This is a genomic window from Photobacterium indicum (assembly GCF_003026215.1).
In the GTDB taxonomy this organism is placed as follows: Bacteria; Pseudomonadota; Gammaproteobacteria; order Enterobacterales; family Vibrionaceae; genus Photobacterium; species Photobacterium indicum.
Window position 1 is genome coordinate 807,399 of record NZ_PYOC01000001.1, and the last position, 57,671, is coordinate 865,069.

The window sequence follows — 57,671 nt, forward strand, 5'->3', positions numbered from 1 at the left end:
ACTTTTACACCTTATGCGCCGGAAACTAGCGAACTGATTAAGCAAGCATTTGAAAAAAAGGTTCCTATTATTGCGATAACCGATAATCAAATGAATTCTCAGGGCAGTAAAATGGATGTTTGCTTCGAAGTACAAGAGGGGGAAGTAATGGGCTTCCGTTCTTTAAGTAGTTCAATGTATTTAGCGCAAACATTAGCGGTGAGCTTAATGTGCCGAGAAACTAAATAGTTAATAGTTAATAGTTAATAGTTAATAGTTAATAAGAAAGCTGACAGAAGTCAGCTTTTTTTGTATCTAAATAATAGGGCTTATCGAGAGGAATATTGAGGTTCAACTAACGTTTTCATACCGTGTAGCATCGCTTCTGCAATATCGTAATGGTCAGATTCCCATAGCTGATCGTTTAGAAATTCACCCGAATAAAACCCGTCGTAACCTGTACTTTTTATTGCCTCTACCCATTCTTGCAGTGGGATATCCCCTTCACCAAGAATGTAGCCGCGCAGTTCTTTCTCATCGACCCAAGGTTGACCACTAGCAGGACGTTTTCCATCAGAAAGGTGAACGTTATAGATTAAACACTTATCAATTTTTGCCATATCTTCAGGTGAAGCACCACGGCTTGCCCAAAAGTGCCATGTGTCGAGAACAAAGCCAAAATTATCACGGCCTACAGCATCATAAAGCCGGAAATAATCGCTGAGTTTCGCAATCGGTGTCCATGCGGCACCTTCATACTGAAAGCGGATCCCATATTCTTTTCCGATATCTGTAATATGCTGAATATTTTGAGCGGTGATATTAATGTTGTCTTCAACCGATAAGCCGTTTAGCGCTTCAAAAGCGTTTAGCTGAATCGTCGGGGCACCAATGTCTTGTGCGAATGCACACAGTATTTCGACGTCTTTAAATACTTTCTGCTGAGTTGCTTTATCTGATGCCTCAACTGAGCCAATAATATCAATGGCTGTTGGGGTGATATCAGCCAGCTCGAGTCGAGACTTAAGATCTTGGCTGGTAAACCCTGCGTGAATATATCGCCATAACTTATCGGTATGTATCTCTAATCCCTGATAGCCCGTTTCTTTTGCTAAACGAATGTCACTTACAATATTGTTATGAAGTGAACACATACCATGCAATGCATAACGCATATTAGCTCCTTGAAAAGATATTTAACTTGGCGGAAGGTTATTTATGAACGTTCTATTATTTGAACTTTTTCTATAATTACATTAATGAAAAATTTTTACTGTTAACTTTGTCTTTAAATGAATGTTTTTATATGCGCTATTCCTTTTCCTCTTGGTGTTGTTAGTTTTACTGGTGTGTTGATCTGTTTTGGGTTGATAAAAATTTATCGCTTGTCTCTTTTTGATGCTGGTTAGACAGCATGGTTTTATTTTTCTTCTTTCATAGTGTTTATTATTCACTAGGTAAATGCATTTTTTGAAATATATAAATATGCCAATTTTAAGAAAAAAGGCTGTTAAATTATCGACACGTTACCTTGTCCACAAAACGTTCACATCAAATTAAAAATAAATTGAAATGTTTGTTTCATTGCAATATCTTAGTTGAATGATTAATTTCATTTTTGATCTTGTTTGAATAATTGCTTTAAGGGATGAATTTTCGTTATGTCTAGATTGTTATCTAAATATGCAAAGGCGGATCGACAAGGTAGAACGCAGTCGATAACACCTGAAAATGCAGGGTGGGGGTATGTTGGTTTTGAAGTGTATGAGTTAGAAAAAGGTCAGCATTTAGAATTACCAGCAAGCGCTAATGAAGTGTGTTTAGTACTTGTTGCTGGGCATGCCTCTGTAACAACACCAAGCGCATGTTTTGAGAACATCGGCGATAGAATGAGTCCTTTTGAGCGTAAAAAACCTTACGCTGTCTATGTAACGGCAGGCGAATTGATTAAGGTTGTCGCCAATACCGCACTTGAGTTGGCACTGTGCCAAGCACCAGGAAGTGGTCGCTTACCAACAAGGCTGATTACCCCGAACGATATTGATGCAGAGCACCGTGGTAATGGTAACAATCAGCGTTATGTGCACAATATTTTGCCTGATTATAAAGAGGCAGACAGTTTACTGGTGGTAGAAGTCTACACCGATGAAGGGTGCACAAGTTCATACCCAAGCCATAAGCACGATCAAGATGCAGCACCCTCAGAAACCTACCTTGAAGAAACCTATTATCATCGCCTTAATCCTGAACAAGGATTTTGTATGCAGCGTGTTTATACCGATGATCGTGAATTAGATGAGTGCATGGCGGTATATAACAAAGATGTTGTTCAAGTGCCTAAAGGCTATCACCCCGTTGCGACAATCGCAGGTTATGACAGTTATTACCTCAATGTAATGGCAGGGCCAACACGTAAATGGCTGTTTACCTGGGAGCCCGATCACGATTGGATCAACTCAAACGATTACGCAAAAAAGCACGTTACTCGTTAATGTCGCTTTTGGCTTGAATGATTAATAACAGAGAACAAATAACGATTTTCTATAACGTAATACCAATGTAAACGAAGACTTATTTAGGTTGGTATAAATACTTAATGTTGCTAAGGAGTTAGGCATGTTTAATATCGCTTTGTTTGGTGCCGGTAGAATTGGACAGGTTCATGCTGTCAATATTAATAATCACCCAGAAACGAACTTGTACTCAGTGATTGACCCTTATTTGGAAGGGGCACAAAAGTTAGTTGATAGCTATCAGGCAAAAATTCAGTCTGTTGAAGAAGCAATGGCTGATCCAAACGTACATGGTGTTTGCATTGGTTCAGCAACAGATACACATGCTAACTTAATCGAACTTGCTGCCATCAACGGCAAGGCAATCTTCTGTGAAAAGCCGATTGATCTGGAGTTGAGCCGAGTAAGAGATTGCTTAGCAGTTGTTGAAAAACACAATGTACCAATGTTGGTTGGGTTTAACCGCCGTTATGATCCACAATTTCGTCAGCTAAAAGAACAGCTAGGTGCAGGCACGATTGGTAAGGCTGAATCGCTTTTAATTACCTCTCGCGATCCCTCACCACCGCCAGCAGAGTACAGCCAAGTTTCGGGTGGAATGTTCCGTGATATGACGGTGCATGATCTGGATATGGCACGTTTCATTATTGGTGAAGATCCGGTGTCGATCACGGCGCACGGCAGCTGCATGGTTGATCCTGCGATTGGCGAAGCCGGCGATATTGATACTGCAGTATTAGTATTACAGTTCCCATCAGGGGTGATGGCGACCATCGTAAACAGCCGTCGGTCAGGTTACGGTTATGATCAACGTCTAGAGCTTCACGGTGAAAAAGGCTTACTACAAGCAGGCAACATGAAAGAAAACTTGGTACAGCATTGGGGTGATGTTGGTTGTACCAGCGCTAAACCGCAACCTTTCTTTTTAGAGCGCTATCAAGATGCATATATCGCTGAATGGCAACATTTTGCAGATGTTTTAGCGGGTCGTTGCAAGCCTGAATGTAGTGGTGTTGATGGTGAGTTTGCTTTGGTGCTGGCTGAAGCGGCTTTAGAGTCAATGAAATCAGGGAAAACGGTGATCCTTTAACGATCTAATACCTTATTTTTAGCCAGACTAATAAATTATTAAGGGTCTCTTTCCATGAGATCCTTTTTTGTGGTCAATAAAATCAATGCATTAAGTAACTTCTTACGCTAGTTTATATTAAGAAAAGCATCGCTAATTTTATCCCGAACCCACTTATGCACCTGATCGTTTTGGTGCCTTTCATGCCACATTCCACGAATAGTAAGAGTCGGTAAACTAAATGGGCACGCCTTTAATTCTAATCCGTATAACTTACTTCCTTGCTCTGCGATAGATTCTGGCAAGAAGGCAATCAATTTAGAATTAGGTAATAGTGCTAACTGTAAATTGAGGGATTCAGCATAGAGTCCAACTTTTCGTTCTGACAGTCCCATATTTTTACCGTATTGGCTTACTGGATCATCGTGATCATCGAGCAAGCTGGATTTGATATGAGGGTAGCGAAAAATGGCTTCTGTACTCCAGTTATTCAGAGCGGGGTTATGCTTATCTAGCAAGCACACTAAGGATTCATCGATAAGGCGTTTTTGCATAAAACGCGGATTAGCCTTCAGTCCCGCTCCAATGATCATATCTAGCTTTCCGCTATCGAGTTTTTCATAAGCGTTATTGTCCAGTATCTGCACATCAAAGATGATGTTAGGTGCTTCATCATTGATAGTGTGAAATGCCTTTGATAGGTAAGAAGCAACAATAAAGTCATGAGTCTGAAGACGAAAGTGGGCATGAACTTGCGAGAGTTCTAAAGCTTTTGGTGTCAGTAAGGTGTCGATTTCACCGAGAATAAAACTGAGTTTATCGGATAATTCTAATGCCCGTGCTGTAGGCTCTAATCCTTTGGCATTTCGTATAAAAAGAGGATCATCGAAAACAATTCTCAGCCTAGAGAGTGTGTGACTCATTGCTGATTGGGTGACATTCATTTTCTGCGCTGCACGCCCCACATGCCGCTCTTCAAGCAATGCTCGTAAAGATTTAAGCAGATTTAGATCGACTTTAGCTATATGACTTTCATTCATAATGTTTATTAATTGTAATCAGTTCAATTAATAATGATGCAGATCTAAACTCTAAGCAACTCGAAAAATGGAAAGAATAATATGAATATTTTAATTACTGGCATTATTGCTTTGCTTTCAGCTTTCTTCTTATTTGCTGGCTCAATAAAATTGCTGGGCTGGCAAAAAATGATTTTTGAAAAACAAATAGAGTTCTTTCATTCTTACGGACTTAATCGTCAGGTAATGGCGCTGGTAGGTGTCGTTGAGTTGTTTGGGGCAATTACCATTTGGTTCCAGAGCAGCATACTAGGATTGCTAGGAGCCATGGCTCTGCTTGGCACTTCTTTAGGGGCTATCTATTTTCATTTACGTTTTGATACTTGGAAAGATGGCATTCCGGCGGTGATGACGCTGATCCTTTCAGGAGTGGTTGTTTTCCTTGGCTATGTCATTTTCTAGGCAGAAACTTAATTGCATGATTATTGAGGTTATCAAGGATCTGACTAATTCAGATCCTTAATACCGTACTTTGCCTCACATGTTGTGGGGCGTTTTTTATTGATCGTTTCCGGTTTTAAACGCCAGCGATACCGCTAATGTTTGTGCAAGACAGAACGATGCTGATTGTGATCGGAATGCATCCACTTTTGCCTCTTTCACCACGAAACAGACGTCGCTAAAGGCTGCTAGCGGGCTTAATTGGCTGTCTGTAATCACCACTTGCTTTGCCCCTGCCTTGCTGACTATCTCGCTTAATTTTACGGTTTCCTCAGCGTAGGGAGAGAAGCTGATAGAGATAACAATATCTTTGGGTCCCACCATACTGAGCTGTTCTTGAAACATCCCACCTAATCCATCAATTAGAAAAGCGCGGCGCTCTAAATGGCGTAATGCATAGGTTAAATACGATGCGATGCTAAATGAACGACGTAGGCCAATCAGATAAATATTATCGGCGTTAGCAATTAACTCGACCGCTTGATTCAGTTTATCGGCCGATGTTTGAGTGGCTAACTGCTCCATGGCTTGGCTGTTTGCTCGGGCAAAATCTTGCAATATATCAATAGGGTTTTCAGGCGGTGGTGACGCATCATCTAACTCTTTAAATAAGCGTGCGCGATCAGTGTAGCTGGTGGTTTCTTCAACAAGGTTTTGACGAAACAGTTGTTTCATTTCATTAAAGCCTTTGAAGTCAAAAGCATTTGCGAAGCGGATCAGCGTTGAAGGGGGTACTTGCGCTTGCTCAGCAATAACTGCAACCGTGTCAAAAGCGATACTGTTGTGGCTCTCTAATACATACGCGGCGACTTGTTGCAGCCGTTTGCTTAATTCGTTATATCGATTACGAATTTGCTCTTCTAATTCAGATAGCGTGGTAGCTGCAGACATTTTTAACTTCCTGTCGTTAACGCTTTATAAGTCTGGCAATTATATGATAGTGAAATGAAAATTTCAAAATGTGCGATTAAATTATGTCTGGTTGGAATATATGTTTCAGTTTATCAGCAGTAGAGGGGGGGACCGAGGTGCTTCAAACTCAAAAAGGCCACGGATTAAAGAATCCGTGGCAAAGTTTCCTACAGTTACAACTTTGTTAAAGAGTAAATGTTTACGGGGGTTATTTACTCTTTTTCTGTCGTTTCATATCGAAAATGACAGCAACAACAATGACTAAGCCTTTTACGACTTGCTGCCAATAGGCCGAGACATTCAATAAATCAAGCCCATTTTGCAGTACACCCATGATCATGACGCCGACAATCGTGCCCTGAATTGTACCGATACCGCCAGCGTGAGATACCCCACCAACGGTTGCAGATGCGATAGCATCAAGCTCATACATCACACCAAGGCCTGGTTGACCAGAGTTAATACGTGCAGTCAGAATCAGTGCGGCAATACCTGCTAGTAAACCGGCATATACATAGACAAGAATCTTGTATTTGGTCACGTTAATGCCAGATACATATGCGGCCGTTTCATTACCACCAATGGCGTAGGCGTATTTACCAAATCGAGTGTAATTAAGCAGCACATAGGTAATGAAAGCCATTACCAAAAATATCACCACAGGCACGGGCACATTGGCAATGGTTCCTTGACCAATCCACTGGTATGACTCGATTAGGCTACTGACTGGGCGACCATCTGAATACAGTAGTGCTGCACCACGAGCGATAATCATCATACCCAGTGTTGCAATGAAAGGAGGGATACCCGTATAAGCAATAAGAGCACCGTTTATCAAACCACATAATGCACCGACGGCAAGTGCCACTAAAATTGGCACGATAACAGGTAGCTCTGGCAGGTTAGGGTACATTCTCATGCCCCAATCAAGTGATTGGGCGGTACTTGCTGATACAACGGCTGCAACAGCGAGAACAGAGCCGGAAGAAAGATCGATACCTCGTGTAATGATGATAATGGTAACGCCAAGCGCCAGCAGACCAATACTTGCCATTTGTGTCATTACGTTAAGTAGGTTGGCCACTGTTAAGAAAACAGGAGACAAAATACTCATCACAATACACATTGCGACAAAGACAAAATAGATAGCGTATTTGGATATGAAGCGTTTTGTATTTGCGCCCTTCGGTTGATCTGAAGTCGCTTGAAGAAGTTTAGCTAGCATAACTACATTCCTTGATTCGTTTTGGTTTAGCTAATGTGGTGGCGTTAGTTAAAAGCCATTGACATTACTTGTTGCTGAGAGGCTTCTTTGCCGTCAAGTTCACCCTTCAGCTTGCCTCCATGCATGACCAGTATTCGGTCGCTCATTCCTATCACTTCAGGCAGTTCAGACGAGATCATGACTAAGCTTTTGCCCATACCTGTGAGTAATCGCATTAGTTTATAAATTTCAGACTTCGCGCCGATGTCAATACCGCGTGTCGGTTCGTCTAAAAAGAGGATGTCTGGTTTGGTTAGCATCCAACGTGCAAGTAGTACTTTCTGTTGATTACCACCGCTGAGGTTATCAATTTTTTCTTCCATACCCGGTGTTTTGACTTTTAATTTGGTGCACTGGCTAGCGCAATCTTTTTGCATCGAACGTACATCAAGCACGTTCACAACTTTATTACGGTAAGCATCAAGATGAGCAATAGAGGTATTAGCGAAGATATCAAGCATCAAGTAAAGACCCGAATGGCGTCGATCTTCGGTTAAAAAGGCCATTTTATGACTGATTGCATCTTGAGGCGTTTTGATTTCGACGTTTTCGCCGTTAATCCAAATTTCGCCTACATCGTGTTTTCTTACCCCAAATAAGGTTTCGATAAGCTCGGTGCGTCCAGCGCCAACAAGCCCTGCAATACCTAAAATTTCACCTTCATGTAGTTTGAAGCTAATGTTGTCAAATACACCGTCAACGCTCAGATTTTTTACTTCTAGACGTACTTTTCCAGGTTTCGCTGTAGGAGGTGGGAATACATCGCCTAAATCACGACCAACCATCATCTGAACAAGTTCTTCATGATTAGTGCTTTGTGCTTCACGTTCGCCGATGTAACACCCATCACGGAATACTGTTATATCGTCACAAATACGGAAGATTTCATCCATTTTATGGCTGATGTAAACAATGGATACGCCTTGCTTCTTTAACTTTTCGATGATTTCAAATAGATGGTCAACTTCTTTGCCAGTTAAAGCAGAGGTGGGTTCATCCATAATAATAATTTTTGAATTGTAGGAAATTGCTTTAGATATCTCGATCATTTGCATTGTCGCAACGGTAAGTTCGCTCATTGGCGTACGTGGGTCGAGGTGCAAATCTAATTTTTTTAAGAGTTCAGTCGTATCATGGTACATTTTTGCATGGTCGATAAGACGTAATGGACCTTTAAGCGGCTCACGCCCTAACCAAATATTTTCAGCAATACTACGGTGAAGAATAGGAGATAGTTCTTGGTGGATCATTGAAATCCCAGCTTCTAGTGCTTCTTTGGTTCCATTATAATTAACTTGTTCTCCTTGATAACGAATCGTGCCGCAGTCGCGCTGATAAATACCAAACAGCACCTTCATTAGGGTGGATTTACCCGCACCATTTTCTCCCATTAAAGCCATTACGCGACCTTTTTTTAACGTTAATTGCACATTATCGAGTGCTTTTACGCCGGGAAATGTTTTGGTAATACCACGCATTTCTAATAAGACTTGGTTCATGCTTTCTGCTCCAATTAGGTTGTTCTATGTGCCAATGTTCAGGCACACAGAACATGTCAGTACGAGGGATAATTAACCTTGTTTAGCTTCAAATTCAGCTAGGTTATCCTTAGTAACGAGTTCAGCAGGAATCCACGTTATTTTGTCGCGAGGGGTTTTGTTAATACCGCTAAGTGCTGCATCAATTGCGCCACGAGCTTGGCTACGACCATCTTGGAATACGGTTGCGTCTAGTGCGCCTTTTTTGATAGCCATTAAACCATCAGGGGTTGCATCAACACCAATGACGATAGTATCGTCAAGTTTACCTGCAGCACGTAATGCCTGAATTGCCCCTAATGCCATATCATCATTGTTCGAAATAATGATGTCTAGCTTGTCACCAGAGTTGATCCAGTTCTCCATAACAACCATTCCTTGAGAACGCTGCCATAAAGCGGTTTGCTTACGAATAATGTTGTATTCAGGTTTTTCTTTGAAGAAATCTTCCACACCTTGAGTACGTAAAATGGCTGCTTCAACCGTCATCATACCCATGATAATACCGATGTTACCGCCATCTGAGTGTGATGCTGCGTATTTCGCTTGCTCTTCACCAAATCGAAGTTCTTCAGAACCCACGTACGCGACACCATCAGGAAGGTAGGTAGGGCGGCGATTTAAGTAAACAAGTTCAATGCCAGCTTTTAAAATGTCATCGGTCATAGGTTGTGTTGCATCGGTGTTTACTGGTACAAGAATGATGCCGTCAACTTGTTGAATAATGAAATTTTGAATTTGGCCAAGCTGCTTTACAGTATCTTCTTTAGCATCAACAAAAATGAGTTCGAGGTTGTCTTGCTTTTCTGCATAAGCACTCATCGAATCTTTCATATTTACCAAGAATGTGTCATCAAAGTTCGGTATAGCAACACCAATTCGAGTCACATTACTGTCAGCTTTCTCTCCGCCACAGGCTACAAGTGCCATTAACCCCGTAATAAAAAGCACCCCTTGAACTGCTTTTTTAGGCTTATTCATTAATTGCTTTATATATTTAGTGCTTTGTTGAAATAGCGTAGTCAATCCACTTGTCGTAATTGGCATGTCTGCCTCCTTGTTATTAGATGCTTCTTCAGCAAATTTAAAATGCGATTTCATGCATTAAGTTAAATCTCCATTTAGAGCTTCTACTTAATTACCGACTAGAATCACATCTCATATTTTAATCGTGAGTTTTTTTATTCATATTGGTATGAAAAATATTTTCTAAACTCAGTGAGGATTACTATAGGTTGTCGTTTCTTTTATAACCACCACTGATGTTAATTAAATGTATAAAATGCTACTTCGATCTCATATAAAATTTAAATGCAAATCTATTTTCCTTTGTAAGTTATTGATTTTAATTGCTATGTGTTATTTTTTTGAACTTGGTCACGAAAGGAGAGATTGAGTTGTAATGCGCTTATGGCATATTTGTTAGCAAATATGTTAATGAAAAAATATTTTCAAAATTTATGCTTCGATTATAAATTGACCGAAGTTATGATGGGTGTAGTGTACGGAACACACAGGACTATTAATCATGATGTATCAATCTGATAAGGCTGCTGGTAAGACAACTTACGCTGTAATAGTGATTTTTAAAGGCCTTAGATGCTTACCGCAGGATTAACTTCAATGGTTTTATTTCCTGAAAATATTAACCGACATGTGGATTTACTTATTTTAATAAAACAATAAAACAATAAAACGTCAATTAATTGTGTGATTATTTGAGGCTACTTTTTATGAATTAGATCAAAACGCTTTTTATATTGATCCCGAAGAGTAAATTGACTTACCCAAAGAATCAGTACAGAACAAACAGACTTAAGATCACAAAAAAAAATATTCATTTCGTTTTTTGTTGATAATGAAACATTCATTTCGTATAACTGAGTCATTGAAATAATCCAACCACGATGACGCGTTGATTGTCGTTTTATAACGTGCTTTGAGAAAGGAATCGAAAATGAAACATGACAGCAAAACATTAGATCTTATTTGTATGGGACGGGTGGCTGTTGACTTGTATGGTCAACAAATTGGTGCGCGTTTGGAAGACATGGGCTCCTTTTCTAAATACCTTGGCGGGTCGTCGGGCAATGTTGCTTACGGTACTGCCCGCCAAGGTTTGAAATCATCGATGTTGGCACGAGTAGGCGATGAACACATGGGACGATTTCTTCGCGAAGAGCTCAATAGTGTCGGTGTTGATACGAGTTATTTGATTACCGATGAAGAGCGTTTAACGGCACTTGTTATTCTTGGTATTAAAGATGAAGAAACTTTCCCACTTATTTTTTACCGTGATAATTGCGCTGATATGGCGATCACAGCCGATGATGTGTCAGAAGAATACATTGCTTCTGCACGTTGTTTAGCCATTACAGGTACACATCTATCTAACCCTCAAACGCGTGATGCAGTACTTACCGCTTTAAAATATGCCCGTCGTAATGGTGTAAAAACAGCGCTAGACATTGATTACCGCCCCGTTCTATGGGGATTAACGTCGTTGGGTGATGGCGAAAATCGTTTTATTGAATCAGGAAAAGTAACAGACCAACTACAAGAAGTATTAGGGCTGTTTGATTTGATCGTTGGTACAGAAGAAGAGTTTCACATTGCGGGCGGCTCAACTAACAGTATCGATGCCCTTCGTGCAGTGCGTCAGGTAAGCCAAGCTGAACTCGTGTGTAAAAGAGGGGCGTTAGGCTGTTCTGTATTCAGTAACGACATTCCTAATGATCTGGATGATGGTATTACCATTCAAGGTGTCAGAGTCGATGTATTAAATGTGCTAGGCGCAGGCGATGCCTTTATGTCGGGTCTATTACGTGGCTATTTAAGTGGCGAAGGCTGGGAAAAAGCGTGTGCTTACGCCAATGCCTGTGGGGCATTAGTGGTTTCTCGTCATGGTTGTGCACCATCTATGCCTACGAAAGTAGAGCTCGATGATTACTTAAGCCGTGCTAACGACGTACAACGCCCTGATATAGACGCACGTTTAAACCATCTACACCGTGTTACCACCCGTAAACCTAATTGGGAAGAATTATGCGTTCTCGCGTTTGACCACCGTGTTCAATTTGTTGATATGGTGCGAGAAGCTGGAGCCGATTTCGACAGCATAAAGCCGCTAAAAAAACTCATTTTACAAGCGAGCCAAGAAGTTGCCAAAGAAGCGGGATTACAAGGTAAAGCGGGCATTTTGTGTGATGGTACGTTCGGGCAAGATGTATTAAATGAAGTCACTGGCTCTGGCTGGTGGATAGGGCGACCAATCGAACTTCCTGGTTCTCGTCCGCTGTGTTTAGAGCATGGCAATATTGGCTCTCAGTTAGTTAACTGGCCGCTTGAGCATGTGGTTAAATGTTTAGCCTTTTTCCACCCCGATGATCAGCATCCACTGCGCTTAGAGCAAGAAAGCATGATCAAAGAAGTGTATGCCGCTTGCTGCCAATCAGGTCATGAATTGTTGTTAGAAGTAATTTTGCCTGCAGATATGCCATCGTCAGATGATTTGTATCTGCGTGCTGTGCAGCGTTTCTATAACTTAGGGGTGAAACCTGATTGGTGGAAGTTGCCGCCACAGTCCGTAGAAGGTTGGAACAACATTAGTGCCGTGATTACAGAACGAGATACATACTGCCGAGGCGTGGTGATCTTAGGGTTAGATGCCCCAGAAGCAGAATTGAAAGCTGGCTTTACCGCAGCTGCCAACCAACCATTAGTGAAAGGCTTTGCTGTTGGACGCACTATATTTGGCCAACCTTCTCGTGACTGGTTAGCGGGTAATATCGATGATCGCGCTTTAATAGAGAAGATTAAAGCGAACTACCACAACTTAATTACCTTGTGGCGTCAGCGCGGATAGGAGCCTTTATTATGTCAGCTAAAAATACGATTCGACTTACTATGGCACAAGCATTAGTGAAATATCTAATGGCGCAAAAAGTGGATATTAATGGTGAAACACTACCACTCTTTGAAGGTGTATTTGCTATTTTTGGTCACGGTAATGTCGCGGGGCTGGGGGAAGCTTTATACCATGTTCAAGACCAACTACCGACATTTCGCGCCCATAATGAACAAGGCATGGCACATGCGGCTATTGCATTTGCCAAAGCGAATAATCGCCGCCGCATGATGGCAGCAACAACCTCTGTAGGCCCTGGTGCATTGAATATGGTCACGGCAGCGGCTTTAGCGCATGTTAATCGCTTGCCTGTCTTATTATTACCGGGCGATACGTTTGCTACCCGTGAACCGGATCCTGTCTTGCAACAAATTGAAAATTGGAATGATCCAACGATCACCCCGAATGATTGTTTTAAACCAGTAAGCCGTTTCTTTGATCGCATTACGCGCCCTGAACAACTGCTAAACAGTTTGCCGCAAGCGATGCGTATCTTAACGGATGCGATTGAATGTGGACCAGTGACGTTGTCGTTACCGCAAGACGTTCAAACAATGGCATACGATTACCCAGAAAGCTTTTTCGCCGAGCGTACTCATCGCATGCGCCGTTTAGGTGCCGATGTGGTTGAAATTGAGCAAGCGATCGAGTTACTGAAAACGGCTAAAAATCCGGTGGTTATCGCGGGTGGTGGCCTGCATTACTCTGAAGCATTGCCCGAGTTTCATCAATTGGTTGAAAAGTACCAGTTACCTGTTGGTGAAACACAAGCAGGGAAAGGGGCTTTGCCTTGGGATCACGCCTTAAATTTAGGATCTGTAGGCGTCACAGGATCGGCGGCGATCAATGAACTCGCCCGTGAAGCCGACGTGGTATTCGCTGTAGGTACACGCTTGCAAGATTTCACGTCTGGATCGCGATCTTTATTTAGCCGTGATGCCCGCATTGTGTCGATCAACATCAACGGCTTTGATGCGATTAAACATAATGGTGTACCCGTTGTTGGTGATGCGAAACGCACACTTCCGCAATTTACAGATTTACTTGAAGGTTGGCAGCCGAGTGCCGCTTGGTGTGATAGAGCAGAATCTTTACGCCAGCAGTGGAATGAAACCGTCTCTATTGCCATGACAGATCGTGGAACTGATTTGCCCACAGATGCAGAAGTTATTGGTGCAGTCAATCGCGCCGCAGATGAGAAAGACATTGTGGTTTGTGCCGCTGGTGGCTTACCGGGTGAATTACATAAGCTGTGGCGAACCAAATACGATAAAGGTTATCACCTCGAATATGGATTTTCGTGCATGGGGTACGAGATAGCTGGTGGGCTAGGGGTGAAAATGGCGAAGCCTGATTCCGATGTCATCGTGATGATTGGCGATGGCTCATACCTCATGCTTAATTCCGAAATCGCCACATCCGTGATGTTAGATCAAAAGCTGATATTAGTGGTGTTAGATAACAGAGGCTACGGATGTATTAGCCGTTTACAACATGTTTGCGGCGGTGCTGGCTTCAATAACCTACTTAAAGACTGCAAGACTATTGATGGTGGCGCGCCGAAAACAGACTTTGCCGCTCATGCTAAAGCGTTAGGCGCAAATTCTGAAAAAGTAGGCTGTATTACTGAATTAGAACAAGCCCTAATACGCGCAAAACAATCAGACAAAACCTATGTCATCACACTTGATACCGATCCGCTCAGTACTACCGAATCTGGTGGTTCTTGGTGGGAAGTCGCAGTACCTGAAGTGTCGGAACGTGAGCAAGTCAGACTTGCAAGAAAGCAATATGAACTTGCCAAACAACAACAAGTTATCTGATCTGCAGTCCAAATATTAATGGAGTATAACAATGACAGTACAATTAGGAATTAATCCACTCACATGGACCAACGACGACCTTCCTTCACTTGGTGCAGAAACATCACTTGAAACCTGTTTAACAGAAGGGCGACAAGCAGGATTTACGGGTTTTGAACTCGGCAATAAGTTCCCGCGTGATGCCAGTGTATTAGGGCCGATTTTAGCCAAGCATAACGTTAAATTGGTATCTGGCTGGTATTCAGGTGAATTATTAACGCGTTCTGTAGAAGAAGAAATCGAAGCCGTACAACCACATTTAACTTTATTAAGAGAGTTAGGTGCAAAAGTAATGGTTTTCGCTGAAGTTACCAGCTGTATTCATGGCGATCAAGATAAGTCTGTTTACCTTCGTCCTAAATTTCCGGCTGAACAATGGCGTGAATATGGCGAGAAGCTAACAAAATTTGCGCGTTATACCCAAAGCCAAGGGGTACAAATTGCTTATCACCACCATATGGGCACGGTAATCGAAACTGAAGCCGATATTGATAACTTAATGAAGCACACTGGGCCAGATGTTGGCTTGTTATTAGATACTGGGCACTTAACTTTTGCAGGTGCCGATCCAATTGTTGTTGCTGAACGTTGGGCGCATCGTATTAATCATGTTCATTGTAAAGATATTCGCCGTGATGTATTAGCCGATGTTAAAAATCGAAAAACAAGCTTTCTAGATGCGGTATTAAACGGTGTATTTACCGTACCGGGTGATGGTTGTATTGATTACTCAACACTGTTTACCTTGTTAAAGAATAATGAATATCAAGGTTGGTTAGTGGTGGAAGCAGAGCAAGATCCTGCCGTTGCCAACCCGCTTACATATGCCACCTTGGGTTACGACAATTTATCTCAATTAGCGAAAGATGCTGGCTTATTTAATTAGGAGCAATTTACATGGAAACGGTTCAAAATTTTATTAACGGACAAATTACTGAAAGTCGTAGCGAGCGTTTTGCCCCTATTTATAATCCAGCAACTGGTGAACAAACGCGTCAGGTAGTGCTAAGTTCAGCCGCAGAAGTCGAGCAAGTTGTTGCCGTGGCAGATGCTGCTTTTCCCGCATGGGCAAAAACATCACCCCTAAAACGTGCCCGTGTGATGTTCAAATTTAAATCCTTGCTTGAACAGAATATGGATAAGCTAGCGCGTATTATTTCTAACGAACATGGCAAAGTCTATTCAGATGCCGTTGGTGAAGTAACGCGCGGGCTAGAAGTTGTCGAATTTGCTTGTGGCATTCCTCACCTACAAAAAGGTGAGCATTCTGCCAATGTAGGTACAGGTGTTGATAGCCACTCTTTAATGCAGCCATTGGGTGTGTGCGTGGGTGTTACTCCGTTTAACTTCCCTGCCATGGTGCCAATGTGGATGTTTCCAATTTCACTGGCAACGGGCAATACCTTCATATTAAAACCATCAGAGAAAGATCCTTCTCTAGCGTTAGAACTGGCGAAGTTGTTGAAAGAAGCCGGTTTACCTGATGGTGTTTTCAACGTAGTCAACGGTGATAAAGAGGCCGTTGATGTGCTACTAACCGAACCACGCGTGCAAGCGGTCAGTTTTGTTGGTTCGACACCGATTGCAGAATACATTTATTCAACCGCATCGGCACATGGCAAGCGTTGTCAGGCTTTGGGCGGCGCGAAAAACCATTGCATCTTGATGCCAGATGCTGATTTAGATATGGCAGCAAATGCCATTATGGGTGCCGCATTCGGTGCCGCTGGCGAGCGATGCATGGCACTATCTGTTGCCGTTGTGGTTGGTGATGAAACAGGTGATAAATTAATTACTAACTTAAGCGATCAAATTGCAAAAATGCACATAGGCCCAGGTATTGTTGATGGTACAGAAAATGACATGGGTCCGGTTATTTCTGCGGTACATAAAGCGAAAATTTGTGACTACATAACAACAGGGGTTGAACAGGGCGCTTCTTTGTTAATTGATGGCCGTGATTTAGTCGTTGAAGGTCATGAAGAAGGGTATTTTGTTGGTCCTACGTTGTTCGATAACGTATTACCAGAAATGACAATTTATAAAGAAGAGATCTTTGGCCCAGTACTGGCGATAGTACGTGTACCCGATTATAAAACTGGTCTTGATCTTATCAATCGTCATGAATACGGTAACGGTACGGCTATCTTTACGCGTGATGGCGAAACAGCACGTCAGTTTAGTGAAGATGTATTAGCGGGAATGGTTGGCATTAATGTCCCCATCCCTGTTCCAATGGCGTTCCATAGCTTTGGGGGCTGGAAGCGTTCTGTGTTTGGCCCATTAAATGTGCATGGTAATGATGGTGTACGTTTCTACACTCGAATGAAAACAGTGACTAGCCGTTGGCCTGCTAGTGTTCGTTTAGAGCAACACGCAAGTGCGTTCACGATGCCGACGATGTAATGTTACAAAAAATGTAATCTTGCAAAGTGGTTAGAAGAACCGTTAAACGATAGCCCCTCATCAAAGACTGACTGTTCGTTGATGAGGGGTTTCTTATTTAGTATTCAATACCGACATGTAATTCGGTACGACGCTTTTTAATGATAAATGCGCGAATATTATCGTAGGCATAATTAAAGACTAACGCGTAAATAGTAATGAAAATGGTCACGCCAATGTCTAGCCAGAATGCGTCGATAAGAGAAACATTTAAGATATATGCCATTACCGGTATGGTAAAAAAGAGTAAACCCGCTTCAAATAAAATCACGAAGAATACCCTAAGCTTCATGGTGCGTTCTTCACGATTACCAGGGAAAAAACGGTCAAAGATATAGTTAAAAATGAAATTCCATACCATGGCAATACTTGCAACAACTATCATAGTTCCTGAAAGGGTTTGAGGGTTGTGCTCGGTAAAAATAATTAAGCCAAGAATGGATAAACTTACCGCTAATACTTCAAATAAAACCGCATGGAATATGCGTTCAAACGTCGACATAATAAACCTTGTTCTACATTGTGCTTTGTATGGGAGCGGGATTATTACGGTTAAAAATGAAGAGGGAAAGTTAGCAGCCATCACGATGTGTGATGGCCTGATGTTGTGCGTTGCAGATTCTTGGATAGTAACCTCTGATGTAGCCTTGAACTAAAGGCAGCAAAGGCTAATCAGTGTTATGCCTTTATTTTTCTTCAGAGGTTGCAATCTTGATTAGGCGATCGCGTTCATTAGTCCCACGATTTCTCACTTCATGCATAACGAATGTTTTTGCATCGCGAGTCCATCCTTGACCAGATTGTTCATCATAATCATGAGGTAGCTGAATGCCTTCCGGCGCGTAAGCGTCGATACCAAAACTTTTAGATGTATTGATTGTACGAAGGCTATGCTCGTAGAAACCGACAACAACGGTTTTCCCCAGATCTCCACCAGATTGCTTCACAGCTTCTTCAGCTACGCCGTTCGTGCTTAGGTACGTTAGCGTACCATCAGGCGCAATCTTTGGGTCGATTGAGAACAGGTGCTTTGCAGGAATACGCTCACCAATAGACTGTGCTATTTCCCATTGTGCATAAACAGGCTTACCTGTTTGCTTATAAATTTCTACAACCGTATCAGCTAATGCTTCATTCATCGGCCCCGGTATTTGGTTGCCGTTCGACATAACACGATTACCAAATGCGTAAGCCAAAATACTATCAGCTTCATTCAGTGGTAATTCTTCACCTTTCCAGGTAAGAATTTCATTCATTAGAAATTCTGCGGTGTATGCTGCTACATCAGCGCTTTCAAGCTGTACTGTTAGCTTGGCTTCAATTGCACTTTGTAATTCAGCATCTGTCAGAGTATTAGCAATTGATGGGGCAGAAATAGCTAAACTACTGATAAAGCTTAAACCAATAATATTTTTAATGAGTTTTTTTGATAATTGCATTTTCATTCCATTTACGGTGACTGTTTATTCATACTAGCAACATATAAATGGTTATAAGTAGCGTGTGCGTCATGGCGTTACACTTTGTTGCTCTTCTTACGTAGCTTCATATTCACTTACACCTGTATAGATGCTGAATGAAAATTTATTTTGATTGAGGGTTGTCTTGATGAGGTTGGAACACCAACCTTTTATTTGATGATGGAGCGAGCTGGGTTTCCTGCAACACGGTCATAGCTTGCAACCTCTTTTGTCACGACAGAGCCAGCACCAATAACAGCACCTTCACCAATGGTTACACCGGGTAATATTATCGCGCCACCGCCAATCCAAGCTTTATCATTAATTGTCACTGGTTTTGCTACTTCATCACCCGCAATACGTCTATCGGCATCAAGAGCATGAGAAGCCGTATATATTTGTACTCTAGGCCCTATCATTACGTGAGAGCCAATGTTCACAAGGCCATTGTCCAATATAAGCGCACCGCTGTTTATATAGCTTTGATTACCAATAGATAAATGATTGCCATAACTCATCTCGAGAGGGGGAATAATGCAGCTATCAAGAGGAACCTTAATACCAAGGTTAACTAATATTTCATGCCTAAGATCTGAATTCGGCTCGTTATTGAAATGGCGAAGCAAGATAGAAGCTTCTTCCCGTAACTTTTCTAACGCCTTACACTGGCAATTATAGACACTACCATTAAGCATTTTTTCTAATTCAGACATATACATAATAACTTTAATAACGAAAAAACATATTCTACGTTCTATTTATCGATGCGCACATTTGTCTGCTTAATTTGTTACCTGATGCACATAACAGGTGCTAACGTCGATTGATTTAAACCAACGTTCAGCAAACTCTGCGTCATATCAAGATCTCAAATACACAATGCCAACGGTTATTCGCATCGTGTTACTGTGTCGATGTCATTGTAATTTTGACGTAAAAACGTTCACGTTCTCACCCTAAGCTTGCGATCACATTTTTAAAATTTAACACATATTTACAATGACATAGGAACAATGTGGCTCTATTCTAGCCGAAGTTTATATTACTGTGTCTAAATTATGTCTGTATTAGAAAATCCCTCAGCTCTAACTATCTCTTACAATCCTAAAAATGTTGAATCACTACGCCAAGGTTTGCAGTATTATCGGAAGCTTATTCAGCAAGAAGATGCGTTCTGTGACTTTCATTGCCACGTCACTTTCGCCCTAGAAGAGAATAGTGATGACAGCATTACTGACTTGCTTGAAGACTCTGTCGCTAAAACCATTTTTACCTTCTGTGGTAGAGATGTTGAAAAGCTCTCTTCTGAACAAAAGCTCAATGATCGCTGCGTGGATCCTGAAACTGCATTCTTCATGCGTGCTTTATTGCACCCAGAGTTAGAAGCTGAACTCGAACAGACAGCAATCACGCTGAATACCGTTTCTCGCCGCGTCAATAATTCATCAGAGATGTGGATTTCTGATACCGAAGTATTGGGCTTAAATCTAATGTTTATGTTGGCGTTAAAATACCCTCAATACACGTATCTTTTAGCTAGCTACATTGTGCCTTACTGGGATACGGAACATGCACCATTCGGTGAAGAGGTTCTTGCTATCGTAGTCAGCCATCACGGCTACAGCCACGACATGCTTAAAGCATTCTGCTACTGCGACAACCATATGGCGCGCGCCAAGATGTTCACGTTAGCAGCCACCTCATACGGTGAACAAAACGGTGCGATGGGGCAGAACCAATCACAGTCTTTACTTGAGATTTTCCGTAACCAACCAGAAGAATTTTCCACATTCAAGCAAATGCTCAAGGAGCGCTTTGCTGCGGTAGATTATCTGCAATATACCGATGATTCGCGTCACTATAACGAAGATCCTATACGCAGCATCGTTCTATCTCTTGTCGAAACCGATAGCGGTACAGAATGCTACGACTTAGATGACAAGGGTGAGGCCATGAGCAAAGCGATTTTCATTGATGGCCTAGCCGATGACGCAGCCGCTGACCTGAAAATCGAAATTGAAGGCTATTTAGGTCGTCAGATTGTTGAAAATAAAGAGGAAGAAGAGGACGAATACAGCGATATTTATTACATCTATGGCACTGGCATTGAACAGTGGAAAGCATTTGTATGTGAAGAGTTCGACAACGGCCGACAAGTTTGGGATTACGTCATCACCGGTGAGAACCCAGATATTCTCGACCAAATTGAGCCATGTGATACTTCCGCTCTGATGAAAGCAGGCAATTACAAACTGGCGGAAAAAATCGACTATTTCGTTGGTCACTATGAATCCTTCCACAGTGAACTTGAACGTATTATTTATGACTTAATCGCTGACTGGACATTTAATGGCGACGATGATGAAGAGCCAAACGAAGCGGAAGAGCGCTTCAAGCTGTTCCGCATGTTGGATGTCATCTACTGCTGGAACGACAAACAAGGTTTTGATCCAAACTTCATAGACAAAATGGTTAACGAATACGAATTCTTTAGCGATAAAGAGTTCATGACGCGCTATAACGGCGACTGGAAAGCGCTGTTCTTCCACTGCGTAGAATCATTCTCGGGTTACAGCAGCAATGTCGAGCAAAACGAAGCGACAACGTTATACCAAATATCACTTGAACATCGTGATGAAGTAAAAACAATCATTGAAAATGGCGACTTCCCTCAAGAGCACCCAGAATTCCCGCAAGAGCAACCGCGAGAAACCATTCTCGGCCTGTGTGCCTCCATTGCGCACTTTGACCAGCTAAACGGCACTAAAGACACACTCAATCAATACGTATTGAGCGTTCTAAATGAACACCTAGTAGCCGCGATTTATGACGCAATCGCCCAAACCAGTGAATTTGTCTGCGCGTCAAAAGTACCAGAGTGGCAATACGAAGAACCAGAGGCAACAGTTCTTAATCAAATCAAACAAGATTGGCTGGTGGTCGAGCAATACTTCAACGGTGAACATGACGATACTGAAGCTGCACTGGTGAAATTTGAGAAGCATCATCGACGTAGTGATAAAGACACAGAGCTATTTCGCGTTCAACCACGCTACTGCTACTTACGCGATTACGATAACAAAGCGCAAAAGCTGCTACTCGCGGCACAGGTATTATCAAAACATGCTGAGTCGCCAATCCAGAAATTTGCTGAACGATTTGTCGAGCTTTGGCTACGTCTTGCACCGACCAAAACATGTCGAATGCTGGCTTACTTCTACAACATCTCTCGCTTTGGCAATGTAGACGCAGACAAACTTCACCAACAAAACCAAATGCTAGTCAATCAGATGGCTGGCATTACCGATGTTGGTGCTACTGCCTATGTGGTTGAAAACCTAATTAGCGAAGTTCCAAGCGGTGCTGACTATCAAGTGGTATTTGCCCTCTTGTTTAAGCAGTACCAAGACGAAATGGCCTTGCCAGAAAAACAGCGTGTATTGCATCAAGCATTGAAAGTGATCTTGCAACGTTACACCCAGATCTTCATGGCGCAGCTGCATAAGTTCAACCCAGAACTTGTGCCAGAATACTTTGAAAACACACTGATCAACATTATTCCTCTTCGCGTGAGGCAGCGTATCGAAGATACCATTCATGATGATCGTGAGTTGAGTGATGAAGAGAAGCACGATATTGAGGTTGCTCGTCAGTATGTGCTGCTCAAAACAACGGCCACCAAAGAGCAAGTTGACCAATTAGTCAAAATCATGGAAAGCCGATACATCGAAGATTTCTGCACACCATGGGGTGAAGCAGAAGTCGGCTTCCTATTCTGGTTCGCATCTGATGTTCTAAAAGACAACCTGTTACAAATCTACATTCATCACTCTGAGATGGATATTTCGGATCTTCATGATGATCGTGACACCACACAGCAACGTTGGCTCTGTGAACGCGCTTATGCCCTAGGAATGAGCAAGATTAAACTGTTTGAGTTTATCGTTGAAGAAGATTGGACAGACTGCTTAGACATATTTCCAGACCAACTTGAGCTTGCACCTCTTACTAAAGAATTAAGCACTGAAGACCTCCATACCTTACTGGTTGAACTAGCGAAATTAGGCAATTATGAGCCACTCATTGCGACTTTCACCAACCATAGTTCTCGCCGTATTCGCGACCTTATCGTAGAGATTAATACAGGGCGTTACAGCAAAAAAGACTCGGATTCAATCGAGGTTGTTGAGTTTGGTATTTTTGCTGAAGGTGGTACGCCAGAGCAGATAGAAGCAGCCGAACAAGAGCAAACTGAAGAGGGTTTCGTACCTATTCACTCGCTTGAACATCGCAAAGAAACGTTATTGGTTGAAGCGGAAGTGGGTCGTACGTTTGGGATGAGAATCGGTTACTTCAGCGATGACCGTTCAGAGGACGAATTCCCAGAGACTATGGATCTAAAAGTTCGTATTCATCATCCATACATTCATTCTCATGACGGTTATCTATCAGAGTGGGATATTGAGCTAAGCCTTGATTGTAGAAGCTATGTAGGTTGGACGTTTTCGCACAAGAGCTTGTGTGTACCAGGTATCTACCGCATTGATATCGTCGACGGTGAAAGCAATATCATTGAAAGTAAGACCTTCCACGTGGTTGAGAAGCGGCCTATTCTGACCGATGATTTGGTTGAGCGTTACCAAAATGATTCGCTCACTCAGCAACATATGGGTAGCATTAACATTCACGATAATGCATTAAACATTATTGATGTTAAAGACCCTTGCGGAACGCTAAACCTAGGCCATCGACTATCGAACAATTTGGTCAATATTTATAGCTACAGCGAAAACAATCAATTGGCATTCTGCGAGCTACGGCTGAGCGAAAAAACACCTAAACATTGGTACGTTGCGCCAAACCAGTTAAGACCGTTCATTGAAAAGCGCGTTAAGGGTAAACAGCTATTACTCGGTTCATCAAGTGCTATCAGTAGTGCATTAGCAAACCTAAGCCTGTGGCAAAGTGAATTGGGGGCTAAGTCGCCAATCAAATTATTCCAGCCAGACCAAGCTCAAGCGGATAGTGTATTAGCCATACACTTACAGCGATTAGGCTTTCGCCTATTATTTGGTTACAGCAATGAGGGTGAACTTTGCCGTATCTTAGTAGCCTCGCAAAAAGTCGGATTATTACGCCGTCTGCTACTACGCATGATGGCTAAAGTTGCACGCAATACTATTGAAGATAAAGGTGTATCTAAGACACTTTAAGCACTGCTTGCACAGAGTCTATGAGTGATTTGAGTAGATCAGAAGGTAAAAGAGATCACAATTGTGGTCCCTTTCTATTTATTGTGCCTAAAAAGTTTTTTTGCTTGTTATATATACCTCGCAAATTTTACAGATTCGTTTATTATGCGCCACCGAAAATATTTCTGCTGAAACGATTAGGCTAATATGTCCGCCAACGCCCTATATACCGACCTTTCTGGTTATTACGATTTAATGTGTGTCGATATCGATTACCATGCTCAAAGCCACTGTATTCGCAGGCTACACCAGATTTTCGGTAACGACGGAAATACGCATCTTGATCTAGCTTGCGGAACAGGCCCGCACGTACGTCATTTTATTGATTTTGGCTATCAAAGTAGCGGGCTCGATATTAATCAACCGATGCTAGATATAGCAACTATTCGCTGCCCAGAAGCACAGTTCTCTTTGCAAAACATGAGTGAATTCAAAATGGCAGAGCCATTAGATTTAATCACTTGTTTCTTGTACTCCATCCATTACAGCGATGGCATCGAAAAATTGAAAGACTGCCTCAAAAGCGTACATAGTGCGTTAAAAAGTGATGGTATTTTCTGCTTTAACGTGGTCGATAAAAACAAAATCAACAACGCTTTATTTGTAAAACATACAGCAAAACAAGAGGGTAACGTATTTTCTTTCCAGTCTGGCTGGCATTACAGTGGTGAAGGCGAAAAACAGGCGCTAAAACTCAGCATTGAAAGAACAACCGCAGAAGAAACCCAAATCTGGAACGATGAACACCCTATGGTTGCCTTCAGCTTTAATGAATTGAAAGAAATCTTGAAACCTTACTTTGAAGTCCATGTTTTTGAGCATGACTATGAGAAGATCATCCCTTGGGATCAGAATTCTGGAAACGCCATTTTTGTTTGTGTGAAAATCTAAATTCTGGGTTGTATCATTTAATCACCATATAATTTGAATGATACAACCATCGAACTGCACCCAAACACCTGCCGTACATTTTCCCTTGCTGAATACCGACCAAAACAACGAACATTTGTTAAACGGTTCTGTTTCATTCTTTATCAAAGCTATCTACCACGATTGCCCCCATAGAAGCTGGCATCGTGATTACAATCATTCGTTTAATAGCCGTTACCGGATCGGTAAGTAATGGAAATTTATCTAAACACAAAAGCACTAAGCAAACGACGAATGCCGTCATAATGTAAGCAATAACAATACGGAAAATGAACACAAAAAGACGACTCTTAATGTTTTTCTGAAATACACTTTGATAGGTAAATATTCCAAGAAAAAGCACTGACAATGTAAAAAGCATCAGCAAATTAGAGTAGGGTAATGTGTCGCCTAGCCGCCAAGCTTCTTCTGAAAAAGAGATAGGAACTGCAAGCGCAAAAGCGCCAACAAACACCTGGCTAGCATCTTCCATATTGAAGCTAAATTTCATGAAGTTCCCTCTTCATATTGGTGGCGCGGTGTTAAACGATTAAACCCAAATGCTATTTGTTTTGGCATAACGTACATTAACGGTTAGTTCTGTTTTGCCTATTTCTGAACAAAGACACTAAGAAAGAAACCAGAGCGAGTAATATAAACAGCCAGAATAATGGAATAAACCCGAAAGGCTCAACAAGTAGCCCATCTTTACCGACATACGAGCCAATTAGATTAAAACTGAGTAAACATGCCATGCTCAAAGCCAGAAATAGAGCGGATAACCAAAATCTTTTTAGTACTTTCATTAATTGCTCTCAATCATTAAATCGGATTATTTCCTGTTTCTGACAGTCAGAATAGTGAAGAAGTTCATACCAAAGCTTTCTCCGTGTTACTCGCGAGCTAGTGTTGCACTTTAATCTACGCTAAAACCGCTGAGTGTAATGCATCACCTTTCATTGTTTATTATTCGGTGGTGTCCATAACCGCTATTTGGGGTTTAAACCAAGCTCTCTTAGCTTTGTTTTTGTCAGCCCTAACGACACAATTCGGTGAGACTCCTTAAGGTAATACATCAATGCTTCATCTGTCTCTTTTGAACTCTCGTATTGTTGTATCCACTTCATCCCTCGAGTTGCGAAGTAGGGGGCGGGTCTATAGCCAGCATGTTCACTTAAAAAAACGAAGTTAAGATCTGATGTTTTAAAGGTGAAAGCGGGATCGTCAATTGTCCCTAAACCACCAATAGCGAACACTTTTCCGCCCACTTTCCATACATGAGAGTTGTTCCACTGAACCACGTATGTCGTTGCCGGTAACGAGCGACAGAACGCGTTATATTCATCATAAGTCATGCAAATGTTCCTCTTACCTTCTAACGGCTAGCATACCGAATTTTACACTATACCCGCCAAATGTAATGCATCACTTTGAGCAGAGCCTGTCGATGGCATACGGTCTTTATTGATGATTAGACGAGTTTACTTTTTTTGTCGCTTCGTCAGCGGTTATTTGGCCAAAAAGGGTATCCATCATGTAATGAATACGTGTTGCACCATCACCAAATTTATTAGGGTTTGCTGTGTATGGAACTTTAAATTGAACCTTTCCAACTCTCTGACCATGTTGAAATGCATTAATCTCAGCATTTTTTAAATAGAGCGCAAGATCCCATCCCCAATGTCCCTCATATTCAAGAGTTAATTTATTTAAATCATGTTTGGAACCATCAGGTGAAACCGTATATTGATAGTTGTTTGACTGTAGCCATGTTTCCATTGTTTCTTGGAAACCGTCACGAGTTTCCTTGTCGTCAACAATTACGATCTCAACGTTATTTATATTTGTTTCAATTGGCGTCGCAGTATAACGAGGTGATCCACAACCAGATAAAACAGCGATAGAAATGGATGCAAGTATAAAATTTTTCATTAAATTTCCAATGCTAGTTATTTTCAATTTGATCTATATAGCGTAAGAAGTGCACAAAATCGTATTTATGCACTTCTTATGACGTTTAGGTAGTTAGAGGTAATTTACGCTTCGTTCAAGCAAACCAATGGGACCGAGAATTTTTTGCTAGCTTCAGCAATTTTAGCTGGTGAAATGGGCTTGGATTTTTTAGTTACTTTATAGTCAATATTTAGCTCATTTAAGAAAATAGTAAACATTGAAGATTTAATCGAGTCTTTATTAACGTTAGAGACAATACCAATCACGTCGCCATTTTCAGCAATTACAGGACCACCAACATTACCTTCATTTACTTCATTTGTCGTTCTCATAAATCTAACATCATTGTACTGACCAGATGCAGAGCTGATGATGCCATCTGTAATTTTACCCTGATACGTTGGTGTTTTTGCATTTACCATATCTGATTGGTCGTATCCATAGGTATAAGTTCGTTCACCTTGAGTTGTTTGTTTCTGCGAGCTTATATGTGCATAAGATTTATTGGGAGTAAGAGCTTTAAGAACTGCAATATTATTTGCTCTATCGACACGAACGACAGTTGTTTCAAATAAACGACCAGAGCGTTCATAGTTAATTTTAGAACAAGCATCAACCACCTTACTAGTGGTTAATATATACTCACTGTTTACAAAGAAACCTGACGACTGTACAAGAAGATTTGGTTTATAACTCACACCTTGTGAAGTAATATTATAATTATTAACAGTCGAATTATTTGATTGATTTGATATGGCCCGACCATTTATTTCCGTAACACTACAATTAAAACCGCCAGAATCTACACAGGTTTTCTGTGCTAACTTCATCGCCTCTGATTTACTAGCAGCGCCCCAAGCAGCGCCAGCAACACCATTAGTACCAATAGAAAATGCTTTATTATTGGTTTTACCTCGATATTGATTATAAAGCTTATCAGCACTATTTCCTGTTGTTTGACAGCCTGAAACCATTACGATTGACACAAAAATGCCAATTTTAGTGAAATTCACTTTCATCTTATTATTTCCAAATAAATTAACCCCTACGAAGGGTGTCTTAACGGTTCTAGCATATTCGTCATGTTAAATGGCTAAGTTCAAATTATAAAAATGATGTTTATAGCCAGATATCATACGGGATAGGTTATCTTAGCGCTTTATGCCTATAAAATGATACAGGGTGTGTGTGAAACTTTACCTGCTTTATCACAGCACATGATGCTGATCATGTTATTAATTCAAAGGACTTATAATTGAAGGTTAGCGACTGAGTACACTCACTGTATACAAGAGTTGATTCATTGATGCTTGCGATAACCTATATTTTAAATGATGTATTTAACTATTGAGTAATCTATTGATTTAAAGCATGTCGTTATTAATTAAACCATACGATTTATATAATGTTTGTGAATGCTTGCGTATACTGCTGGCTGTTAGTGTGTGCACTTGTTCTGGTTTCGTCATAATGAATCTAAAACTATGGTGCAGGAGAGATCCACCTCTTCGATGTTGAAGAGATTTTCTCGTAATTTTAAGTTGATTACTGGCTAGCTCTGATTATTTACAATAACACCTAGAAAAGTCACATTTTTTTAACGGTTCATTGTGATATTTTGCAGCCTGGCAGCGTAAGTGCTACTCCATGAGTGAGAAAAATGTTTAATCTAAAACATCCTTATCGTTTAACGTTAACCTTGTATTTTTTGGCTTTTGGTGTAATTGTCGCATTGGTAACATCATTTATAAATTATAAAATTAGCTTTGTTGATCTTGATGAAGCGCTTCATGACATTTCTAAATCTGAAGTTTCTTTTAAACGAGATTACTTATCTGGTTACATTAAAAATAGTGAAATACTACTGTCGTCGATAGTTAAAAGTGATCTGACAAAAGAATTTGTTCTATCGAATGATAAAATAAATGCAACGAACCTTTTCTATGCTTTGGCTCTTTCTGATAAAGATGTAATGCAGCTGCGTTATATCGATAGAACAGGAAAGGAAGTGATAAGAATAGAAAGGGATAGTTCCACTGATGAGTTGGATATTATTTCAGATGATAACCTACAAGATAAAAAAGAAAGATATTACTTTAAAGAGACTGCAACTTTAAAAGAAAATCAATATTGGTATTCGAATGTTGATCTAAATGTTGAACATGGAAAAATAGAACGACCATTAAAGCCGACGTTTAGAGTTGCAACACCGTTGATTATTAATGATCAATTCCATGGCGTTGTTGTCGTTAATTTATTGTTTGGCGAAACAATAAATTTCTTGTCTTTCTCTGAAAATTTCAATATTTACTTAGCTAATGGTGATGGCGATATTGTTCATCATCCAGATAATAGTCAGTCGTGGAGTGAATATTTCCCATCCTTGAAAGACTTGAATGGTATTTTCCCTAATTCAGCATCAAACATACTTACATCTAAAACTTTTTATGGCCCGGGAGTTTATTCATACTCCTTGGGTGATTTGTTTGGAAATAAAGATAATCTAAAAATTATATTTACACCAAAATCAGGTGTAATACAGACAATGCAGAATAAAAATGTTCTCTCGGCGTTACTTATTGCACTAACCGTACTTGCGGTATCTTTTCCTCTTTCTTGGTTCGCAAGTATTATGCCTTCACGTTTACAGTTAAAACTGTCTGAAGCTTACGATAAAATCAAAAAGAACGCTGCGGTTATTGATAAACACGTAATGATACTAAACACAGACAGAGACGGGGTTATCAAGCAAGTAAACATGTGTTTTACCGAAACGACTGGGTATGCAACTGATGAAGTGATTGGCAAAAAACAACGTGATTTACGACACCATGACACCTCTTTAGAAGCTTATGATGAGATACAAGCACTTATTCTGACCGGAAAAGTATGGGAAGGTGAGCTCAAAGAAACAGACAAAGAGGGGAATGACTTATGGGTACATAAGTTCATTACACCAGATATTAATGCAAATGGTATGATTGATGGCTTCACAACGATAGTTCAAAATATTACAGATAAGAAAAATATAGAGTTACTGTCAATTACTGATAGTTTAACCGGGTTATATAATCGCTATAAATTAGAATCTGTATTATCGTCTGAATCTTCTCGCTGTGAACGATATCAAAGTGACTTTTCAGTCATCATTTTTGATATTGATTTTTTCAAAAAAATTAATGATACCTACGGTCACTTAGTGGGTGATGATGTGCTCATTCACTTGGCACAATTGTTAAAAGAAAACACCAGAATAACCGATGTGGCTAGCCGCTGGGGAGGGGAAGAATTCCTCATTGTTGCTTGTAATACCAATCTGGATGAAGCATTCGTTTTTGCAGAAAAGTTGAGAGTATTAATAGAAAACTATAATTTCCCCTCTATTGATAAAATGACGATCAGTTGTGGTGTTGCTCAGTATATAAATAAAGAAACAATATCAGAGTTAGTATCAAGAGCTGACTTTGCTTTATATCAGGCAAAAAGAATGGGACGTAATAAAGTAGTCAAAGCATAGTTAAAACGTAAGCGTCTAATTAAGCAGTGAGGTCTTATTCGGCCTCATCTATTTTCAAGTTCAGAAACTCGATCATATAAGCATAGTTAAGGTAGCTGAGCTTTATCGGTAAGCAAGTAGTTATTGAACACGTAAATATAGATGTCTATTTAAGTTCTTCTATATCCGTTAACTCTTTTTATCTATTCATAATCTGCAACAACTCTGCCATTCGCCTTTGATGATTCACTTTCCCCCTTGATCATTTTTTATATTTTTCAACAAGTTCTAGCTCTCGATAACAGAATAAGAGCGTATTTTCGCTACTTGCATCAAGGTTCATGCGCTGCTGGTAAGGTATTATAAGCACTTTGTTACTTATCGTTACTTGAATCCCACTTGTGGTTACCCAATCAGCCCCAAGGACAGAAAGACAAGTCTGGCTTATAAACAACATGGATCTGCCCAATAATACTTAGAATTGGGGTAGAGAGCTGAGGCGCTATTGATGTAAGCAGGAAGTTTCAGATTCAACTGCAAGTCACATACAGCCTAGTTTAAGGAATTCAAACCAAACAGATCAGATTAGATCTTTGGCTGTTTATTCGGCGACTCAAGAATCGGACAATACAAAAGGAAGCGATCAATTTATGAAAACGAGAGGCTATTTCCATCTTTTTGTTACCTCTTTTGTACTGATGTGCGCTGCAGCACTCACGACCAAAGGGTTTTTCTTAGCGGAACACACCAGATTGCTACTTAGCGATACTGGTATCGTCCCTGTTATGTATGCCGAACCAATCGCTTTTGTCATACCACTAGTGCTTGGCATTAGCGCACTCACCGCCTACTTTGGCATTACAACCTTATTTCCTGTTGTTGCTGCCTTCTGCATGCACATTGCCCTGTTGGGACTTGCCCTTTATCAAGGATTACATTTTGATTGCGGCTGCTACCTGCCGGGTTCGCTTCAGTCAACTGTCTACAGCACACTTAAGCCACAATTTTTCATTATGCTGCTAGTACTTATTGTTTCAGCAGCACTTTATTATTTCAATAACTTGGCAAACCACCGCGCTATGACACCAACAGTGTGATGTGGTGGAACAAGCCTATTTTCATAAGGATACAATCATGAGACAAAACAAGGCATCTTTGCACTCGCTTTCATTCTTGCGTACCGGACGCAGTTTTTCACTCAACATTCTTATTCTTGCCAGTGCATTGTTAACCTTACCGTTTAGTGCCAATGCAGGCCTGTTTGGCGGTAAATTCAAAGCCGAAGTAGAGACAGAGCAAGTGGCCATCAAACTTCATAATGAAACCCTTGCCGGCGACTACCTGCTTATCGACACTAACAGACTCAAAGCACTCATCGAACAAGATACCGATGTGATGATTGTCGATGCAATGCCGTTCAAAGACAGCTACAAGAAAGAGCATATCCCAAGCGCTAAGCAGTTCGAGTTTCCGATCCCTAATATGCCGGAATGGGACTCTGCATTAACCGACCAGCAATCAGTCGAGGATTTCACCCAGCTTCTCGGTGAAAACAAGAGTAAGACCTTGGTCTTTTACTGTGGGTTCGTGAAATGCAGCCGTAGCCATAACGCCGCTGCTTGGGCGGTGAAACTCGGTTACACCAATGTCTATCGTTACCCTGGCGGTATTTTTGCGTGGAAAGGTGCTGGCTTTAAAACCTCTTCGCTATAACTATTTTTTATCAATCTCCTCAAATATCAAAAAGGCTGGATCATTAAAAATGATGACCCAGCCTTTTCCTTTAATACTGTAATGACACTAGTGCTAATACCTATCGGATTTATTTTATAATCTACCGTGCATCATTCACTATTCGTTGGTTACTTGAATCAATTCGAAAACTAACCGATTTCACCAGCCCCCCGGTTGACAGCTCAAATGTGATCCAACGCACTGGATCTACTTTTTCTACTTGAGTGATCCTTTCATAAGCGTCTAATTAAGCAGTGAGGCCTCATCTATTTCCAGACTCACGGCATGAGATCGGTCAGGTCGTCTTGAGGGGATCGCGTCGGTAGCACTTTGAACAAGTGCGCGAAGTAGTAATATGGGTTGATGTTATTTGCGTGTTTACGTCAAAACAGGTACAACTCTTTACTTCGTATCATTTTCAATGAATCCCATGCCTTCTTTAATGCGATTTAAGTTAGTCGCTGATGTGAGCTTTTCTACAACAGCGAAAGCAACATCCATTGCGGCTGAAGGGCTTCTAGAGGTGATTATGTTTTTATCGATAACGATAGGCTGTTGGATGATATTTACCCCCATCTCTTTCATTTGAGCCTGACGCTTTTCACTTAAATGGTAAGTTGTGCCGTTACGACCATTAAGCACACCACTTTTAGCAATGGGTAACGCACCAACACAAACAGAAGCGATTAGCTTGCCTTGCGAATCAAAATTACGGATTAATGACAGTAATCTTTCATCGTATGCATCTTCATAAAACCCAGCACGACTCATGCCACCAGGAATTGCCAGAGCATCGAAATCATTAATGTCTATTTCACTTAACTGACATTCAGGTTCAATCGTAAAATTCCATGCGCATTTTACTTTTGAACGTAAACCAACAGTCACCAATTTAATAGGTTCTAAACCATATGTTGTCGTCCAGCCAAGCGCATCAGTAAATACACTTGCTTCGTATTCTTCTACACCCTGACATAGAAAGAGAATAACCTGTTTCACTAAAGCTTCCTTAAATATGTTTAGCGTTCTATTAGAAAATTAGTATATTGTATCATCTACTTTTCTTTCTGGAATATTGCCTAGAATGTAGTGCTCTGCCATACACATGTTTATTGCCGTAATTTTTTTATCACATTTAGGCATTGTGATGTAGTGGGTTATACAACTACACAGATTGCATCGATGAAACTCAACTTCTTTATTTCCTCAGATATAGAAAGCTGACTTTACTTTTGTAAATAGAACTTCTATGTCTTTAGGAACATAATAAGCCCACGATGCAGAGTATCGACGACAAATAGAACCGTTACAACTTGCCACTTCACTTGGCGTGTATAGAAGCAGTAATTTGAATGTTTCCACAATGACAAGTAACTTTCATTTTCCTTGCTCTATTATTCCCAAGCAAAGGTGTACGCCGACGAAGCTAGCAAATAGCGATGAACTACATACTAAAGCTGCCTACTGTGGCGTATCACCTTGATTTAATAGCTATAACTTACTTTCTATAATTTAGTGATGAGTTCAATGTTCGATTTGTCTATTTTTAACATTGAAAGTTTATCAAGAAAATTAGTTATATTGGTTTTTGCAGAACCTTCATTCGCCATTCTTAAACGCTCGACACCACTAAATGCATCACCAAATGTCGCAGTATAAGGAGCTTTTATTACTTCATCTAATATAATTTTATTACTGCTCTTCTCAACCAAAACGTATCTAATTGATGAAGTAACTTCCATATCTAACCCAAATGTAGGTTGTTCAACTTCCATTAGTGATGCTGATAGTTCGTAAGTTGGTAGGCTATTATCCGACAGCAAGTAGAGTGATTTTAGTGAACTTTTTAAAGCAGCTTCGAATTCTTTATTGCCTATTTCTGATGTCCACATTGGATTCGTGTCTTCTCCGCCCCCAACTTTATTAACTTCAATTGAACTGGTTAAGCCTTCATCAAAAGACATATTGACAGACTCGTCAACCTTCATGTTTTCTACTTTTGCCGGAGATGCACAACCAAACAGAAGTGATCCGGCAAGAATGATTGTTGATATTTTTAATAGATTCATTATTAAGCCACTGATTAAAAATCAAAAAGAGCATTTACTCTACACATGTTAATTCACGCGTTTAGTGAGATGAATAACATATTTTAATGTTGTGGGCGGTATTGATTACCAAGGCTTATGGGTTTGTGTGGTAACTGACGTAGGTGGCAACTATCTGCAGGATCATGCTCTGACATTTTTTCGACATGATATACTGTATAAAGTGTTTAAAAAATGGCTTATATGGTGTCAAATATGAAAAAAATTACGTGGTGTACAGTTGTCTTGATCATCGTTGGAATAACTGGTTTTCTTGGAGTAAAATACTTTACTGATAATCAGTTTGGTACGCCAGATTTAACGAATGGGAAATCAAAATTTATTACTAATTGCGCTGTTTGCCACGGCTTAAAAGGGCGAGGGGATGGTATTGCTGCCAATACACTGACTATTAGCCCAGATGACATCTACGATGAATTAACTAATCCTTTGGGCTTCAAAAGTGAGTTAATCAGCTCTGTCCTGAATGGTGATAATGGGCAAGGTGGTGTAATGCCAGCTTTTAAAAATACCCTATCTGAAAGTGATGTTAATGATATCTTTATGTATATAAAAGTTATTAACTAAGCAAAAGTTTACATCTGTAACTAAAAGTAGTCGATAGTACGTATGGGCACTAGCTAGGCATATAATTGCCTAGCAATCTAATAATACCAACTCCGGACGAAGCTCTGATCACATGCTCTGTTCGCATTATGTTTTAAAGTTCATTGAACTCATCTAGCCAGTCGGTGAAAGAATCAGAGACTTTTTTAACGGTGCAAAGGCCATGGTCAAAAAACCATACGGGTACATCTATTTGCTTACTTGCACAATCGGCAAGTTTGAAACAAAACATGTTTCCCTTACAATCAGATGCAAACAAAATATGCCCTTTTGGCATACCGCTCATTTCATATAACTTTGATAGTGAAAATACATCTTCTAGGCTTAAAAAATCTTGTACTTCAGAAATATCGGAGCCTAAATCACAAATCTTAGTTAACACATTTGGAGTGTGAACCAAGCCATATGTAGATATTAAATATTTGTATGAGTCAGGTAACAAAACATTTAATTTTGATTCCAGCTCTTCAATGTCATGATTATTTATTGGAATCATGGAGTTTTTACTACCCCAGTTTTTTACAAATAGATCAATACTATTCATTTATGAATACCCAATGACTTCTAACGCTTGTAATAAGTAGCACTATTATATACCCAAGTCACCTCAGATGTAGGATTCAGAGTGACTTCAGTGAGTTTTATTGGACTCTATACGGCGTTGCTTATTTTCAACACACTTAACCTGATAACCGTAATAATTACCTAAACGGCTAAGTAATAGTGTCCAGTTTATTGTCTGTTATGGCAAGTAGCGCTCAACTTGTACACGCTACTTGTTATTGAATAGCTGTTAATAATTTGAAACTGCAAGCTTTGATTCATTTACGCCATCTTGTCCCGTGGCTTCATCAACTTGTTGTAATTTACTACGAGCTGACATAATCCCCATTTTTACTTCTTGCCATATGTAATATATACGGCCATTAGCAACCTCAACCTCGAGTGTCGAAGTGTTTTCAGCTTCTGATTTAATTACATGCTTGCCTTCAGGTAATTCTGTATAAAGATATGTATTCGCTGCGGTGCTACCTAATGGCTTATCGTTAACGTCAACATCCATTGTAATAGCAGCACCAAGTGTTTCATTTCGATAAATGTAAACTCCAGCGACATCAGATGGAGCCTCAAATCCTTTTAATTCAGCGTCTTTTGATGAATCAGCCATTGGTACACTTGCACAGCCAGTCATAAAAAGGGCCAGCCCACCCGCCATTAGTAATTGCTTAAACATATGAAATCCTTATCATCAAATATTAAATTTAACCAACACTGCACATCATTTAGATACCAGTGTTTGGCTATAATACCTTAAGATTATCTCATATTTTTCATCGGCTTACAGTTTTGCGAGCCATAGTTGATAACACCCATAACAAGAATAACTGCGTAAAATTATGTGGGTTCCGCGAGCGCTTAAAATTAATGGTTAACGAAACACAAAGCCACGTAGTTAAAACACTTGGAATTCAGTAAGCATTATCGAATGCTTACCTGAAATATCAGGGTCTATTTGAACCACCCATTGCAGGCCCGCATGATGGGTGGTGTAGGGGGAGGGTTAAAGACCCTCGGCTACCCGATCACAAAAAAACCAAGCACGTGAATACTTGGTTTAATATGTTTCTCAAAAAGATTAAATCAGAAATGTGCGCTTTTATGTTTGCATCGGTAAATATCAGCATATACCGATGTAGGATCTCCATCTTGTATCGATATTATCTTCGTTATTTGATAACGATTACCTGACATCATATAGGTCTCGTTTGCCAAGTTAGTCATAACAGCCTCAGGAGACGTTTCTTTAACAAAATGTGAACCAATAAGTTTGCATGTGGAATTTTCAATTTCTGCAAATGATATGGCCTTAACCATATGAGCACCCGGCAATAGCTGCGTCATTTCCGATGAGACTTTAGCCTCGTCTGAACTCTTACCACATTGGTAAATTGCAGCGACAACACTTGAAGGGCGTTTTTTCTTCGTATCTAAAACTTCAATTATACTAAAGTGATTTCCGCCACTTTTATAAGTCACATTTTTTAATTCAGGTTCAATATTATTGGGATGCGCACCTTGTATTGTATGTGTTTTCAGCAATTCACATCTAAGAAAATTAACCGAATGCTCTGATATTTTAGATATGTTTTTTGCAGCTGGATTAACAGGAATTTTCTTCGTAACACAACCAGTAAGAGACAGGAGTATAAACGATAAAGTAATTAACTCTTTCATAATAAAAACTTATAACAAATCAAGTGTTTAATAGTATCATCAATATGAGAGAAGTTGAATAAAAGCAACTTATCGCATGCAGAACACTTTTGTTTGAACAAAAAACAAACTATAAAGCTAAATATCAATGAGTTAATTCAATTATGAACTATTTATGTAACCCTTACGAATCCCCATAAAATACCTTTGTAGTTCATGAAGTAGACACGTACCTTACCTTCTGATCTAATGAATTCATCAAAAACACAAAAGATTGAAAATAAGATGCGTGATATTCAAATACCATCTGCATTGCTCAATAAATACTCGATGTTGTCAATGTGTAGTGCCATACCAGTGGTTGATGAAAAACTCAGCGATTTTATTATTTAAAGCCAGCATGACCTTTAACTGGTTACTTCAAATCGTATGAAGAACATTAAAAGATCAATATCAATACCTTTAGACAGTGTGTAATTTTGTCCTACTATATTCGAGACTGAGGATTTCCAAAAATGTAATGCGCGAGAATTTTCTATTAGCACCCGAATTTGCCAATTACCCGATATTAATTGTGTTATCAACTTAAACGCTTTTTTACCAACACCTTTTCCATTGAATTTCCGTAGCACAAAAAATTGTTCGATATCATTAATCGATGGATCTGAAGGATACTTTCGGATCAAGACAAAACCAGCTAATTCCTGATCAACATAAATAAAATAGGGGAGGTGACATTCACTTTCCCACTAAATATCGAACTGCGATTTATTATAGCCAAAGTGACCATCTTCATCGATTGTAACTAATGAAACGTCCATATTTCCTCTGCAGTTAACGCCTGCAACTTACGAGTTACCACAAAATAACATAATTCCAAAGCACGTTGCTTGATGTTCAAATTTTACACTAACCAAGCACACAGAACGCCATGCCAAAACTGCGGAGTAAAACGTGTTACTTAATGTTTTTAAATGGCTTTTCTAGCGATCACCAAGCCATGATTACTTGAACCTAAAAGAGATGGTTCATCACACGTTTTTAGATGGTAGCTCAACCACGTTTTATATTGTTCTGGAGTGAATTTATTTACGCCTGACGAGATGTAACGTCCAAAGCCATCAGTGGCTACATGGCGCAATTTAGTAAAACCATGTTCACTTACAAGGCGTTCCATTTCAGATGGAGAAGCAAAGTAACCCACGTTAAAAAAGCTATCGGCTAACTTATTTGGAACCAAACCAGATTCAAAGAGTGTGGATAAAACCTCAGGAGTAACAAGTTGCGGGAATTGCTGAGCAAACATACCTGCCACAAAATAACGCGAGATATAGGCAACAGCTAAAACACCACCTGGTTTTAGAATTCGATGGGCTTCTGAAATAGCTTGGTCTCGCTCTTCTTGTGTTTGCAGGTGGTACAATGGGCCAAGAATAACGCAAAGGTCATGTGAATCACTTTCAACAAAAGGAACTGAACAAGCATTACCTTCGTAAATTGAAAGTGTTAAACCTTGTTCTGTTGCTTTGCGTTTTAAGATATTAACTTGATCAGGTACGAGCTCGATCGCAGTTGTATCACAACCCATTTTTGCAAAATTGAGAGAGTACCGTCCCGTCGCAGCACCTTGCTCTATTACCTTTATTTCAGGTGTAAGATACTCCTTCAATGCATGCATTGTCGTATCAAATTCCATCTGAGTAATGAACTGCCTAGTAAGACGCCCATCTTCGTCTACACCTGTATATTGATCTATTAATTCTTGCAATGATGACTCCTCTTTTCGAAACCGAGCGCCATACACTTGATATTTTCATGCTCGTGCTTAATATTGGTAGTGGTTTATAATGAGTAGATACAACTCAGTCTATTGATTAGTATTCCAATACATAAATTCAAAGGTTTTTGTTAATATGATATTAAACCCAATTGGTAAAACAAAAAACATCAACAGTGCTAAGACATGACTTTTTTCAGAGATTGTTTCGGCGATTATTACCATAACCATCATTGAAAAAATTGTCGTTAATACTATTACTAAATTGTCTGTAACCTTACGTATATTTATCATGAACTCTCCCCGAGTCTATTTAAAATAGAAAACTCGTAACAGGAACCACCCAAGAACCGCGGAGCAGTTAAACAGTAGTTCTCACTTTAACAGTAAGCAGGTGCTGGTTGTTAGTGTATGCATCGATAAGTGTAGTCATCGCCCTGATTACTTGTAATATGGTTACTAAATTCCGCCAAATAACCCTGCAACTAAGCTGAAGACGGCATACTCTTTCATTCGATCACCCGAACTATTTTTATGTTTATCAATCGCACTATCAATTGTATCGGCTCTAATTCTGTCACCACTCACCACGAAATCTTGCATTAACAGTTGTTTTTTCTCTTCTTCAAATGTTGGTGAACTTACATCAATATAAGTGAACGCTTTATCATTTGTAAAAAATTGCAGTTCTTTCATTTTTTCATCTCATTTTAAAGGTTGAAATTAATGCTCATTAGTAAAAAATAAATGACCTTAAAATTAATTTTTGCTTACTGATGCGAACTGTCTAAGAGTATGTCTGTATATGTTATACAAAAAAGCTGAGTATAACGTATCATCTTGTTTACATTTACTATAAGCGTACTCTAAGTATTTAGATTTCTAGCTAGTCATTTTTATTTCTCAAACCAGCTTCTAGTGCTACTCCTTTCGTCTTAGCTGCTTCTTGGTACGCTTCAAACACATTTCCATCCTTACGGCCTGACAAGTGGAGCAAACCATGAACCACTAGCATGAAGAATGAGATTACGATGACAAAAATCGGAACTAATCCCAATACGTCAAGTTTGAACAATACAAACCCAAGTACTAAAAAGATTGCTGAAATAATTACTATGGACTTGCTACGTGAATGTTTTTTCATAGGAAAGCTATATAAGTAGAAATTTTGTACAGGCTACAAGTAATTAATCGCACATACTTTGAAATGGCCGACAAAAAGAGAAGCTTATAACGTCTAACATAAGTTGCGCCACGCTTACCCTACAAAGTAAACTGAACTCCATACCAAAACCGCCGAATGTAATGTGTCTGTTTGAGGGGCCTGTTAGTTTCTTTGGCTTAGTTCACCTTCAGTTAGCAACTTGTACGCTAACGAAAGTGACGTTACTGTGATAATAGTAACCAAATAGCTCAGGATACTAGTCACCACTTGTGGTATTCCAAGCGTTTGTAATGGCACTAGGGCTAAAGCCAAAGTAATTGGAAATATTGCAACTACATTAAACATATATAGTGCTTTCCCAGAACTTAGGTGCCATGCATATGGAAAAGAAACACCTTTACCTATAGCAATTGCTGGAAATACAAGAGATAGGCGACACGCGATTACACCAAAAGCCACTATAATTAAAATTACTGCTAAATCTAAAAAACGAGTCATAAACGTTATCGCTATAAATGCAGCCGTCAAGCAAACGTAGTGGCCAATAAACCAGAGTTCAACTTTACCAAACTTAAACCTTCCCCATTTAGGTACAGAATCGACACCATGCAGAACGATTTTATGAACATTAATAGCAACAATTGCATTTAAAACGGTGAGAAAAACGTTATTCAAATAATGAAGAGGCTGGCTGTTAATGTAACTAAAGGCAAACTCTAAAACTAATGAAAGAGTTATTGGCAAAATAGTTGCCCGAAATAATGCTTCTTTGTAAGACTTCACATACAAAAACGAACCAACAACGGTTTTTCTAAACATATCGGTGAACTCTCTTAAAAACACTAACATTATATTCAACGATCTAAGATCGTATATTTCACAGTAATAGCACAGCCACTTAAAGCCGACATAGCGTGATACTTGGAATAGTACGTATGCTTACTGTTGAGCATTCTAGCTCATAATATATTGTAATTAATACAAAATAGGCTTGTAAGCTACCGCTAACATTAATGCAAATGATATCGATCATGTTATTGATACTAATTTGTTATGGTTTGAAGGTTAATCGTAAAAATCATTTTTATATACTGAGTCATGCCCGCAATACCAATAACGCAGTGCTCAGGGTAACTGCCTTAAATCCCTTATTTAGATAAATTTTTTAATTAAAACGAAATTTTTTACTTGGCGCGTAGGTCTTGTAGGTAAGGCCGTTGGAATTGCGGATGAAAAGTGAATAAGCAGGAGCAGTAAGATGACAGAACAGAAGATCGTGAATTGGGTTTATCAAATTGGGGCAGGGGATGCACCGTTTACCTTATTTTTCGCCATTATTCTGATGTCGTACTTACTGGAAGATATCGCGATTGTTGCGGCTGCCGTGCTCGCGGCTAATGATTCTTTATCGTTGCCGCTTGCGGTATTAGCTGTTTTTGCAGGGATTGCGACGGGCGATTTAGCCTTGTATTACCTTGGGGCGTGGTCGTCATATTGGCGAGGCTTTCGTTACGCGATACTAACCAACCAAAGTATGCGCAGCGTGCGACGTCGGTTACAACGTAACACTAAGGCCAATATTTTCATTATTCGCTTTATTCCTGGGTTGCGTACGTTGGGTTATGCCTTGTGCGGTATTTTTAGAGTGCATCCGTTACGATTTTTGACCGCGGTACTTGCTGCAACCGCAGTATGGACAAGCGTGGTATTTACGCTTGTTTATCTGTTGGGTAGCCAAGCATGGGTGCAAGCCAGCGCATACAAATGGTGGCTGATTCCGATTGCGGGTTTGATATTGCTTATCTCGAATCACACGGTTAAACGTCGGCTACAGCGGTCATTGAAGCGCTCGTCATTTTTGTAGTCGTTACTTGGCTACGCAAGAAACAGTTATCGTAATAACACTTATAACGATAAGAATATTTAATTTTAGGGAAGAGAGGCTAAAAGCCATGACAGTTAAGTCAGTATTGCAGCAGTCACCGATTTCGCCTGAGCCTAGTTCGTCGGGGCCTGTGGCTCTTTCATCAGAGCCTCTTACTTCTGAGCATATTACAGAACGAGCGCCTTCGCATCCTCCGCATTTGTCGATCATTGAGCCGGTCAATCCGGTGAATATTGGTATGCCAGAAATGGAACCAGACTCGGGGGTGAGTGTGTCGCGTTATGAGTTCTGGCCTGCATGGTTCTTCTATACACCTGTGGTAGTACAAAGCCTGTGGCATGGGGTGAAATACCGCAATTTCGCGTTGCCGTTAATTGCCAACCCTAGCATTGCCTTAAGTGGCATGGTCGGTGAATCGAAGAATGATATTTTGGCGTTGGCAGGTTCAGAGGCGAAAAAATGGATATCGCCTTTTGTTACATTAACGCGTACCGATATGCCTGAATCAATGCAGTTGAACGATGCGTTGTTGGCGATGCAAGAAGAAGGTATCGAATTTCCTATCGTCGCGAAACCGGATATGGGGTGCCGCGGTGTGGGTGTGCAATTGCTTGATAGCGAAGAAGGGGTGCTGGAATACATTCACACTTTCCCGCGGGGTGCCCGTTATTTATTGCAAGAAAAAGTGCCTTACGATGCCGAAGCAGGGGTGTTTTACATTCGTTACCCCGGCGAGAAAAAAGGCCGTGTAACCTCTATTACGTTGAAATACACCCCATTTGTGGTTGGCGATGGTACGAGTACCTTGGCGCAATTGATTGAAAATGATCCCCGAGCTGGGCAGCTTAGCCACCTGTATTTTCCGCGCCATCAAGACAAATTGGATTGGGTGTTAACCGAAGGGTGCCAGTTTCGTTTGGCGTTTGCGGGCAGTCACAGCCGAGGGTGTATTTTCCGCAATGGTAATCAATACATCACAGAACAGCTAGCCGAACGTCTTGATCATATTTTTGATGATTTACCGGGTTTTCATTTTGGTCGGTTAGATGTGAAATTTCATGACATTAAAAGTCTGATGAAGGGTGAAAAACTGACTATTCTTGAGATAAACGGAGCCAGCAGTGAAGCCGCCCATATTTGGGATCGGAATACGCCATTGAAAGAGATTTTTAGCACTTTGCTGGTTCAGTATCGCACCTTGTATGAAATAGGTGATTTGCAACGAAAAGCGGGTCATAAAACACCCTCGCTATGGGCATTGTATAAAACGTGGCGTGCCGAGAAAGCCTTGGTTGAACATTATCCCGCGACAGATTAAATCTCGTTGTAATTTAATGAATAAGAAGAGGTAATTATGACAATACCAGCTAGCTCAGCAACGCACGGTAACCCCAGTATTTCGCCTTTGGCATCGGATGTACATGTATTAGATTCTTGTGTAACAGGCAATGTGGATGTGATTGAACAAGGCATTACGTTATTAGACACCTTGAGTGACGACGATTATCAACATGTGGCCACTCCGTATGTAAACAGCAGTATTGGTGAGCATTTTCGCCATAGTCTTGATTTGTATTGCTCGCTAATGAATGAACAAAAAACAGGGATTATTGATTATGACTTTCGCCGCCGTGGGGCACCTGTTGAAGAATGCCGCACAACAGCTTTACGTGAATTAAAGCACATTAAGCAGTGGTTATTGGATCTGCGCAGTGGCGATATTTACCGCCATGTTGAAGTGAAAACCGAGGTGTCGTTGCATCAACAATATTCTGAGCAGTTAACGTCGAGCATGGCACGTGAATTGATATTTGTGGCAGCGCATGCGATTCATCATTATGCGTTAATTCGCGTGTCGGCATTATATTGCAATGCCGAGGTTAGCGCTGATTTTGGTATAGCACCCGCCACAGCGAGTTACTTACGAGGGCAAGCCTGATGTGTACAGCAACTTGGATGCTAACGCCCTCGGGCTATCAAATATACTTTAACCGTGACGAGCAAAAAGGGCGACCAGAAGCTTTGCCGCCAACCCGTTTTGATAACACGGGCACTGAATTTGTGATGCCGGTAGATCCGTTGGGGGGAGGCAGCTGGATTGCGATGAACGAGCACGGCTTATCGTTGTGTTTGTTGAATTTCTATCAAGGAAAAATGCCGCAACACCCGTTAATCAGTCGCGGGTTATTGATCAAACAGCTCGCCAATTGCCGCACTGCACATGAAGCATTAGCTACGCTGGATACCGTGCCTTTACTGCATTATGCGCCTTTCAGTTTAATGCTGTTTGATCCGGCGTTAACACAGTCACACGGCGAAGTGCTGGGTGTGTGTTGGAACGGTATTTCGCTTTCGACGATCACACCGCAAGCACCGATGGTGTCATCGGGGGTAGATTTGCACAATGTGACAGCGCACCGCCAAGGTGAATACCTGCGCTATATTGAACACGGGCTGACGGCTGAATCGCTGCGTGCGTTTCATGCCAGCCATGTGCAAAGAGATGAATCGTTAGCATTTAAGCGCAATGCATACCATAGCCACCTTTCTGCCTGTATGCACCGCGACGATGCGCATACCGTCAGTTTCACCCACATTGAAGTGACCCCGCAATTATTAACCATGAATTATCATGCCGGATCACTTTGTGCAGATGAAAGTTGTGAAAAAAGGAAAATAAATGGAAATAAAAACCCGACTTCCTCGTTCTTATTAGTCAGGAAGATGATTACTGCACCAGCAGAACTCATTATTTAATATATTACGTAATAAGCATTAAACGTTAAGCTTATGCCTTTGTGAGGAAAGGGAATATATGAAAGCATTAATGGGATTACTTTTATTATTCGTGAGTGGAACTGTATTAGCTGGTGATGCTATTTATACCGGATTCTTTAGTAATAAAGCATTAGATGGTTACGACACTGTGGCTTATTTCACCGAGGGTAAACCTGTAAAAGGGGACAGCGCCTACATTACTGAATATAAAGGCGCAGATTGGTATTTTTCATCTAAACAAAATCGTGAGCTGTTTGTGAAGAACCCAGATAAATATACCCCGCAATACGGTGGGTTCTGCGCTTGGGCTGTAGCGGCGAAGAACGACCGTGCTCCGGGTGATCCACTGCAGTGGACTATTGTAAAAGATTCTGACAACACGCCTAAATTGTACCTCAATTATGACAAGAAGATTAAGCAACGTTGGGAGCAAGATATTTCAGGGTTTATTACAATGGGCGATAAAAACTGGCCAGCGTTATTAGTTAATTAGTACCTATGAATAAAGCTTATTAATAAAAAATTTATTCATAAAAACTAAGAAATAGCACGCTAACTAACACACATTTATTGTTATTGATCGCCATATCGACATGGGCGAGGGGTATACATATGCCCAAAAAAGAGAAGGACTACTTATGAATATAACAACACCGACAGCGACTTCACGCCCTGCATTATTATCGTTGGCGGGGTGGTCTGGCTTTACGTGGTTTGGTGCGTATGGCGGTTATTTGATTGGTACAGCAGAGTTGATTGCGGCTGTACTGTTGTTTACTCGCTTTCATGGTGTTGGTGCTGTGATGGCGATAGGAATTATGACTGGCGCGATATTTTTCCACCTGTTTACACCGCTGGGTATTGTGATGCCAGAATTTAACGCAGCAGGGCAGATGATAGGCACAGACGGCGGTTTACTGTTTGGCATGGCGTGTTTGATTTGGCTATCAGCCGTTGTACTTGTTGTGCGTGATAGTCGTCAGCCACAAGGTTTTGTACATTATTTTCTGCATCGCTTTCTAAATCGTTTGCCACAAAAACTACAGGGGCATTCTGGTGGCACTGATACCGAAAATGGAGGTGCCGTATGAATCCGCAAAGCAGTCCGTTTCGTTTACCGCGCGTAACCCCCTTTGGTTTAGGGGAATCTGTTGCAGAATGGGCGACAGGTTTAAGCCAACTTGATGCGCTATATCAGCAGCGACCAGCAGGGTTAAGTGCTCATGCTTTCATGCGTTATACCCTCGATGTGCTGGGTATTGAGTATCAAGTTACTAAAGGCAGTTTAGAGAATGTTCCGCAAAATGGCGCAACGGTTGTGGTGGCGAATCATCCTCTGGGCGCGATAGAAGGCGTGATGCTGGCAGAACTACTGGGGCATGTACGTAATGACATTAAAGTGCTGGCAAATCATTATTTAAAGCGTTTACCTGAAATCAGTGAGTTGTTTATTGCAGTAGACGTGTTTGAAGGCAAAGAGGCCATTAAAGCCAATATAAAAGCAATGCGAGAAGCTCATCAGCATTTGGCCGAAGGGGGATTACTACTGATTTTTCCAGCAGGCGAAGTGTCGACCTATCAAGCTGCGTTAGATTCTGCCGAAGACGTGCAGGCTATGCCACACCGCTTGATCGACAAAGCATGGAGTCGCTCGGTGGCTAAATTGGTTAAACGTAGCCAAGCGACCACAGTGCCGATTTTTATTGACGGTCACAATAGTAAAACCTTTTACAGGGCTGGAACTATTCACCCTATGCTGCGTACCTTGTTGCTGGGGCGTGAGTTGCTGAATAAGCACAATCAAACCATGTCGATCGCCATTGGTGATGCAATTCCTTTTTCTGAATTGAAAGTGTTAGATCGCGACCAGAAAGTCGTGAACTACCTGCGACTCAATACCTATTTATTGAGTGCGAATAATCCGTTACAAAGCAGTGACAATACTCAGCCATTAATCAATAACCCAACACCTCACGAATCCACTACCCATGAATCTACAGCCCACGAATCTATTGCCTACGAATCTAAGGCTCATGGATCCGTCGCTTGTGAGTCAGAGACTGAAATCGCTGGTGAACCCGTGATTGCGGCTATTCCCCCTGCTGTGTTGCAAGCTGAAATGGATTTGCTTGAGCCGAGTTGTCACCTGTTAACACAAGGGGATTTCGATGTGTACTGCGTGCGATCTGCTGTGATTCCAATGATGATGCAAGAAATAGGACGAGTACGTGAAATCAGCTTTCGTGCGGTGGGTGAGGGCACTGGGTTTGCGTGCGATGTGGATGACTATGATCCGCATTATCACCAACTTATTGTATGGTATAACACCCGTCACGAGTTGGTGGGTGCTTATCGTATGGGGCTGGTGGATGAGTTGGTCGAGAAACAAGGTATCGACGGTTTATATTCGCGTAGCTTGTTTAATTATGATGAAGCGTTTATCAATCAGTTAGGTACATCGATAGAGTTGGGGCGTTCTGTGGTCGCCGCGCCGTATCAGCGTAGTTTAAGTGCTTTACTACTGTTATGGAAAGGCATCGCGACGTTTGTTTCTCGTCACCCGCAGTACACCCATTTGTTTGGCCCTGTCAGCATTAGTAATGACTACAGTTTGGTAGCGCGTCATCTTATGGCATCTACCTTAACCGTTCATCATTATGACAACGACAAAGCGGCGTTAGTGAATGCCACTACACCATTGAAAGGCGATGGACAGGCCTTCTGGCATACCGATATGCTGTCTGCGTTGGGTGATGTGCAGCTGTTATCAAAAGTGTTAAGCCGGTTAGAACAAGGTCGGGGTTTGCCAGTATTACTGCGTCAGTATCTTGGTTTGAAAGGTAAGTTGGTGTGCTTCAATGTCGATCCTGCATTTAATGATGCTTTAGATGGTTTGATTGTGGTGAATTTGGCGCAAGTACCCGAAAAAACCTTGGGTAAATACATGGGGCGTGATCAAGCTAAAGCGTATTTGGCTACGCATAACATTGCCAACCAACCTCCTTCGTAAGGGCTACATCACCCTGAAGAATCCACAATAGGGCTGGCTGGTGTCAGCCTTCCTTGGCATTCGGTATTGATTAATTATTACTTATGTCTTTAATGTGTTTCAACAGGTCATCACTATCAAGCGGTGGTAGATCTAGATTGAGATCGGGTGGGGTGACCATGGGCACTTCATCGGGAAACAAGCCTTGAGGCAGCTGGTGTGCGATGCCTCGATGGCAATCTATACAAGTACGTGCCGTACCGTACAAGAACTCGTGCTTCATTTTTTGTTGTACGTCAGGGTTCATATGCTGTAATTGGTGGCAATTCCGGCATTCACGAGAATCGGTTTTCTGCATAGCCTTCCATACACGACGTGCCATAGTAAGACGGTGTTCTTCAAATTTCTCCATATTATCGATTGTGCCTACCATCTTGTGATAAAGCTCCATAGAGGCTTGCATCTTGCGTATCATTTTATCCACCCATGGTTCTGGCACGTGGCAATCAGGACAACCAGCCTGTACACCACTTCGATTTGTATAATGCACACTTCTTTGCCATTCAGGAACAACAGCTTGCCGCATTTCATGGCAACTAGTGGCACAAAAGGCTGTTGTATTGGTCATTTCCATTGCGGTATTAAAACCACCCCAGAAAATAATACCGACGAAAAAGGTAATTATTCCACCAATGGGAATTCCAAATAACCACCATTTTTTTGGTAGTGACCAAAGCTTTGCGGGTAATAACTTGAATTTCATTTGAGCCCCGACAACATAAATTAATTTTCAATGGATAATCGAAAATAAGTAATATTCAGGCGATATTTTGATTCTAGTATAGTATTAAATGAAGTTGTCATTTGTCATCGAAAGTATTCGGGAGCGACTATGTTTCAGCTTATCGATAGGGCTATGCGTTGCTTTTTATTTATTCTAATTCTCTCTTTACCTTATGTTCATGCAAGTAATACTGGTCAATTAACTGGCTGTTTAAGCTGCCATGAAGGGATAGCTGATTTTTCTGAAGGACCGATGACTCTGGCTATTACTGCAATGTCAAAAACCTTTGATAAGCAAGGGTGTACAGTCTGTCATGGGGGAGACCCAACAGCTAAAGATAAAGAAAAAGCGCACGCTGGCTCCCCTGAATTACTGGTTGAATTAGGGGGCGCTCAGCATTTTTACCCTGATCCCGGCAGTATTTGGATAGCCGATAAAACGTGTGGTCTATGCCATGCTGGATATGTAGATCGAGTAAAAAAATCGCTCATGGGTACTGAAGCCGGTAAATTACAAGGTAACCTTTGGAGCTGGGGAATAGTTAATGATCATAATTCTAACTTGGGAAATTATGATATTAAAGATGAAGATGGTCCTGTTCCCAATATAGGTACTCCAGCATATAAAAAATATATGACTCGTCTTGCTGAACAGCACCCTGATCAATTCCCCATTGAATTATCACAAGTTCAAGATGTAAATGTTGATGATATTCCCGACCACCCCAACCTTGCTGGTATAACATATTCTAGACAGCAATGTCAGCGTTGCCATGTTGGCGTTAGTGGTTCACAACGACGCGGTGATTTCCGTGGTACAGGCTGTTCATCATGTCATGTTCCTTATGGCGTTGAAGGTTTATATGAGGGAGAAGATCCCACAATAGATAAAACGGTGCCAGGGAAATTACTTGTTCATAAAATGCAGGCAACGCGTAAATCAAAGATCACTCATAATGGGCTCACATGGTCGGGAATACCGTCTGAAACATGCCGTAGTTGTCATAATCGCGGAAAGCGGGTTGGCCCAAGCTTTAATGGGATAATGGAGTTTCCTTATGGAAGTCCGTATACCCCAACGGGTGGTAAGCAAGAAAGCCTGCATGGAAAATATTACACTGAAATTGAAGCTGATGTGCATCACCAGATCCCAAGCCGAGAAGGTAATCCTTCTGGTGGGCTTCTATGTCAGGATTGTCATACCTCTATTGATATGCACGGTGATGGAAATATTCCAGGTACAACTCTGGCGCAGGTTGAAATTGAGTGCTCAGATTGTCACGGCACACCAAGTCAATTTCCTTGGGAATTACCGTTAGGTTATGGCGAAGAGTTCGGCGGTAAACTCGATGATAAAGCACGAGGTTTAGCCCATAAACTACCGAAGTTCATGAAGGTGGCGACAGTTTATGAAAAACGTGATGGTTACTTGCTGTCAGCAAGGGGGAATCCACTCGGTAATGTCGTTAAAGATGGCGATAAGGTGGTGGTGCACTCTGCTACTGGTTTAGATTTCAATGTGCCGGTATTAAAACAAATTGCAGACACCGATACTTGGAAAGACCCTTCAGCCAAAGTAGCAAAAATGGCCATTGATAAGCATATGGAAGGTATGGAGTGTTACGCCTGCCATGCCAATTGGGCACCTCAATGTTATGGCTGCCATATAACCGTTGATTACTCTGAAGGAAAACAAGATGCAGACTGGATTGCGAATGTGAATTCGGTGGGCAAAGATGGCCTAACACCAGATGCAGTATTAGGTTCGAAAGGATTAAAATCGGCTGGTAAGGTTTCTGAAACGCGTTCGTATTTACGTTGGGAAACACCAATTTTGGGTATTAATGGCGAGGGTAGGGTAACCCCATTAATGCCAGGGTGTCAGGTGATAACGACCGTTATCGATAAGGATGGAAATACCGTTGTTCACAACAAACTTTGGGGTACACCTGAAGGCAACGGGTTAGATCACTCTCCTGTGCAGCCCCATACCATTGGGCGGAAATCAAGAGATTGTGAATCTTGCCATAGCGATCCTAAAACATTGGGTTACGGTATTAGTGATGGTGAGTATATGAGTAATATTAATAAGCCATACTATGCTGATCTCAAAGATGCTCAAGGTAAGGTTATTCCTAAAGAAGCCAAAGTTCAGATTCAACCCATCCCTGAACTTGAGCATGATCTTTCGAAGATCGTCGATCGTGAAGAAGGTCAGATCGTTAGTGTCGGTTCTCACTGGCCATTGGCTGGTCCGCTGCCCAAAGAGATGCGTGACAAAATGGAACGTTCCGGTACTTGCCTAGGCTGCCATAGCAAACAGCAAGATGAAGAGTTTTGGAACAAAGTTTCTCAGCCCGGGTTCTTGAACAATGAGCAACACCAGAAGGCTGTACAAGAAGCAATTGAGGCGAAGGTCAAGTAATACGGGTGCAATAACGTATAGCAAAGGGTGATTGTTTGCTAACTGAGTAGGAATTATGAAAGTTAAAGTATTTTTTTCGTGGTTTCAAGCATTGAGTCTGACTATTTTGTTGTCGCTGAGTTCTGGGCTAAATGCAGAGTCTATTCATAAAAATGGTCATTTGAACTTTCAAGAGTTTGCTGAAATTTGTCTTGAAGGTGAGGCTGATGCCAGAGATGGTGCAGAATATGAGGTCTGGTGTGAGTTGTATCTTGCAGGATATGCTCAGGCTCTTGTTGCAAGTAAAACGGATGATATTTGTATATCACAAGAGCTCAATTGGCTAGACAAACTTAGATGGGATTTCGTCTATTGGTATTATCAGAATAAAGCGAAGCACCAGAACTCTTTAGCGAGTGGCATGTTGGCATTTTTCCAAGAAAAATATGGATGTGGAACCAACCGGTCTGAATAGACAAAGTTGATTTTTTCACCATAAGATCTGATGTGTAAATCATAGAAAGGCTGCTAGTAGGTAGCCTTTTTTCACGTTATAAGAGCGTGATTTTTATTTTATCTTTTACCCTTGACCTTCCAGTAACGGTAAGGATTAAGCTCTTTCCATACCATCGAGACATTAGATTAAAACGCCTAAGAAGGTAATGTTATGAACCAGACAATTACAATGTTCCTTTTTGGAGTCTCGGTATTAGTAGGTTTAGCTTTTGCAAATTTTCTCATCATCGACGTTATGCCGCAGAAAGGTGGTGTATGGGGTGTTGTAGAGGTAAATGACATACCACAAACGGCTATGGATGTTGTTGTTACACAGGAATTGGCTGGTAAAGGTATGCACTCTAAGGTAATGACAACCATTAAAAGCTCAGGCGTGAAAATGATGGACTGCTAGCGTGGGCAACTAACAACGTATAGCAGAAAAATTGAACATAAAAGTACAACTAAGTTAATAAATCAATAATATAAAGGTTAGTATCACCATGAAAATGAACACTAAAAAGCTATGTAAAATACTTTGTGCCCTGTGTTTAGGAATAGTGGTAGCGTACTTTCTTTTTCTTGGTAACTTTACGCTTGCCGCTTTCAGTGGAATAGCCATCCAGTTGATTTTCTGCGGTGCAATGATGTTCATGATGATGAAAATGATGGGCTGTAACGATAAGAAAGACAAAGTACAAGACGATGGCGACCTGATTAAAGATACCGAGCGAGAATAGAACAATAAGTTAATAAAGAAAGTTATCAGCGAAGACTAACTTTCTTATCAGTAGAGTTAGGTGTGTTTTAGACATCCGCTATTTTAGCTATTGCTTGGGGAAGGCGATGACTTTTAAATCATCAGCAATGATTAATGTTGCTTCAGTCGCTTGTTGAACCTCTTCTACCGTATATTCTGGGGCTATTTCTGTTAATAGCATCCCTTCTGGTGTTATTTCAATAACACCCATTTCAGTGATGATCATATCAACTTGATGGGTTGCTGTTAGCGGCAATGTACAATGGTTCAATAGTTTATGTTTGCCTTTCGCTGTGTGCTCCATTGATACAATCACTTTCTTTGCACCCACCACAAGATCCATCGCGCCACCCATGCCGGGAACCATCTTGCCCGGTATAATCCAGTTGGCTAGATTACCTTGTTCATCGACCTGCAATGCACCCAAAACGGTGACATCAACATGACCACCACGAATAATCGCAAATGAGTCGGCACTGTTGAAGTAGCTCGCGCCTGCTGCTGCGGTAATGGGCTGTCCGCCTGCATTAACCAAATCAGGGTCGGTATTGGTAATATCAGCTAAGCCTGCAATGCCGAGTAGCCCGTTTTCAGATTGTAAAATCAGTTCGATATCACAATCAATTTCGTTGGCAACAAGAGACGGCATTCCGATGCCTAAATTAACCACATCACCATCGTTCAGCTCTTGTGCCACACGCCATGCGATATTGCGACGAATTTGATGCTTATCTAGCGCCATATTATTTTCCTCCCTGATAAATATAATCAACGAACAAACCCGGAGTATGAATGCACTCTGGTTCTATCTGACCTACATCGACGAGCGCTTCAGCTTCGACTATGACTAAGTCAGCAGCGGTTGCCATTAACGGGTTGAAATTCTGAGTGGTCTTTTTGTAAAATACATTGCCTTTGGTATCGACAATAGAACCCCGAATAAAGGCTAAATCAGCATGAAGGGGCTTCTCTAATAAGAAACCTTCACCATCTACTGTGATAACTTGTTTGTTTTCCGCAACGAGTGTGCCTAAGCCTGTTGGTGTTAGAATGCCACCGAGACCTGCGCCTCCCGCCCGAATTCTTTCGGCTAATGTACCTTGTGGTACTAACTCAACATCGAGTTCACTGGCATTCATTTGGTTGCCAGTTTCTGGGTTGGTTCCAACATGCGATGCGAACAGCTTCTTGATTCGGCGTTCTGAAATAAGCCGACCTGAACCTGTAGTTGGGGTGCCAGTATCGGTGGTGATCAAGGTGATATCTTTGATGTTATGTGCAAGTAAAATATTAATTAAGCCTTCAGGGGCGCCATTTGCCATGAACCCCCCGATCATGATTGTCATGCCGTCATGGAGTTTGCTGGCGATAGCTTCTGCTGAAATCATTTTTTTCATGTTGTGTTCCTTCTTACATTTTAGGCTTATTTCGAGCAACGACGAACGATAACGGCTGTTCCCATACCACCGCCTATACATAGCGATGCTAATCCATACTCTTTGCTTTGACGTTCTAACTCATAGATAAGGCTAACGAGAATACGGTTGCCTGATGCACCTAACGGATGCCCAAGTGCGATAGCTCCACCGTTATGATTGGTGCGATCCAATATCCATTGTGGGTCGACATCGTGTTGTTCGGCTAATTGTTTAACCACACCAAGTGCTTGCGCCGCAAATGCTTCATTTAATTCAAAGTACTCAATGTTACTCAGCGATAATTGGGTTTTATTGAGAACATTCGCAATAGCGGGTACAGGGCCGAGCCCCATCACGTCAGGTGAAACACCGGCTTGGCCGTAACCCACAATTTCAGCAATAGGTGTTAATTGGTAACGTTCAACCGCTGATTTAGACGCCAGAATAATCGCCGCGGCACCATCATTGATACCTGATGCATTACCTGCTGTAACTGTTCCGTCTTTCTTGAAAGCTGGACGTAAGTTAGCGAGTGATTCTGCTGTGGTGTTCGTTTTTGGGTATTCATCGGTTTCAATGCAATTTGTCAGGCAACGGTGAGTCACATTTACGGGCTCTATTTCAGTTTTAAAGCCATGACTTTCTAGTGCTATTGCTGCGTTTTTTTGGCTAGAGAGGGCAAAAGCATCTTGTTCTTCTCGCGATATATTGAGTTTTTCAGCGATATTTTCAGCAGTAATACCCATGTGATATTGATTAAATACATCGGTTAGCCCGTCTTTAATAATACTGTCTTCAATGGTTTGGTTACCCATTCGAACACCAGCACGCATTTGATAAGGCTGTAAAAAAGGGGCTTGAGACATGTTTTCCATTCCACAAGCCACAATAATTTCAGCATCACCTGAACGAATATGGCTAGCAGCATCCATGACTGTTTTCATGCCGCTACCGCAAATCATGTTAAGGGTATAAGCGGGCACCGTGTCGGGAATACCCGCAGCGATTGCAGCTTGTCTACCTGGCCCCATGCCGATGCCTGCACTTAATACGTTACCCACAATCACTTCGTCGATAAGCGTGGGATCAAGATGACATTGATTCAATGCGCCGCGAATGGCAATAGCACCCAGTTCAGGTGCAGAAACAGGGGCGAGAGAGCCGTTAAAACTGCCAATAGGAGTACGCTTTGCCGCTACGATGTAAATGGGTTCCATAACTTCATCCTGTTTTCATGGATTATCGAATACAGATTCAGTGTAAAAGGATGTTTGATTTGGGTGTTATAGCCATAAGCTCAAACCCGGTTTGCGAAAATGCAAACCGCTATGTGAGAAAAAGTCCGTATAGTAGAAAGAGTTAAAAATTCCTGTATATAAAAGGAGTAGAACATGAGTTATATGATTGCGTGTGCACCTTGCTGCTGGGGCGTAGAATCGGCTGATAACCCTCATAATCCAGATTGGCTGCATGTATTACATGAAACCAATGAAGCAGGCTTTGCGGGATTAGAGCTTGGCCCATATGGCTTTATGCCGCCGGATGCCGATTCACTGAATACGGCTTTATTTTTGAAAGAGCTTGAGATTTGCGCGGGAACGATTTTCGAACCGTTATCTGATATCGATAGCCAAACTGACATACTCAATAAAACAAAAACGCTGTGTGCTTTATTACAAAAAATCGGTGCTGATAAGTTGGTTGTTATCGATTGTGTTAATGATGTACGTAGCCAGTTTGCAGGGTTAAGCGACTTAGCGCCTCGACTAGTTAATGGTAAGTGGTCGGTAATGATGGATACCATTCGCCAGATCAGTGCGATTGCTAAAGCATTTGATATTCGCGCCGTTGTTCACCCCCATGCTGGTGGCTATATCGAATATGAAGATGAAGTCGATCGTATGTTGGCAGAACTGACGCATGATGAAGTGGGACTGTGCCTTGATACGGGTCACTTATATTATGCAGGAATGGATCCCGCTAAAAGCTTGAAGCAGTATGCGAACCGTTTAGATTACGTGCACTTTAAAGACGTAAATGATGCCGTATTGCGCAGTGTTATTGAGTCTCAGGTTGGTTTTTGGCAAGCATGTGCCGATGGGGTGATGTGCCCAATTGGCGAAGGTGCTGTCGATTATGATGCTGTTCAACAAGTGTTGACTGAAATTGGTTACACAGGGTGGATAACTATAGAGCAAGAACGTGATCCCCGTAATTCCTCCACAACGCTACCTGATATAAAGCGCAGTCGTAAGTATTTAGCGAAAAGAGGTTTTGGCTAGGTTGACTGTAGTTCAGTTAAGAAGCAGCTCTTTTATATTTATGATTGTCGGTGGGTAAATTATATGATCGTTTCCGATCCTTGGTTTTATGTCACTGCAATTCCTGCAGTATTAATCTATGGGATCGGTAAAGGTGGTTTGGGCGGCGCATTAGGTATTATTGCCGTGCCATTAATGGCATTAACGATTGCCCCCACTCAAGCTGCCGCGATTCTTTTACCCATCTTATGCTTAATGGATGTCTTTGCGATAAAAGAACATTATCGACATGCAGATTATACTCAGATCAAATTAATGCTACCCGGTTCGGTGGTGGGAATAATACTTGCTGGTCTATTTTTAAGTATTACACCGGAAGCAGGTTTGAAATTATTAATCGGTGGTTTGTCGCTCTCATTTTGTTTGCAATACATTGCCTTTAGCCACAAAGCCAAGAAAAAAACGGGTGTGATATCGGATGTAATAACGGCTTGGTTTTGGAGTGTGCTCAGCGGCTTTTCGAGCACTGCTATTCATGCAGGTGGCGGACCTGCGAGTATTTACTTATTACCGCTAAAGCTTGATAAAGTCGTGCTTGTTGCGACTATGGCAGTGTTGTTTGGCATAATCAATTTATTTAAATTAGTGCCTTACACATTACTTGGTGAGTTTGATCAAACCAATTTATTAACCGCGTTCGTATTAATGCCGCTAGCCCCAGTTGGCGTAAAATTAGGTATTAAAATATTGCACCGTGTTAGCCAAGACTTGATATATAAATTGTGTTATTTCTTCTTGTTCTTATCTGGTAGTAAATTATTTTGGGATGGGCTTGTGTTTTAACGTGTAACTATGCCACGTAAAATGATGGCATTGTGTTTGTAAGCCTGCAATGGGTTCTTTTTCTAGATTCTTTCTAGTAAAGAATATGAACTCAACTGCAAGCTTCATTTATTTTCTCTTGGTTTCAGCGCTCAGCTTTACTGTTTTTTCAGTTGTAGAAAACTGAGTATTGAAAGCAAAGCGAAGAAAGCAGGATCACTCCACCCAAAACCAACGAATATCCCTTTAACACCGGCATAGAAGGTAATAATTACACCAAGAACATTGGTGATGACTAAAGCGATTAATAGCTTCTTCGCGACCACCTTTTGATCGATGTCTCTTAACATCAGACTAATAGCGGCAATACCGCCCAGAAAGATGCTGGTATGTTGTGATAGGAAATATGCGTATTGATCATTTAATTCTACGCCATACATAGGCCATATCAGGTCAGGTATAAAGAACAGTGCCAGTGCGAAGAGCAGGTATATACCACCATGTAGGGTTAAAAAGGATTTGTTATTCATGGTCTTTATCTCTGGTTGATAGGGCCGTTATTGATAGCTGTTAGCGATTGATTGATGTCAAAGATGTGTCCGCGAACTTCACCTACACCCATTTGCTGTAAACGTTCGGTGTGCATTAGCAGGTATGCTTGTGCACTGGCTTCGTCTTCAAATAGATAGATGCCGCCACCCAACTTGTCTTTTGCGCTTTCAGTCCAAATTTTCCAGATCATGCCTGGTTCGCGGTTAATTGATTCGGCAAGTTCTACTAAGGCTTTTGCCATATCTTCACCAAATGGACCGTTAAACTCAAAATCAACCTGTAGTAATTTTGTCATTGTTGTCTCTCCGTATTTGAGTAATACCAGTCTAGACAAGTATCTGACCAGTTACTTACCGAATGGTATGAGCCATTTTGTTGGCTGTGTTTTCTGTTGTTGGGTCTATTATTACCTGTAAAAAATAAACAGAAAAGTTCATAATATCGCCATTAACTGTGGAAAATTTAGACCGATGAGATTAAAGACAACGCTTGACCAGTGGCTGACACTGTATGAAATAGATCGTGCTGGCAGTATTCAGGCTGCTGCAACAGTATTGAACAAAAGCCATACCACGCTAATATATGCCGTCAAAAAGCTTGAAGGGCAACTGGGAATATCACTGATAGAAGTACAAGGACGCAGAGCAGTGCTGACGGAAGACGGCAAGTCACTATTGCGTCGGGCAAATACATTGCTAGATCAAGCGCATGAACTAGAAGTGATCAGTGAGCAGCTATCGAAAGGGATTGAATCTGAGATCACTATTGCGGTAGATCACCTTTGCGATCAGGAATGGTTGTATCAGCCTATGGCGGAATATTTAGTGCAAAACAGCACTAC

Annotated in this window: 57 protein-coding genes and 2 pseudogenes (2 of these 59 cut by a window edge); 28 read left to right on the forward strand and 31 right to left on the reverse strand. The window is 41.1% G+C overall.

The annotated features are described in order from the left end of the window. Nucleotides 1-228, forward strand: the 3' end of a protein-coding gene (locus C9J47_RS03450; protein ID WP_107252260.1) for a MurR/RpiR family transcriptional regulator. Its footprint begins 615 nt before the window's first position; only the last 228 of its 843 coding nucleotides appear in the window; its start codon lies off the left edge, out of view; it ends in the stop codon at nucleotides 226-228. Between the two features lie 80 nt (nucleotides 229-308). Here C9J47_RS03450 and C9J47_RS03455 read toward each other — a convergent pair whose 3' ends face one another. After that, the gene (locus C9J47_RS03455) at nucleotides 309-1,154 is read right to left on the reverse strand and encodes a sugar phosphate isomerase/epimerase family protein (protein ID WP_107252261.1); all 846 of its coding nucleotides are present in this window, start codon (nucleotides 1,152-1,154) and stop codon (nucleotides 309-311) included. Nucleotides 1,155-1,640: 486 nt separating this feature from the next. On the opposite strand from C9J47_RS03455, the gene iolB reads away from it, so the two are divergent. Continuing rightward, on the forward strand, nucleotides 1,641-2,471 hold the full coding sequence (gene iolB / locus C9J47_RS03460) for a 5-deoxy-glucuronate isomerase (protein WP_107252262.1): 831 nt from the start codon (nucleotides 1,641-1,643) through the stop codon (nucleotides 2,469-2,471). 124 nt (nucleotides 2,472-2,595) lie between these two features. Continuing rightward, nucleotides 2,596-3,582, forward strand: a complete 987-nt coding sequence (gene iolG / locus C9J47_RS03465; RefSeq protein WP_107252263.1) for an inositol 2-dehydrogenase — start codon at nucleotides 2,596-2,598, stop codon at nucleotides 3,580-3,582. 107 nt (nucleotides 3,583-3,689) lie between these two features. On the opposite strand, the gene C9J47_RS03470 is transcribed toward iolG, so the two are convergent. After that, nucleotides 3,690-4,601 carry a LysR family transcriptional regulator gene (locus tag C9J47_RS03470; RefSeq protein WP_107252264.1) on the reverse strand — a complete coding sequence of 304 codons (912 nt, stop codon included), beginning with the start codon at nucleotides 4,599-4,601 and terminating at the stop codon, nucleotides 3,690-3,692. A gap of 81 nt (nucleotides 4,602-4,682) precedes the next feature. Between C9J47_RS03470 and C9J47_RS03475 the strand changes: the two genes are divergently transcribed. After that, nucleotides 4,683-5,042, forward strand: a complete 360-nt coding sequence (locus C9J47_RS03475) for a DoxX family protein (RefSeq protein WP_107252265.1) — start codon at nucleotides 4,683-4,685, stop codon at nucleotides 5,040-5,042. A 96-nt stretch (nucleotides 5,043-5,138) separates the two neighbouring features. Here the strand turns inward: C9J47_RS03475 and C9J47_RS03480 are convergent, their stop codons facing one another. The 4 genes from C9J47_RS03480 to C9J47_RS03495 all read right to left on the reverse strand — a co-directional run bounded on the left by C9J47_RS03480 (nucleotide 5,139) and on the right by C9J47_RS03495 (nucleotide 9,842). Next, entirely contained in the window at nucleotides 5,139-5,972 is an 834-nt protein-coding gene (locus C9J47_RS03480) for a MurR/RpiR family transcriptional regulator (protein ID WP_107252266.1), read from the reverse strand. Between the two features lie 229 nt (nucleotides 5,973-6,201). Then, the gene (locus C9J47_RS03485) at nucleotides 6,202-7,218 is read right to left on the reverse strand and encodes an ABC transporter permease (RefSeq protein WP_107252267.1); all 1,017 of its coding nucleotides are present in this window, start codon (nucleotides 7,216-7,218) and stop codon (nucleotides 6,202-6,204) included. Nucleotides 7,219-7,262: 44 nt separating this feature from the next. Continuing rightward, nucleotides 7,263-8,756 carry a sugar ABC transporter ATP-binding protein gene (locus C9J47_RS03490; RefSeq protein ID WP_107252268.1) on the reverse strand — a complete coding sequence of 498 codons (1,494 nt, stop codon included), beginning with the start codon at nucleotides 8,754-8,756 and terminating at the stop codon, nucleotides 7,263-7,265. A gap of 72 nt (nucleotides 8,757-8,828) precedes the next feature. Next, nucleotides 8,829-9,842, reverse strand: a complete 1,014-nt coding sequence (locus C9J47_RS03495; RefSeq protein WP_107244895.1) for a sugar ABC transporter substrate-binding protein — start codon at nucleotides 9,840-9,842, stop codon at nucleotides 8,829-8,831. Nucleotides 9,843-10,752: 910 nt separating this feature from the next. On the opposite strand from C9J47_RS03495, the gene C9J47_RS03500 reads away from it, so the two are divergent. From C9J47_RS03500 to C9J47_RS03515, 4 genes are read left to right on the forward strand one after another with little or no spacing between them, the layout of a single operon-like run. Then, the gene (locus C9J47_RS03500) at nucleotides 10,753-12,660 is read left to right on the forward strand and encodes a bifunctional 5-dehydro-2-deoxygluconokinase/5-dehydro-2-deoxyphosphogluconate aldolase (protein ID WP_107252269.1); all 1,908 of its coding nucleotides are present in this window, start codon (nucleotides 10,753-10,755) and stop codon (nucleotides 12,658-12,660) included. Nucleotides 12,661-12,671: 11 nt separating this feature from the next. Beyond that, nucleotides 12,672-14,525 (forward strand): 3D-(3,5/4)-trihydroxycyclohexane-1,2-dione acylhydrolase (decyclizing), encoded by a 1,854-nt coding sequence (iolD, locus tag C9J47_RS03505; protein WP_107252270.1) that lies wholly within the window; start codon nucleotides 12,672-12,674, stop codon nucleotides 14,523-14,525. 31 nt (nucleotides 14,526-14,556) lie between these two features. Continuing rightward, a complete protein-coding gene (gene iolE / locus C9J47_RS03510) occupies nucleotides 14,557-15,450 on the forward strand; it encodes a myo-inosose-2 dehydratase (protein ID WP_107252271.1) in 894 nt (297 codons plus the stop codon). An 11-nt stretch (nucleotides 15,451-15,461) separates the two neighbouring features. Continuing rightward, nucleotides 15,462-16,970, forward strand: a complete 1,509-nt coding sequence (locus tag C9J47_RS03515; protein WP_107252272.1) for a CoA-acylating methylmalonate-semialdehyde dehydrogenase — start codon at nucleotides 15,462-15,464, stop codon at nucleotides 16,968-16,970. A gap of 97 nt (nucleotides 16,971-17,067) precedes the next feature. On the opposite strand, the gene C9J47_RS03520 is transcribed toward C9J47_RS03515, so the two are convergent. From C9J47_RS03520 to C9J47_RS03530, 3 genes are all read right to left on the reverse strand, one after another. After that, entirely contained in the window at nucleotides 17,068-17,511 is a 444-nt protein-coding gene (locus C9J47_RS03520; RefSeq protein ID WP_107252273.1) for a PACE efflux transporter, read from the reverse strand. 184 nt (nucleotides 17,512-17,695) lie between these two features. After that, nucleotides 17,696-18,448 (reverse strand): hypothetical protein, encoded by a 753-nt coding sequence (locus C9J47_RS03525; RefSeq protein ID WP_107252274.1) that lies wholly within the window; start codon nucleotides 18,446-18,448, stop codon nucleotides 17,696-17,698. A gap of 191 nt (nucleotides 18,449-18,639) precedes the next feature. Further along, nucleotides 18,640-19,182, reverse strand: coding sequence for a sugar O-acetyltransferase (locus tag C9J47_RS03530; RefSeq protein WP_107252275.1), 543 nt, complete (start codon nucleotides 19,180-19,182; stop codon nucleotides 18,640-18,642). A 345-nt stretch (nucleotides 19,183-19,527) separates the two neighbouring features. Here C9J47_RS03530 and C9J47_RS03535 point away from each other — a divergent pair, with 345 nt between their 5' ends. Further along, nucleotides 19,528-23,682, forward strand: a complete 4,155-nt coding sequence (locus C9J47_RS03535) for a DUF3859 domain-containing protein (RefSeq protein ID WP_107252276.1) — start codon at nucleotides 19,528-19,530, stop codon at nucleotides 23,680-23,682. 186 nt (nucleotides 23,683-23,868) lie between these two features. Continuing rightward, a complete protein-coding gene (locus C9J47_RS03540; RefSeq protein ID WP_107252277.1) occupies nucleotides 23,869-24,612 on the forward strand; it encodes a class I SAM-dependent DNA methyltransferase in 744 nt (247 codons plus the stop codon). Nucleotides 24,613-24,745: 133 nt separating this feature from the next. On the opposite strand, the gene C9J47_RS03545 is transcribed toward C9J47_RS03540, so the two are convergent. The 5 genes from C9J47_RS03545 to C9J47_RS03565 all read right to left on the reverse strand — a co-directional run bounded on the left by C9J47_RS03545 (nucleotide 24,746) and on the right by C9J47_RS03565 (nucleotide 27,602). After that, a complete protein-coding gene (locus C9J47_RS03545) occupies nucleotides 24,746-25,141 on the reverse strand; it encodes a DUF2391 family protein (RefSeq protein WP_107252278.1) in 396 nt (131 codons plus the stop codon). 76 nt (nucleotides 25,142-25,217) lie between these two features. Next, nucleotides 25,218-25,436 (reverse strand): DUF3955 domain-containing protein, encoded by a 219-nt coding sequence (locus C9J47_RS03550; RefSeq protein WP_107252279.1) that lies wholly within the window; start codon nucleotides 25,434-25,436, stop codon nucleotides 25,218-25,220. A 183-nt stretch (nucleotides 25,437-25,619) separates the two neighbouring features. After that, nucleotides 25,620-25,985 (reverse strand): MmcQ/YjbR family DNA-binding protein, encoded by a 366-nt coding sequence (locus C9J47_RS03555; protein ID WP_107252280.1) that lies wholly within the window; start codon nucleotides 25,983-25,985, stop codon nucleotides 25,620-25,622. A gap of 106 nt (nucleotides 25,986-26,091) precedes the next feature. Then, entirely contained in the window at nucleotides 26,092-26,562 is a 471-nt protein-coding gene (locus C9J47_RS03560) for an Sbal_3080 family lipoprotein (RefSeq protein WP_107252281.1), read from the reverse strand. 104 nt (nucleotides 26,563-26,666) lie between these two features. Beyond that, nucleotides 26,667-27,602, reverse strand: coding sequence for a S1 family peptidase (locus tag C9J47_RS03565; protein WP_107252282.1), 936 nt, complete (start codon nucleotides 27,600-27,602; stop codon nucleotides 26,667-26,669). A gap of 641 nt (nucleotides 27,603-28,243) precedes the next feature. On the opposite strand from C9J47_RS03565, the gene C9J47_RS03570 reads away from it, so the two are divergent. The 3 genes from C9J47_RS03570 (at nucleotide 28,244) to C9J47_RS03585 (ending at nucleotide 31,792) form a co-directional block, all read left to right on the forward strand. Beyond that, nucleotides 28,244-30,100, forward strand: coding sequence for a sensor domain-containing diguanylate cyclase (locus C9J47_RS03570; RefSeq protein ID WP_107252283.1), 1,857 nt, complete (start codon nucleotides 28,244-28,246; stop codon nucleotides 30,098-30,100). Nucleotides 30,101-30,729: 629 nt separating this feature from the next. Continuing rightward, nucleotides 30,730-31,176 (forward strand): MauE/DoxX family redox-associated membrane protein, encoded by a 447-nt coding sequence (locus C9J47_RS03580; RefSeq protein WP_107252285.1) that lies wholly within the window; start codon nucleotides 30,730-30,732, stop codon nucleotides 31,174-31,176. Nucleotides 31,177-31,213: 37 nt separating this feature from the next. Beyond that, complete coding sequence (locus C9J47_RS03585) at nucleotides 31,214-31,792, forward strand: rhodanese-like domain-containing protein (RefSeq protein WP_107252286.1); 579 nt, start codon at nucleotides 31,214-31,216, stop codon at nucleotides 31,790-31,792. Between the two features lie 264 nt (nucleotides 31,793-32,056). Here C9J47_RS03585 and C9J47_RS03590 read toward each other — a convergent pair. From C9J47_RS03590 to C9J47_RS03605, 3 genes and pseudogenes are all read right to left on the reverse strand, one after another. Further along, a pseudogene (locus C9J47_RS03590) lies at nucleotides 32,057-32,187 on the reverse strand (transposase domain-containing protein); the annotation flags it as partial. Nucleotides 32,188-32,215: 28 nt separating this feature from the next. Next, nucleotides 32,216-32,812: a DJ-1/PfpI family protein gene (locus C9J47_RS03595; protein ID WP_107252287.1), complete on the reverse strand. Its 597-nt coding sequence runs from the start codon at nucleotides 32,810-32,812 to the stop codon at nucleotides 32,216-32,218. A gap of 506 nt (nucleotides 32,813-33,318) precedes the next feature. Beyond that, complete coding sequence (locus tag C9J47_RS03605) at nucleotides 33,319-33,882, reverse strand: hypothetical protein (RefSeq protein ID WP_006230315.1); 564 nt, start codon at nucleotides 33,880-33,882, stop codon at nucleotides 33,319-33,321. A 234-nt stretch (nucleotides 33,883-34,116) separates the two neighbouring features. Between C9J47_RS03605 and C9J47_RS03610 the strand changes: the two genes are divergently transcribed. After that, complete coding sequence (locus C9J47_RS03610) at nucleotides 34,117-34,488, forward strand: c-type cytochrome (protein WP_170107421.1); 372 nt, start codon at nucleotides 34,117-34,119, stop codon at nucleotides 34,486-34,488. 133 nt (nucleotides 34,489-34,621) lie between these two features. Here C9J47_RS03610 and C9J47_RS03615 read toward each other — a convergent pair whose 3' ends face one another. The 8 genes from C9J47_RS03615 to C9J47_RS03655 all read right to left on the reverse strand — a co-directional run bounded on the left by C9J47_RS03615 (nucleotide 34,622) and on the right by C9J47_RS03655 (nucleotide 40,502). Further along, entirely contained in the window at nucleotides 34,622-35,071 is a 450-nt protein-coding gene (locus C9J47_RS03615) for an SMI1/KNR4 family protein (protein WP_107252289.1), read from the reverse strand. A 249-nt stretch (nucleotides 35,072-35,320) separates the two neighbouring features. Then, on the reverse strand, nucleotides 35,321-35,761 hold the full coding sequence (locus C9J47_RS03620; RefSeq protein WP_107252290.1) for a DUF2846 domain-containing protein: 441 nt from the start codon (nucleotides 35,759-35,761) through the stop codon (nucleotides 35,321-35,323). A gap of 407 nt (nucleotides 35,762-36,168) precedes the next feature. Beyond that, entirely contained in the window at nucleotides 36,169-36,762 is a 594-nt protein-coding gene (locus C9J47_RS03625; RefSeq protein WP_107252291.1) for a DUF1471 domain-containing protein, read from the reverse strand. 386 nt (nucleotides 36,763-37,148) lie between these two features. Next, nucleotides 37,149-37,460 carry a GNAT family N-acetyltransferase gene (locus C9J47_RS03630; protein WP_281258910.1) on the reverse strand — a complete coding sequence of 104 codons (312 nt, stop codon included), beginning with the start codon at nucleotides 37,458-37,460 and terminating at the stop codon, nucleotides 37,149-37,151. 251 nt (nucleotides 37,461-37,711) lie between these two features. Beyond that, nucleotides 37,712-38,509 (reverse strand): class I SAM-dependent methyltransferase, encoded by a 798-nt coding sequence (locus tag C9J47_RS03635; RefSeq protein ID WP_107252292.1) that lies wholly within the window; start codon nucleotides 38,507-38,509, stop codon nucleotides 37,712-37,714. Between the two features lie 468 nt (nucleotides 38,510-38,977). Next, nucleotides 38,978-39,214 (reverse strand): hypothetical protein, encoded by a 237-nt coding sequence (locus C9J47_RS03645; RefSeq protein ID WP_107252294.1) that lies wholly within the window; start codon nucleotides 39,212-39,214, stop codon nucleotides 38,978-38,980. 190 nt (nucleotides 39,215-39,404) lie between these two features. Then, entirely contained in the window at nucleotides 39,405-39,662 is a 258-nt protein-coding gene (locus C9J47_RS03650; protein WP_107252295.1) for a hypothetical protein, read from the reverse strand. A 183-nt stretch (nucleotides 39,663-39,845) separates the two neighbouring features. Next, nucleotides 39,846-40,502, reverse strand: coding sequence for a hypothetical protein (locus C9J47_RS03655; RefSeq protein ID WP_107252296.1), 657 nt, complete (start codon nucleotides 40,500-40,502; stop codon nucleotides 39,846-39,848). Nucleotides 40,503-40,941: 439 nt separating this feature from the next. Here C9J47_RS03655 and C9J47_RS03660 point away from each other — a divergent pair, with 439 nt between their 5' ends. The 7 genes and pseudogenes from C9J47_RS03660 to C9J47_RS03690 all read left to right on the forward strand — a co-directional run bounded on the left by C9J47_RS03660 (nucleotide 40,942) and on the right by C9J47_RS03690 (nucleotide 47,356). Continuing rightward, a complete protein-coding gene (locus C9J47_RS03660; RefSeq protein ID WP_107252297.1) occupies nucleotides 40,942-41,547 on the forward strand; it encodes a DedA family protein in 606 nt (201 codons plus the stop codon). 259 nt (nucleotides 41,548-41,806) lie between these two features. Beyond that, on the forward strand, nucleotides 41,807-42,886 hold the full coding sequence (locus C9J47_RS03665; RefSeq protein ID WP_107252700.1) for a D-alanine--D-alanine ligase: 1,080 nt from the start codon (nucleotides 41,807-41,809) through the stop codon (nucleotides 42,884-42,886). Between the two features lie 36 nt (nucleotides 42,887-42,922). Continuing rightward, the gene (locus C9J47_RS03670; RefSeq protein WP_107252298.1) at nucleotides 42,923-43,507 is read left to right on the forward strand and encodes a DinB family protein; all 585 of its coding nucleotides are present in this window, start codon (nucleotides 42,923-42,925) and stop codon (nucleotides 43,505-43,507) included. Next, complete coding sequence (locus C9J47_RS03675) at nucleotides 43,507-44,325, forward strand: NRDE family protein (RefSeq protein WP_107252299.1); 819 nt, start codon at nucleotides 43,507-43,509, stop codon at nucleotides 44,323-44,325. Before C9J47_RS03670 ends, C9J47_RS03675 begins: the two co-directional genes overlap by 1 nt. 58 nt (nucleotides 44,326-44,383) lie before the next feature. Next, complete coding sequence (locus tag C9J47_RS03680; protein WP_107252300.1) at nucleotides 44,384-44,839, forward strand: YHS domain-containing (seleno)protein; 456 nt, start codon at nucleotides 44,384-44,386, stop codon at nucleotides 44,837-44,839. A 190-nt stretch (nucleotides 44,840-45,029) separates the two neighbouring features. After that, nucleotides 45,030-45,353, forward strand: a pseudogene (locus C9J47_RS03685) (hypothetical protein); the annotation flags it as partial. 80 nt (nucleotides 45,354-45,433) lie between these two features. Next, on the forward strand, nucleotides 45,434-47,356 hold the full coding sequence (locus C9J47_RS03690) for a bifunctional lysophospholipid acyltransferase family protein/GNAT family N-acetyltransferase (protein ID WP_107252301.1): 1,923 nt from the start codon (nucleotides 45,434-45,436) through the stop codon (nucleotides 47,354-47,356). Between the two features lie 70 nt (nucleotides 47,357-47,426). On the opposite strand, the gene C9J47_RS03695 is transcribed toward C9J47_RS03690, so the two are convergent. After that, nucleotides 47,427-48,098 carry a NapC/NirT family cytochrome c gene (locus C9J47_RS03695; protein WP_107244757.1) on the reverse strand — a complete coding sequence of 224 codons (672 nt, stop codon included), beginning with the start codon at nucleotides 48,096-48,098 and terminating at the stop codon, nucleotides 47,427-47,429. Nucleotides 48,099-48,227: 129 nt separating this feature from the next. Here C9J47_RS03695 and C9J47_RS03700 point away from each other — a divergent pair, with 129 nt between their 5' ends. The 4 genes from C9J47_RS03700 (at nucleotide 48,228) to C9J47_RS03715 (ending at nucleotide 51,757) form a co-directional block, all read left to right on the forward strand. Then, nucleotides 48,228-50,543: a cytochrome C gene (locus tag C9J47_RS03700; RefSeq protein ID WP_107252302.1), complete on the forward strand. Its 2,316-nt coding sequence runs from the start codon at nucleotides 48,228-48,230 to the stop codon at nucleotides 50,541-50,543. 55 nt (nucleotides 50,544-50,598) lie between these two features. Continuing rightward, nucleotides 50,599-50,997: a hypothetical protein gene (locus C9J47_RS03705; protein WP_107252303.1), complete on the forward strand. Its 399-nt coding sequence runs from the start codon at nucleotides 50,599-50,601 to the stop codon at nucleotides 50,995-50,997. A 192-nt stretch (nucleotides 50,998-51,189) separates the two neighbouring features. Further along, nucleotides 51,190-51,432, forward strand: a complete 243-nt coding sequence (locus tag C9J47_RS03710) for a hypothetical protein (protein WP_107252304.1) — start codon at nucleotides 51,190-51,192, stop codon at nucleotides 51,430-51,432. Nucleotides 51,433-51,520: 88 nt separating this feature from the next. Beyond that, nucleotides 51,521-51,757, forward strand: coding sequence for a DUF2933 domain-containing protein (locus C9J47_RS03715; protein ID WP_107252305.1), 237 nt, complete (start codon nucleotides 51,521-51,523; stop codon nucleotides 51,755-51,757). An 87-nt stretch (nucleotides 51,758-51,844) separates the two neighbouring features. Here the strand turns inward: C9J47_RS03715 and C9J47_RS03720 are convergent, their stop codons facing one another. From C9J47_RS03720 to C9J47_RS03730, 3 genes are read right to left on the reverse strand one after another with little or no spacing between them, the layout of a single operon-like run. Beyond that, nucleotides 51,845-52,519 (reverse strand): 3-oxoacid CoA-transferase subunit B, encoded by a 675-nt coding sequence (locus C9J47_RS03720; protein ID WP_107252306.1) that lies wholly within the window; start codon nucleotides 52,517-52,519, stop codon nucleotides 51,845-51,847. Nucleotide 52,520: 1 nt separating this feature from the next. Beyond that, entirely contained in the window at nucleotides 52,521-53,174 is a 654-nt protein-coding gene (locus C9J47_RS03725) for a CoA transferase subunit A (protein WP_107252307.1), read from the reverse strand. 26 nt (nucleotides 53,175-53,200) lie between these two features. Next, the gene (locus C9J47_RS03730; protein ID WP_107252308.1) at nucleotides 53,201-54,412 is read right to left on the reverse strand and encodes an acetyl-CoA C-acetyltransferase; all 1,212 of its coding nucleotides are present in this window, start codon (nucleotides 54,410-54,412) and stop codon (nucleotides 53,201-53,203) included. Nucleotides 54,413-54,586: 174 nt separating this feature from the next. On the opposite strand from C9J47_RS03730, the gene C9J47_RS03735 reads away from it, so the two are divergent. Then, nucleotides 54,587-55,477 carry a TIM barrel protein gene (locus tag C9J47_RS03735; RefSeq protein ID WP_107252309.1) on the forward strand — a complete coding sequence of 297 codons (891 nt, stop codon included), beginning with the start codon at nucleotides 54,587-54,589 and terminating at the stop codon, nucleotides 55,475-55,477. 63 nt (nucleotides 55,478-55,540) lie between these two features. Continuing rightward, the gene (locus C9J47_RS03740; protein ID WP_107252310.1) at nucleotides 55,541-56,299 is read left to right on the forward strand and encodes a sulfite exporter TauE/SafE family protein; all 759 of its coding nucleotides are present in this window, start codon (nucleotides 55,541-55,543) and stop codon (nucleotides 56,297-56,299) included. Nucleotides 56,300-56,436: 137 nt separating this feature from the next. Here the strand turns inward: C9J47_RS03740 and C9J47_RS03745 are convergent, their stop codons facing one another. Next, nucleotides 56,437-56,808 carry a hypothetical protein gene (locus C9J47_RS03745; protein ID WP_107252311.1) on the reverse strand — a complete coding sequence of 124 codons (372 nt, stop codon included), beginning with the start codon at nucleotides 56,806-56,808 and terminating at the stop codon, nucleotides 56,437-56,439. A gap of 5 nt (nucleotides 56,809-56,813) precedes the next feature. Continuing rightward, nucleotides 56,814-57,125 carry a monooxygenase gene (locus tag C9J47_RS03750; protein WP_107252312.1) on the reverse strand — a complete coding sequence of 104 codons (312 nt, stop codon included), beginning with the start codon at nucleotides 57,123-57,125 and terminating at the stop codon, nucleotides 56,814-56,816. Between the two features lie 175 nt (nucleotides 57,126-57,300). Here C9J47_RS03750 and C9J47_RS03755 point away from each other — a divergent pair, with 175 nt between their 5' ends. Next, a protein-coding gene (locus C9J47_RS03755) for a LysR family transcriptional regulator (protein ID WP_107252313.1) crosses the window boundary here: on the forward strand, nucleotides 57,301-57,671 show its start. 526 nt of this gene lie beyond the right edge of the window; 371 of the gene's 897 nt are visible here — the first part of the coding sequence; its start codon is at nucleotides 57,301-57,303; the stop codon falls past the right edge of the window.

Bases quoted from the DNA above. Each gene is read 5' to 3' on its own strand.
- C9J47_RS03560 (WP_107252281.1), bottom strand. From the start codon at position 26,562: ATGAAAAATTTTATACTTGCATCCATTTCTATCGCTGTTTTATCTGGT.
- C9J47_RS03515 (WP_107252272.1), top strand. From the start codon at position 15,462: ATGGAAACGGTTCAAAATTTTATTAACGGACAAATTACTGAAAGTCGT.
- C9J47_RS03695 (WP_107244757.1), bottom strand. From the start codon at position 48,098: ATGAAATTCAAGTTATTACCCGCAAAGCTTTGGTCACTACCAAAAAAA.
- C9J47_RS03650 (WP_107252295.1), bottom strand. From the start codon at position 39,662: ATGAAAAAACATTCACGTAGCAAGTCCATAGTAATTATTTCAGCAATC.
- C9J47_RS03585 (WP_107252286.1), top strand. From the start codon at position 31,214: ATGAGACAAAACAAGGCATCTTTGCACTCGCTTTCATTCTTGCGTACC.
- C9J47_RS03750 (WP_107252312.1), bottom strand. From the start codon at position 57,125: ATGACAAAATTACTACAGGTTGATTTTGAGTTTAACGGTCCATTTGGT.
- C9J47_RS03455 (WP_107252261.1), bottom strand. From the start codon at position 1,154: ATGCGTTATGCATTGCATGGTATGTGTTCACTTCATAACAATATTGTA.
- iolE (WP_107252271.1), top strand. From the start codon at position 14,557: ATGACAGTACAATTAGGAATTAATCCACTCACATGGACCAACGACGAC.
- C9J47_RS03525 (WP_107252274.1), bottom strand. From the start codon at position 18,448: ATGCAATTATCAAAAAAACTCATTAAAAATATTATTGGTTTAAGCTTT.
- C9J47_RS03660 (WP_107252297.1), top strand. From the start codon at position 40,942: ATGACAGAACAGAAGATCGTGAATTGGGTTTATCAAATTGGGGCAGGG.
- C9J47_RS03610 (WP_170107421.1), top strand. From the start codon at position 34,117: ATGAAAAAAATTACGTGGTGTACAGTTGTCTTGATCATCGTTGGAATA.
- C9J47_RS03485 (WP_107252267.1), bottom strand. From the start codon at position 7,218: ATGCTAGCTAAACTTCTTCAAGCGACTTCAGATCAACCGAAGGGCGCA.
- C9J47_RS03740 (WP_107252310.1), top strand. From the start codon at position 55,541: ATGATCGTTTCCGATCCTTGGTTTTATGTCACTGCAATTCCTGCAGTA.
- C9J47_RS03745 (WP_107252311.1), bottom strand. From the start codon at position 56,808: ATGAATAACAAATCCTTTTTAACCCTACATGGTGGTATATACCTGCTC.
- C9J47_RS03540 (WP_107252277.1), top strand. From the start codon at position 23,869: ATGTCCGCCAACGCCCTATATACCGACCTTTCTGGTTATTACGATTTA.
- C9J47_RS03715 (WP_107252305.1), top strand. From the start codon at position 51,521: ATGAAAATGAACACTAAAAAGCTATGTAAAATACTTTGTGCCCTGTGT.
- C9J47_RS03545 (WP_107252278.1), bottom strand. From the start codon at position 25,141: ATGAAATTTAGCTTCAATATGGAAGATGCTAGCCAGGTGTTTGTTGGC.
- C9J47_RS03470 (WP_107252264.1), bottom strand. From the start codon at position 4,601: ATGAATGAAAGTCATATAGCTAAAGTCGATCTAAATCTGCTTAAATCT.
- C9J47_RS03480 (WP_107252266.1), bottom strand. From the start codon at position 5,972: ATGTCTGCAGCTACCACGCTATCTGAATTAGAAGAGCAAATTCGTAAT.
- C9J47_RS03700 (WP_107252302.1), top strand. From the start codon at position 48,228: ATGTTTCAGCTTATCGATAGGGCTATGCGTTGCTTTTTATTTATTCTA.
- C9J47_RS03495 (WP_107244895.1), bottom strand. From the start codon at position 9,842: ATGCCAATTACGACAAGTGGATTGACTACGCTATTTCAACAAAGCACT.
- C9J47_RS03535 (WP_107252276.1), top strand. From the start codon at position 19,528: ATGTCTGTATTAGAAAATCCCTCAGCTCTAACTATCTCTTACAATCCT.
- iolG (WP_107252263.1), top strand. From the start codon at position 2,596: ATGTTTAATATCGCTTTGTTTGGTGCCGGTAGAATTGGACAGGTTCAT.
- iolB (WP_107252262.1), top strand. From the start codon at position 1,641: ATGTCTAGATTGTTATCTAAATATGCAAAGGCGGATCGACAAGGTAGA.
- C9J47_RS03705 (WP_107252303.1), top strand. From the start codon at position 50,599: ATGAAAGTTAAAGTATTTTTTTCGTGGTTTCAAGCATTGAGTCTGACT.
- C9J47_RS03625 (WP_107252291.1), bottom strand. From the start codon at position 36,762: ATGAAAGAGTTAATTACTTTATCGTTTATACTCCTGTCTCTTACTGGT.
- C9J47_RS03735 (WP_107252309.1), top strand. From the start codon at position 54,587: ATGAGTTATATGATTGCGTGTGCACCTTGCTGCTGGGGCGTAGAATCG.
- C9J47_RS03620 (WP_107252290.1), bottom strand. From the start codon at position 35,761: ATGTTTAAGCAATTACTAATGGCGGGTGGGCTGGCCCTTTTTATGACT.
- C9J47_RS03475 (WP_107252265.1), top strand. From the start codon at position 4,683: ATGAATATTTTAATTACTGGCATTATTGCTTTGCTTTCAGCTTTCTTC.
- C9J47_RS03530 (WP_107252275.1), bottom strand. From the start codon at position 19,182: ATGTCTGAATTAGAAAAAATGCTTAATGGTAGTGTCTATAATTGCCAG.
- C9J47_RS03690 (WP_107252301.1), top strand. From the start codon at position 45,434: ATGAATCCGCAAAGCAGTCCGTTTCGTTTACCGCGCGTAACCCCCTTT.
- C9J47_RS03520 (WP_107252273.1), bottom strand. From the start codon at position 17,511: ATGTCGACGTTTGAACGCATATTCCATGCGGTTTTATTTGAAGTATTA.
- C9J47_RS03490 (WP_107252268.1), bottom strand. From the start codon at position 8,756: ATGAACCAAGTCTTATTAGAAATGCGTGGTATTACCAAAACATTTCCC.
- C9J47_RS03565 (WP_107252282.1), bottom strand. From the start codon at position 27,602: ATGAAAGTGAATTTCACTAAAATTGGCATTTTTGTGTCAATCGTAATG.
- C9J47_RS03605 (WP_006230315.1), bottom strand. From the start codon at position 33,882: ATGAATCTATTAAAAATATCAACAATCATTCTTGCCGGATCACTTCTG.
- C9J47_RS03665 (WP_107252700.1), top strand. From the start codon at position 41,807: ATGCCAGAAATGGAACCAGACTCGGGGGTGAGTGTGTCGCGTTATGAG.
- C9J47_RS03645 (WP_107252294.1), bottom strand. From the start codon at position 39,214: ATGAAAGAACTGCAATTTTTTACAAATGATAAAGCGTTCACTTATATT.
- C9J47_RS03680 (WP_107252300.1), top strand. From the start codon at position 44,384: ATGAAAGCATTAATGGGATTACTTTTATTATTCGTGAGTGGAACTGTA.
- C9J47_RS03670 (WP_107252298.1), top strand. From the start codon at position 42,923: ATGACAATACCAGCTAGCTCAGCAACGCACGGTAACCCCAGTATTTCG.
- C9J47_RS03500 (WP_107252269.1), top strand. From the start codon at position 10,753: ATGAAACATGACAGCAAAACATTAGATCTTATTTGTATGGGACGGGTG.
- C9J47_RS03655 (WP_107252296.1), bottom strand. From the start codon at position 40,502: ATGTTTAGAAAAACCGTTGTTGGTTCGTTTTTGTATGTGAAGTCTTAC.
- C9J47_RS03550 (WP_107252279.1), bottom strand. From the start codon at position 25,436: ATGAAAGTACTAAAAAGATTTTGGTTATCCGCTCTATTTCTGGCTTTG.
- C9J47_RS03555 (WP_107252280.1), bottom strand. From the start codon at position 25,985: ATGACTTATGATGAATATAACGCGTTCTGTCGCTCGTTACCGGCAACG.
- C9J47_RS03615 (WP_107252289.1), bottom strand. From the start codon at position 35,071: ATGAATAGTATTGATCTATTTGTAAAAAACTGGGGTAGTAAAAACTCC.
- C9J47_RS03570 (WP_107252283.1), top strand. From the start codon at position 28,244: ATGTTTAATCTAAAACATCCTTATCGTTTAACGTTAACCTTGTATTTT.
- C9J47_RS03725 (WP_107252307.1), bottom strand. From the start codon at position 53,174: ATGAAAAAAATGATTTCAGCAGAAGCTATCGCCAGCAAACTCCATGAC.
- iolD (WP_107252270.1), top strand. From the start codon at position 12,672: ATGTCAGCTAAAAATACGATTCGACTTACTATGGCACAAGCATTAGTG.
- C9J47_RS03710 (WP_107252304.1), top strand. From the start codon at position 51,190: ATGAACCAGACAATTACAATGTTCCTTTTTGGAGTCTCGGTATTAGTA.
- C9J47_RS03720 (WP_107252306.1), bottom strand. From the start codon at position 52,519: ATGGCGCTAGATAAGCATCAAATTCGTCGCAATATCGCATGGCGTGTG.
- C9J47_RS03580 (WP_107252285.1), top strand. From the start codon at position 30,730: ATGAAAACGAGAGGCTATTTCCATCTTTTTGTTACCTCTTTTGTACTG.
- C9J47_RS03730 (WP_107252308.1), bottom strand. From the start codon at position 54,412: ATGGAACCCATTTACATCGTAGCGGCAAAGCGTACTCCTATTGGCAGT.
- C9J47_RS03675 (WP_107252299.1), top strand. From the start codon at position 43,507: ATGTGTACAGCAACTTGGATGCTAACGCCCTCGGGCTATCAAATATAC.